Origin of the sequence: Achromobacter sp. D10 (assembly GCF_035282245.1) — a bacterium.
In the GTDB taxonomy this organism is placed as follows: domain Bacteria; phylum Pseudomonadota; class Gammaproteobacteria; order Burkholderiales; family Burkholderiaceae_B; genus Achromobacter; species Achromobacter insolitus.
Genome location: NZ_JAYJLE010000009.1, coordinates 1 through 56762, shown reverse-complemented (window position 1 = coordinate 56762; position 56762 = coordinate 1). Strand labels below are relative to the sequence as shown.

The 56762-nt window shown below is 64.5% G+C and carries 55 protein-coding genes and 1 tRNA gene (1 of these 56 running past the window's edge); 18 read left to right on the top strand and 38 right to left on the bottom strand.

Annotated features, from left to right (window positions below; all coding sequences use genetic code 11):
* Positions 1-1647, bottom strand: the 5' portion of a protein-coding gene (locus VCS63_RS21155) for a cbb3-type cytochrome c oxidase subunit I (protein ID WP_323880962.1). 900 nt of this gene lie to the left of the window's left edge; the window shows 1647 of its 2547 coding nt (coding positions 1-1647); the start codon lies at positions 1645-1647; its stop codon lies beyond the left edge, outside the window.
* Positions 1644-2561: a cytochrome c oxidase subunit II gene (locus VCS63_RS21150; RefSeq protein ID WP_164794135.1), complete on the bottom strand. Its 918-nt coding sequence runs from the start codon at positions 2559-2561 to the stop codon at positions 1644-1646. The genes VCS63_RS21155 and VCS63_RS21150 overlap by 4 nt, the downstream gene beginning before the upstream one ends.
* 204 nt (positions 2562-2765) lie before the next feature.
* Between VCS63_RS21150 and VCS63_RS21145 the strand changes: the two genes are divergently transcribed.
* Together VCS63_RS21145 and VCS63_RS21140 are read left to right on the top strand one after the other, a co-directional pair.
* Positions 2766-3167, top strand: coding sequence for a c-type cytochrome (locus VCS63_RS21145; RefSeq protein WP_243759405.1), 402 nt, complete (start codon positions 2766-2768; stop codon positions 3165-3167).
* Positions 3168-3183: 16 nt separating this feature from the next.
* Positions 3184-4035 carry a c-type cytochrome gene (locus tag VCS63_RS21140; RefSeq protein ID WP_164793848.1) on the top strand — a complete coding sequence of 284 codons (852 nt, stop codon included), beginning with the start codon at positions 3184-3186 and terminating at the stop codon, positions 4033-4035.
* A gap of 50 nt (positions 4036-4085) precedes the next feature.
* Here VCS63_RS21140 and VCS63_RS21135 read toward each other — a convergent pair whose 3' ends face one another.
* On the bottom strand, positions 4086-4265 hold the full coding sequence (locus VCS63_RS21135) for a hypothetical protein (protein ID WP_063641276.1): 180 nt from the start codon (positions 4263-4265) through the stop codon (positions 4086-4088).
* A gap of 105 nt (positions 4266-4370) precedes the next feature.
* Between VCS63_RS21135 and VCS63_RS21130 the strand changes: the two genes are divergently transcribed.
* Complete coding sequence (locus tag VCS63_RS21130) at positions 4371-4904, top strand: DUF421 domain-containing protein (RefSeq protein WP_164793847.1); 534 nt, start codon at positions 4371-4373, stop codon at positions 4902-4904.
* A gap of 109 nt (positions 4905-5013) precedes the next feature.
* Here VCS63_RS21130 and VCS63_RS21125 read toward each other — a convergent pair whose 3' ends face one another.
* The 15 genes from VCS63_RS21125 to VCS63_RS21055 all read right to left on the bottom strand — a co-directional run bounded on the left by VCS63_RS21125 (position 5014) and on the right by VCS63_RS21055 (position 20932).
* A complete protein-coding gene (locus VCS63_RS21125; RefSeq protein ID WP_323880959.1) occupies positions 5014-5643 on the bottom strand; it encodes a UdgX family uracil-DNA binding protein in 630 nt (209 codons plus the stop codon).
* Between the two features lie 12 nt (positions 5644-5655).
* Positions 5656-6693: a UDP-glucuronic acid decarboxylase family protein gene (locus VCS63_RS21120; protein ID WP_323881024.1), complete on the bottom strand. Its 1038-nt coding sequence runs from the start codon at positions 6691-6693 to the stop codon at positions 5656-5658.
* Positions 6693-7667, bottom strand: a complete 975-nt coding sequence (locus tag VCS63_RS21115; RefSeq protein ID WP_063640996.1) for a glycosyltransferase — start codon at positions 7665-7667, stop codon at positions 6693-6695. The genes VCS63_RS21120 and VCS63_RS21115 overlap by 1 nt, the downstream gene beginning before the upstream one ends.
* On the bottom strand, positions 7664-8725 hold the full coding sequence (locus VCS63_RS21110; protein WP_063640994.1) for a glycosyltransferase family 9 protein: 1062 nt from the start codon (positions 8723-8725) through the stop codon (positions 7664-7666). Before VCS63_RS21110 ends, VCS63_RS21115 begins: the two co-directional genes overlap by 4 nt.
* Entirely contained in the window at positions 8722-9711 is a 990-nt protein-coding gene (locus tag VCS63_RS21105) for a glycosyltransferase family 2 protein (RefSeq protein ID WP_063640992.1), read from the bottom strand. Before VCS63_RS21105 ends, VCS63_RS21110 begins: the two co-directional genes overlap by 4 nt.
* The gene (locus VCS63_RS21100) at positions 9708-11444 is read right to left on the bottom strand and encodes a carbamoyltransferase (RefSeq protein WP_063960741.1); all 1737 of its coding nucleotides are present in this window, start codon (positions 11442-11444) and stop codon (positions 9708-9710) included. The genes VCS63_RS21105 and VCS63_RS21100 overlap by 4 nt, the downstream gene beginning before the upstream one ends.
* A complete protein-coding gene (locus VCS63_RS21095; RefSeq protein ID WP_175199468.1) occupies positions 11432-12550 on the bottom strand; it encodes a glycosyltransferase family 9 protein in 1119 nt (372 codons plus the stop codon). The genes VCS63_RS21100 and VCS63_RS21095 overlap by 13 nt, the downstream gene beginning before the upstream one ends.
* A gap of 1 nt (position 12551) precedes the next feature.
* On the bottom strand, positions 12552-13139 hold the full coding sequence (locus VCS63_RS21090) for a D-glycero-alpha-D-manno-heptose-1,7-bisphosphate 7-phosphatase (RefSeq protein WP_063640987.1): 588 nt from the start codon (positions 13137-13139) through the stop codon (positions 12552-12554).
* Positions 13130-13858, bottom strand: a complete 729-nt coding sequence (locus VCS63_RS21085) for an SDR family oxidoreductase (protein WP_063640985.1) — start codon at positions 13856-13858, stop codon at positions 13130-13132. Before VCS63_RS21085 ends, VCS63_RS21090 begins: the two co-directional genes overlap by 10 nt.
* 11 nt (positions 13859-13869) lie before the next feature.
* Positions 13870-15141, bottom strand: a complete 1272-nt coding sequence (locus VCS63_RS21080; RefSeq protein ID WP_063960744.1) for a glycosyltransferase family 4 protein — start codon at positions 15139-15141, stop codon at positions 13870-13872.
* The gene (locus tag VCS63_RS21075; protein WP_323880956.1) at positions 15138-15908 is read right to left on the bottom strand and encodes a BON domain-containing protein; all 771 of its coding nucleotides are present in this window, start codon (positions 15906-15908) and stop codon (positions 15138-15140) included. The genes VCS63_RS21080 and VCS63_RS21075 overlap by 4 nt, the downstream gene beginning before the upstream one ends.
* 153 nt (positions 15909-16061) lie before the next feature.
* Positions 16062-18794, bottom strand: coding sequence for an ATP-binding cassette domain-containing protein (locus VCS63_RS21070; RefSeq protein ID WP_323880954.1), 2733 nt, complete (start codon positions 18792-18794; stop codon positions 16062-16064).
* Between the two features lie 105 nt (positions 18795-18899).
* Positions 18900-19370, bottom strand: coding sequence for a hypothetical protein (locus VCS63_RS21065; protein WP_063640977.1), 471 nt, complete (start codon positions 19368-19370; stop codon positions 18900-18902).
* 70 nt (positions 19371-19440) lie between these two features.
* A complete protein-coding gene (locus VCS63_RS21060) occupies positions 19441-20325 on the bottom strand; it encodes a glycosyltransferase family 2 protein (protein ID WP_233461744.1) in 885 nt (294 codons plus the stop codon).
* A gap of 1 nt (position 20326) precedes the next feature.
* Positions 20327-20932, bottom strand: a complete 606-nt coding sequence (locus VCS63_RS21055) for a PIG-L family deacetylase (RefSeq protein ID WP_233461743.1) — start codon at positions 20930-20932, stop codon at positions 20327-20329.
* Between the two features lie 383 nt (positions 20933-21315).
* On the opposite strand from VCS63_RS21055, the gene VCS63_RS21050 reads away from it, so the two are divergent.
* From VCS63_RS21050 to VCS63_RS21035, 4 genes are all read left to right on the top strand, one after another.
* A complete protein-coding gene (locus VCS63_RS21050) occupies positions 21316-21666 on the top strand; it encodes a hypothetical protein (RefSeq protein ID WP_323880952.1) in 351 nt (116 codons plus the stop codon).
* Positions 21667-21852: 186 nt separating this feature from the next.
* A complete protein-coding gene (locus VCS63_RS21045) occupies positions 21853-22809 on the top strand; it encodes a glycosyltransferase family 9 protein (RefSeq protein WP_063640971.1) in 957 nt (318 codons plus the stop codon).
* Positions 22784-23902 (top strand): glycosyltransferase family 4 protein, encoded by a 1119-nt coding sequence (locus tag VCS63_RS21040; RefSeq protein ID WP_063640970.1) that lies wholly within the window; start codon positions 22784-22786, stop codon positions 23900-23902. The genes VCS63_RS21045 and VCS63_RS21040 overlap by 26 nt, the downstream gene beginning before the upstream one ends.
* Before the next feature lie 57 nt (positions 23903-23959).
* Entirely contained in the window at positions 23960-24565 is a 606-nt protein-coding gene (locus VCS63_RS21035; protein ID WP_063640968.1) for a hypothetical protein, read from the top strand.
* Between the two features lie 66 nt (positions 24566-24631).
* Here the strand turns inward: VCS63_RS21035 and VCS63_RS21030 are convergent, their stop codons facing one another.
* From VCS63_RS21030 to VCS63_RS21020, 3 genes are all read right to left on the bottom strand, one after another.
* A complete protein-coding gene (locus VCS63_RS21030) occupies positions 24632-25021 on the bottom strand; it encodes an OsmC family protein (RefSeq protein ID WP_323880950.1) in 390 nt (129 codons plus the stop codon).
* Between the two features lie 117 nt (positions 25022-25138).
* Complete coding sequence (locus VCS63_RS21025) at positions 25139-26398, bottom strand: NAD(P)/FAD-dependent oxidoreductase (protein WP_323880948.1); 1260 nt, start codon at positions 26396-26398, stop codon at positions 25139-25141.
* A gap of 113 nt (positions 26399-26511) precedes the next feature.
* Positions 26512-26790, bottom strand: coding sequence for a DUF2164 domain-containing protein (locus VCS63_RS21020; RefSeq protein WP_042794586.1), 279 nt, complete (start codon positions 26788-26790; stop codon positions 26512-26514).
* A 103-nt stretch (positions 26791-26893) separates the two neighbouring features.
* Here VCS63_RS21020 and VCS63_RS21015 point away from each other — a divergent pair, with 103 nt between their 5' ends.
* A complete protein-coding gene (locus VCS63_RS21015) occupies positions 26894-27187 on the top strand; it encodes a hypothetical protein (RefSeq protein ID WP_063640965.1) in 294 nt (97 codons plus the stop codon).
* 58 nt (positions 27188-27245) lie between these two features.
* On the opposite strand, the gene VCS63_RS21010 is transcribed toward VCS63_RS21015, so the two are convergent.
* Positions 27246-28307 (bottom strand): DMT family transporter, encoded by a 1062-nt coding sequence (locus VCS63_RS21010; RefSeq protein WP_323881023.1) that lies wholly within the window; start codon positions 28305-28307, stop codon positions 27246-27248.
* A gap of 207 nt (positions 28308-28514) precedes the next feature.
* The gene (locus VCS63_RS21005) at positions 28515-29504 is read right to left on the bottom strand and encodes a tripartite tricarboxylate transporter substrate binding protein (RefSeq protein WP_323880946.1); all 990 of its coding nucleotides are present in this window, start codon (positions 29502-29504) and stop codon (positions 28515-28517) included.
* 345 nt (positions 29505-29849) lie between these two features.
* Between VCS63_RS21005 and VCS63_RS21000 the strand changes: the two genes are divergently transcribed.
* Positions 29850-31223 carry a hypothetical protein gene (locus VCS63_RS21000; protein ID WP_323880944.1) on the top strand — a complete coding sequence of 458 codons (1374 nt, stop codon included), beginning with the start codon at positions 29850-29852 and terminating at the stop codon, positions 31221-31223.
* An 82-nt stretch (positions 31224-31305) separates the two neighbouring features.
* On the opposite strand, the gene VCS63_RS20995 is transcribed toward VCS63_RS21000, so the two are convergent.
* The 7 genes from VCS63_RS20995 to VCS63_RS20965 form a co-directional block, all read right to left on the bottom strand.
* Positions 31306-31382: transfer RNA gene (locus tag VCS63_RS20995), tRNA-Arg, on the bottom strand.
* Positions 31383-31478: 96 nt separating this feature from the next.
* Positions 31479-32063: a helix-turn-helix domain-containing protein gene (locus VCS63_RS20990; RefSeq protein WP_042794587.1), complete on the bottom strand. Its 585-nt coding sequence runs from the start codon at positions 32061-32063 to the stop codon at positions 31479-31481.
* A gap of 12 nt (positions 32064-32075) precedes the next feature.
* The gene (locus VCS63_RS20985) at positions 32076-33368 is read right to left on the bottom strand and encodes an NAD(P)/FAD-dependent oxidoreductase (protein WP_149064048.1); all 1293 of its coding nucleotides are present in this window, start codon (positions 33366-33368) and stop codon (positions 32076-32078) included.
* A gap of 11 nt (positions 33369-33379) precedes the next feature.
* The gene (locus VCS63_RS20980; RefSeq protein ID WP_042794588.1) at positions 33380-34069 is read right to left on the bottom strand and encodes an amino acid ABC transporter permease; all 690 of its coding nucleotides are present in this window, start codon (positions 34067-34069) and stop codon (positions 33380-33382) included.
* Positions 34070-34071: 2 nt separating this feature from the next.
* Positions 34072-34764 (bottom strand): amino acid ABC transporter permease, encoded by a 693-nt coding sequence (locus VCS63_RS20975; protein WP_042794589.1) that lies wholly within the window; start codon positions 34762-34764, stop codon positions 34072-34074.
* A 4-nt stretch (positions 34765-34768) separates the two neighbouring features.
* A complete protein-coding gene (locus VCS63_RS20970; RefSeq protein WP_063640959.1) occupies positions 34769-35560 on the bottom strand; it encodes an ABC transporter substrate-binding protein in 792 nt (263 codons plus the stop codon).
* A 137-nt stretch (positions 35561-35697) separates the two neighbouring features.
* The gene (locus VCS63_RS20965) at positions 35698-36447 is read right to left on the bottom strand and encodes an ATP-binding cassette domain-containing protein (RefSeq protein ID WP_164793831.1); all 750 of its coding nucleotides are present in this window, start codon (positions 36445-36447) and stop codon (positions 35698-35700) included.
* A 149-nt stretch (positions 36448-36596) separates the two neighbouring features.
* Between VCS63_RS20965 and VCS63_RS20960 the strand changes: the two genes are divergently transcribed.
* Both VCS63_RS20960 and VCS63_RS20955 read left to right on the top strand, forming a co-directional pair.
* Positions 36597-38099 (top strand): aldehyde dehydrogenase family protein, encoded by a 1503-nt coding sequence (locus VCS63_RS20960; protein WP_042794591.1) that lies wholly within the window; start codon positions 36597-36599, stop codon positions 38097-38099.
* A 146-nt stretch (positions 38100-38245) separates the two neighbouring features.
* The gene (locus VCS63_RS20955; RefSeq protein WP_149064046.1) at positions 38246-39538 is read left to right on the top strand and encodes a phospholipase A; all 1293 of its coding nucleotides are present in this window, start codon (positions 38246-38248) and stop codon (positions 39536-39538) included.
* Between the two features lie 59 nt (positions 39539-39597).
* Here VCS63_RS20955 and pdxK read toward each other — a convergent pair whose 3' ends face one another.
* The 6 genes from pdxK to VCS63_RS20925 all read right to left on the bottom strand — a co-directional run bounded on the left by pdxK (position 39598) and on the right by VCS63_RS20925 (position 43941).
* Positions 39598-40431 carry a pyridoxine/pyridoxal/pyridoxamine kinase gene (pdxK, locus tag VCS63_RS20950; protein ID WP_323880941.1) on the bottom strand — a complete coding sequence of 278 codons (834 nt, stop codon included), beginning with the start codon at positions 40429-40431 and terminating at the stop codon, positions 39598-39600.
* 37 nt (positions 40432-40468) lie between these two features.
* Positions 40469-40831 carry a cupin domain-containing protein gene (locus tag VCS63_RS20945; protein WP_042794593.1) on the bottom strand — a complete coding sequence of 121 codons (363 nt, stop codon included), beginning with the start codon at positions 40829-40831 and terminating at the stop codon, positions 40469-40471.
* Positions 40832-40875: 44 nt separating this feature from the next.
* Positions 40876-41430, bottom strand: a complete 555-nt coding sequence (locus VCS63_RS20940) for a helix-turn-helix domain-containing protein (RefSeq protein WP_042794594.1) — start codon at positions 41428-41430, stop codon at positions 40876-40878.
* 90 nt (positions 41431-41520) lie between these two features.
* Positions 41521-42303 carry an aldolase gene (locus VCS63_RS20935; RefSeq protein WP_042794595.1) on the bottom strand — a complete coding sequence of 261 codons (783 nt, stop codon included), beginning with the start codon at positions 42301-42303 and terminating at the stop codon, positions 41521-41523.
* A gap of 28 nt (positions 42304-42331) precedes the next feature.
* On the bottom strand, positions 42332-42973 hold the full coding sequence (locus VCS63_RS20930; RefSeq protein ID WP_063640956.1) for a glutathione S-transferase family protein: 642 nt from the start codon (positions 42971-42973) through the stop codon (positions 42332-42334).
* Positions 42974-42975: 2 nt separating this feature from the next.
* Positions 42976-43941 carry a Bug family tripartite tricarboxylate transporter substrate binding protein gene (locus VCS63_RS20925; protein WP_063640955.1) on the bottom strand — a complete coding sequence of 322 codons (966 nt, stop codon included), beginning with the start codon at positions 43939-43941 and terminating at the stop codon, positions 42976-42978.
* A 293-nt stretch (positions 43942-44234) separates the two neighbouring features.
* Between VCS63_RS20925 and VCS63_RS20920 the strand changes: the two genes are divergently transcribed.
* The 4 genes from VCS63_RS20920 to VCS63_RS20905 all read left to right on the top strand — a co-directional run bounded on the left by VCS63_RS20920 (position 44235) and on the right by VCS63_RS20905 (position 49222).
* The gene (locus VCS63_RS20920; RefSeq protein WP_042794597.1) at positions 44235-45071 is read left to right on the top strand and encodes an alpha/beta fold hydrolase; all 837 of its coding nucleotides are present in this window, start codon (positions 44235-44237) and stop codon (positions 45069-45071) included.
* Positions 45072-45372: 301 nt separating this feature from the next.
* Complete coding sequence (locus tag VCS63_RS20915; protein ID WP_323880939.1) at positions 45373-47826, top strand: PAS domain-containing sensor histidine kinase; 2454 nt, start codon at positions 45373-45375, stop codon at positions 47824-47826.
* A 57-nt stretch (positions 47827-47883) separates the two neighbouring features.
* Positions 47884-48516: a response regulator transcription factor gene (locus tag VCS63_RS20910; protein ID WP_112966030.1), complete on the top strand. Its 633-nt coding sequence runs from the start codon at positions 47884-47886 to the stop codon at positions 48514-48516.
* A 76-nt stretch (positions 48517-48592) separates the two neighbouring features.
* Positions 48593-49222 carry an Hpt domain-containing protein gene (locus tag VCS63_RS20905; RefSeq protein WP_323880937.1) on the top strand — a complete coding sequence of 210 codons (630 nt, stop codon included), beginning with the start codon at positions 48593-48595 and terminating at the stop codon, positions 49220-49222.
* Positions 49223-49260: 38 nt separating this feature from the next.
* Here the strand turns inward: VCS63_RS20905 and VCS63_RS20900 are convergent, their stop codons facing one another.
* Positions 49261-51066 carry an ATP-binding protein gene (locus tag VCS63_RS20900; protein WP_323880935.1) on the bottom strand — a complete coding sequence of 602 codons (1806 nt, stop codon included), beginning with the start codon at positions 51064-51066 and terminating at the stop codon, positions 49261-49263.
* A 260-nt stretch (positions 51067-51326) separates the two neighbouring features.
* On the opposite strand from VCS63_RS20900, the gene VCS63_RS20895 reads away from it, so the two are divergent.
* Positions 51327-52184, top strand: a complete 858-nt coding sequence (locus tag VCS63_RS20895; RefSeq protein WP_323880934.1) for an EAL domain-containing protein — start codon at positions 51327-51329, stop codon at positions 52182-52184.
* Here the strand turns inward: VCS63_RS20895 and VCS63_RS20890 are convergent.
* Positions 52176-52742 (bottom strand): hypothetical protein, encoded by a 567-nt coding sequence (locus VCS63_RS20890; RefSeq protein ID WP_323880933.1) that lies wholly within the window; start codon positions 52740-52742, stop codon positions 52176-52178. The two genes, VCS63_RS20895 and VCS63_RS20890, sit on opposite strands and share 9 nt — an antisense overlap.
* Positions 52743-53059: 317 nt before the next feature.
* Between VCS63_RS20890 and VCS63_RS20885 the strand changes: the two genes are divergently transcribed.
* Both VCS63_RS20885 and VCS63_RS20880 read left to right on the top strand, forming a co-directional pair.
* Positions 53060-53299 carry a hypothetical protein gene (locus tag VCS63_RS20885; RefSeq protein WP_323880931.1) on the top strand — a complete coding sequence of 80 codons (240 nt, stop codon included), beginning with the start codon at positions 53060-53062 and terminating at the stop codon, positions 53297-53299.
* 274 nt (positions 53300-53573) lie between these two features.
* Positions 53574-56762 (top strand): ESPR-type extended signal peptide-containing protein (locus VCS63_RS20880; protein ID WP_323880930.1); only part of this gene is annotated, 3189 nt, incomplete at its 3' end.

The following is a 56762-nucleotide window of genomic DNA, read 5'->3' as shown; positions in this document are numbered from 1 at the left end:
CTCGCGGCTGGTGACGAAAGGAACGCTGCGCACACCGTAGGCATCGGTGGGCAACCATTCCAGGGTGCCCGCGCCCCACACGTTGCCTGCCCCCGCTCCCAACGTCGGGCGAAAGCGGCGGCATAGATCGAACAGGAACACCAGGACACCTGCGGCAATGAGATAGGCGCCCGCCGTGGAAAGGAGATTCAACGCGGCCCAGCCCTGGCTCTCGGCATAGGTGTACACGCGCCGGGGCATGCCGGCCAGACCGGTGAAATGCATCGGAAAAAAGGCGAGGTTAAAGCCCGTGAAGATCATCCAGAACGCCCACCGCCCCAGGCGCTCGGACAAAGGCCGCGTACTGATGAAGGGCATCCAGTAGTAGAACGCGGCGAATAGCGGAAACACCATTCCCCCGAACAGCACATAGTGGAGATGGGCGACGACGAAGTACGTATCGTGCACCTGCAGATCGAACGGAATGACCGCCACCATCACGCCGGTCAGGCCGCCAAGCACGAAGGTGAAGAAAAAGCCCAGAATGAAGAGCATGGGCGTCTTCAGCGGCCGCAGGCGGACCGCGGCGGCGATCGTGGCGATCCAGGCGAACACCTGCATGGCCGTCGGGACCGATACCGCCATGCTCGCGGCCGAGGCGAAACTCAGGGACAGTTCTGGTATGCCCGTGGCGTACATGTGGTGCACCCAAAGGCCGAAACTGAGGAATCCCGTGCCCACGACCGCCGCTACCACCAAGGGATAACCCACCAGGCGCGCTCCGGTCATGGCCGGAATGATCATCGACACCATGCCCGCTGCCGGCAGGAAAATGATGTAGACCTCGGGGTGGCCGAAGAACCAGAACAGGTGCTGCCACAATAGCGGCGCGCCGCCCCGCTCGACGATGAAAAATGGCATGTCGAAGGCGCGTTCCAGTTCCAGCAGCATGGTGGCGACGATGACCGCCGGAAATGCCACGATCACCATGCCGCAAAACACCAACATCACCCAGGCGTAGACGGGCATTTTGTCCAAGGTCATGCCGGGCGCGCGCGTGCGCAATATGCCCACGGCCAGTTCTATGGCACCGGCGATCGCCGAGATTTCGATGAAGCCAATGCCCAGCAGCCACAGATCCGCATTCAGCGCCGGCGAGTATGCCGAACTGGTCAGCGGCGGATACATGAACCATCCCCCGTCTGGGGCCAGGCCGACGAAAATACTGCAAAAAAATACCAGGCCGCCAATGGCGTAAGCCCAATATGCATAGGCCGAAAGACGAGGAAATGGCAGGTCGCGCGCGCCCAGCATGTTCGGCAGCAGCAATACGGCCACCGCTTCGACCGCCGGCACCGCGAACAGAAACATCATCACCGTGCCATGCATGGTGAATAGCTGGTTGTACAGCGCGTGCCCGATCAGCGGGTTGTCCGGCACGGCCAGCTGGGTGCGCATTATCAGCGCCAGCAGGCCCGCCAGCAGGAAAAACAGCAAGGCCGTGCCGATGTAGAGCAGACCTATGGACGTGTTGTTGACGACCGTCAGCGCGCGCCATCCCCGGGGACGCCGCCATGCACGCTGCAGCGCTTCGAGTTCCCCGTCCGGGCGCGGGAGCGGATTTGGCAGCGGGCCGGACGCGGAGGCAGGCTGAGAATCCACCGTCACTTCAAAGACCCCAGATAGCCGGTGACGGCGCGCAGTTCATCGCCCGAAAGATGCCCGAAGGCAGGCATGAGGTTTCCCGGCTTGATGTGCTGGCTGCCCGCGACCCAGCCCGCCAGCGCCCCGGCGTTGTTGGGCAACGCGCCGGCAGCCAGCCTGGGCCGGCTGGCGACATGGGTCAGATCCGGCCCCAGCGTGCCTGCCGCCGCCGTGCCCCGCACGGTGTGGCATTGGGCGCAGTCGCGCAGGAAAACGCCGGCCCCCGCACGCAATTCCGCTCCCGCTTCATTCGCGGGCAAACGTTGAGCCGCCAGCCACGCGCGGAACTGCTCGGGATCCAGCGCCTGCACATCGAATTGCATCTTGGCATGCTGGGCGCCGCAATACTCCGCGCACAGGCCGCTGAACACCCCCGGCTCGCGCGCGAGCATGCGCAAGCGGTTCGTCCGGCCGGGCACCATATCCAGCTTGCCGGCAAGCGAGGGCACCCAGAAGCTGTGGATGACGTTGCTGGACGTCAGCAGGATCTCTACCGGGACGCCCACCGGGATGCGTATGTCATTCGCGGTTTCAAACAGCAGATCGCCCGTCTCATCGCGATACCGGACCCGCCACCACCAGAGTTCGCCCGCCACTTCGATGCGCAGGGCCGCCTCGGCGCCGCGCGTCTTGGCTGCCGCCGACTGCAGCGCGTAAGCCAGCAGCGCCGTCAGCACAGCGACCGGAAACGCTACGCCGGCCAGCACGATCAGGGCGGGCCGGCGCAGCATGCCGCGGGCTTTTTCGGGGCCGTACATGGCCAGCCCCAACATGATCGAAGCCGCCAGGAAAATCAGCCCCGCGCCCACGTATAGCACCCAGCCGATCTCGGCGATGCGGGCCGCGTCCTCCCCACGCGGGTGCAGCACGGAGTGCATACCCGCCCATGAGGCGCCAGGCGAGGCCGTGGCCAGGACGAACGGAGAAACAGGGGGCATATCCAGGGGTGCGGCTTTCGGGAACGGGCACGGCTCCAGACGGCCGCGACGGGCCTGCATCAGCATGCGCCATGCCCACTGGCCGAGCCGCGGCACGGCAGTTGCTGAGCCTTGATCTTCTTTCGGTATCGACAGGCCGCTGCTTTGCACGACATCATTCGCCCTGCCCCGGCGCTTCTGGGCGCCGTCGCCCTCATGCTGCTGGGCGCATGCGGAGACGACCGGCCAGCGCTGACGCCTCCCGGCCTGCCTGAGCAATTGGCAGGAGCAGATTCCGCGCGCGGGCGGTTACTGGTCGCCGAACGCGGATGCCTGGCCTGCCACACCGTGCCCGGCCTGAGCGGCCCGGCATCCCAAGTAGGCCCCGCGCTTGACCAAGTGCCCCGGCGAGCCTATCTGGGAGGGTGGCTGCCCAACACGCCGGACAATCTGGTGCGCTGGCTGCTCGACCCGTCGGCGATCAACCCGCTTACCGCCATGCCCGATACGGGTCTGACACCGGAAGAAGCCAGGGACATCGCCGCATTCCTGCTCGGCCGCCCATGATCTTCCGGACACCGCCATGAAAAGCTGGAAAGTAGCCGGTCTGACCATCCTGGCTTGCGCCGCAACCAGCGCGGCGCTGGGTGGGGCGATGGTGGTCTTCGGTTGGTATGACGTCAGCGCTACCGGCTCGCACACCGTCGTGGTGCATGAAGTGCTGGACGTTGCGCAGACCCGCTCAGTACAGCGCCGCGCGGCAGGCATCCAAGTTCCTGACCTGGACGAGCCGCGCAAGGCGCGCGAGGGATATGGGTTGTTCCAAAAACATTGCGTGCAATGCCATGGCGCCCCCGGCATCGCGCCCGAACCTTACGCACTGGGGTTGAACCCGGCGCCCGCCGCCTTGGTGGCGACGGCGCGGGACCGCACGGCGGCCGATATCTACTGGATCATCCAGCAAGGAATAAAGATGACCGGCATGCCGGCATGGCAGTACCGGCTGACGGATGCCGACATCTGGAACATTGTCGCGTTCATGCGCGTCCTGCCGACCCTGTCGCCCGCCGACTACCGCAATTGGGACAAGGGGAACGAACAGGAGCCCGGCCTGGAGGCCGCGACACCCGTGCCGGCAACACGCGCGGGCGATCCCGTCGCGGGGCGCGCCGCGCTGCAGCAGCACCTTTGCGCCACCTGCCACGTCATCCCGGGAATCGCGGGCGCGCGCCATCACGTAGGCCCGTCGCTGGCCGGCATCGCGCAACGGCCTTACATCGCTGGCGGCGTACCCAATACGCCTGCCAGCATGGAACGCTGGTTGCGCGACCCGGCCGCGTTCAAACCCGGCACCGCCATGCCGGACCTCGGCCTGGGCGCACAGGAAGCCCGGGACATCGCAGCCTTCCTGTACACATTGCCTCCGGTCGACTGACGCGCCGCGCCTTTCTCGCGGGCTCTGCGGGGCGACCTGGGTCGCGCGCTTCAGCCCTTGCTGCGCGCGCCAGCGCCCCGGTTGCGCCGGCTTTGCTGGTCCTGGCCAGTGCCGATCTGGCTCACGTGACCTTCCTTCTTGGTCCGGTGTTGCTCGTCGCGATGGCTGGCCTGGAGTTCGCGGTCGGTATCGTCGTTGGAGGGGTTGGGTTTGCTGTCTTTGGGTTTCATGGCGAAGTCCTCGGGAAACATGCCGCAAGCTCAGCAAGCTTCGTTCCCCGAAGCGTCGGGACACTGCCCGCTTGCGCGTGGCACGCCGCTTGCTACGGCAGCGTCATGGACAAATTCGCCCAGATCTTCGAACTGCAAGCGGGCTTTGCCGAAATGATCATTCGCGGCACGACCATGTATTGGGTGCTGTACGCCTTGTTGCGAATTTCCGGCAGGCGCGATCTGGGTTCCCTGGGCATGGCGGACATGCTGGTGCTGGTCCTGGTTGCGGATGCCGCGGGAAACGCAATGTCGGGCGATTCGTATTCCATGGGCGACGGCATCATCGTCGTGGCCACCATCGTCGGCTGGAGTTATGTGCTGGACCGCCTTGGCTATTACGTCCCGCCATTGCGCCGCGTGCTGGAGCCGCAGCGCGTATGTCTGGTCAAATCCGGAAAAGTGCTTGTGCACGGCCTCAAACGGGAGCACATCACTCGCAGCGAACTGATGGAACAACTGCGGCTCAAGGGGATCGCCAACCTGGCGGAAGTCGAGCGGGCGTACCTCGAGGCAACCGGGGAGTTCAGCGTGATACGAACGCAAGCCGCCCCTATGACGGGCGCCTCCACGCTGGAAGAAGACGACTCCGGCGGCTGAGCGTGAGGGCAACCGCCCCGCACATACCCGGCCGCGCGCAGATATGCCACGGATCGGTACTTTTTTCCGCCCCGGCGCGTCTTGCATGTTGCCCCACCATCTCCGCGCCCTATTTCCCAGCCGCCAGCTTACGGGCTCGTTTCAAGGCGTCTACGATGGTCTCGTAAGCGGCCTGGCGGCCCAGGGGGTCCGGGTTGCGCAGCGCGTACGAAGGATGATAGGCAGCCAGCACTGGAATGGCTCCGCGCGCCAGCGTCTGTCTTAGTACCGCCGCCAGCGTATGGCTGCGGTCCTGCAGGACGGCGCCCAGCGCCGTCGCGCCCAATGCAACAATGACCCGCGGCCCGACCGCCGCGACCTCCTTGTCCAGCCAGTAGCCGCAAGCCTGGATTTCGCTCTGCGCCGGCGACTTGTGCATGCGGCGCTTGCCGCGCAGCTGCCACTTGAAGTGTTTGACGGCGTTGGTTACGTACACCACGGCGCGCTCCACGCCAGCCTCGGCAAGGGCCTTGTCCAACAATGCGCCCGCCGGGCCGACGAAGGGCAATCCTGCCAGGTCTTCCTTGTCCCCCGGCTGCTCTCCCACCAACATGATGGCGGCATGGCGCGCACCCGCCCCGGGCACTGGCTGCGTGGCATGGCGCCATAGCCCGCAACGCCGGCAGGCCTTCAGGCTGCGCGGCCGTTGCCCCGGATCGATGTCTTCCGGCCCGGGATCGCCGGGCACGTTCTTCCCCATGGCATGCACCTTTCAGCTTCGCAACACGGCATCGAAAGCAGAGGAACGCGGCGCTTGCGCGGCGCCGACCGGCCACCGCCGGCTACCGCCCGCCAGATTACGCTCGGCATTGAAGTAGGCCACCGTCCGGGCCAGACCCTCTGCTGGCTTGATCTGAGGCGACCATCCCAGGCAGCGGCGGGCGAGCGAAATATCGGGACACCGTTGCGTGGGATCGTCCCTGGGGAGCTTGCGGTGCACCAGCGGCACCTGGGCACCTGTCAGCACCCGCACCATATCCGCCATCTCCAGCATGGTGAGTTCCGCCGGGTTGCCAAGATTGACGGGACGCGCGACCTCCGCCGGACTCTCCATCAAGCGGACCAGCCCGTCGATCAGGTCATCCACGTAGCAGAATGAACGCGTCTGCGTCCCATCGCCGTATATCGTGAGCGGCTGCCCCGCCAAGGCCTGCACGATGAAGTTGGACACCACCCGCCCATCGTCCGGCGCCATGCGCGGCCCATACGTGTTGAAAATGCGGGCGATTTTCACCGTCACCCCTTCATGGAGCGCGTACTCCATGAAAATGGTCTCGGCGCACCGCTTGCCTTCGTCATAACAAGAGCGCGGCCCCACCGGATTGACGTGCCCCCAATAAGCTTCCCGTTGCGGGTGTTCCAGCGGATCGCCATAAACCTCGCTGGTGGAGGCCTGGAGCACGCGCGCACCGCAGCGCCGCGCCAGCTCCAGCAATTGCATGGATCCCAGGACGCAGGTCCGCAGCGTTTTCAAGGGATCCGCCTGGTAATGCACCGGCGAGGCCGGACAGGCCAGGTTGTAGATACGATCGGCCACCATATCCCTTAGCGGCTCGACGACATCATGTCGCAAGATCGAGAAGCGCGGATGGGAGACGAGTCCGGCCAGATTGCACGCCCGCCCCGTCTGGAAATTGTCCACGCAGATGACATGCCAGCCGTCGGCCAACAGGCGGGCGCAGAGGTTCGAGCCCAGGAATCCGGCTCCGCCGGCGACCAGCGCCCGGCCCGTACGTGCAGAATCTTCCATCATGCTGTCTCCAGAATCATGTCGAATACGTCCATCCAGTCGCGCACAAAGCGCTCCATGCCGAAGCGCTCCAACGCCGTCCGCCTTCCGGCGGCGCCCCACGCGCGGGCCAGTTCCGGCTCATGCAAGAGTTGGCTTCCTACCTCGGCCAGGCGGTCCTCCCGGGTGTCCACGTACCCGTTCTCGCCATTTCGGATGACCGTGGGCAGCTCCGTTGCGGCAAAGCCCACTACCGGAACGCCGCAAAGCATCGCTTCGACCAGTGAAAGCCCCAGGCTGGCATAGCGAATGGGACTGAAAAAGTAGCGATAACGCGCAAGACAGCCCGCAACTTCCATGTTCGGGATCTCGCCCAGGCCGCCCAACTCTTCGGAGCCCATGCCTATCAGGTCCAGCGGCGTAAGCGCCCGGGTGTGCTCGAAGATGTCGCGTCCTATCCGGCGGCCGCGGCGCGCCAGATGGTTGATCACCACGATGCCCCGCGCGAGGGATCCGTCGTAGGATGCCTGCGGCACGGGAACCCCGTGCTCCACCACCCGCACCGGCATGCCGCCGCTATCCCACATCGCCGCATTGAACGGCGTCACGTGCACAAGCAGGCCGCGGTCATGGCGGAAGGGGTGCACGGTGTCCGTGGGATGCGGCTCGGGCGGATTGTGCTCCAGGTACGCACTGGGCAAGGCGCGCTGTTCGTCGCTGAGCAACAGGCGGGCGTCTTCCAGGTTCTGTCTCGACTGATACAACACACAATCGAACTTCGACGATCGGAGATCCTCCGCCGGGACCTGCACTACATTGGCAGGCCAGGGTATGCGCCGGCCCAGGGCACCGTAGCCCGGAGGGCTGCCAGGCAGCCCTGGCACCACGAACTGGTGCGGCACATGTCCCAGGGCATAAAGGTAATTGCCGTGCACGTGCCAGGTCAGGATGCGCAGGGGACGGCCGGGAAATGGGGATGGGGCCGCAACTGTCATGGTGCTGTCCTCCTCAACTGCCTTTCTGCCTGCTCCAGTACCTGGGGTGCCGTGACCGCAAGCGCGCAAGGGTGGCCGATTGGGCAACTTTCATAAGCGCAGGGCCGGCATGGCGCGTCGGCGGCCAGCACGATGTGGCGTTCGCGGTCCAACGGCGCCCATCGCCCCGCATCGCTGCCGCAAGCGATCACCACACTGGGCGCGCCGACCGCGGCGGCCACATGTGAAATTCCAGTGTCATTGCAGACCAGCAGGCGGCATCGGCCCACCAGGGCGGCAAGGCTGCCCAAGCTGGTCTCACCGCACAGATCGGCAAGCGCCACGCCTGCCATACGCCGCAGCTGCGCCGTCATCTCCCGCTCCGCCGTCGTTCCTGTCAGCGCGACTTGCCAGCCCAGCCCCCCCAGCCTGGCCGCCACCTCCGCGTACCGGCTCAGCGGCCAGCGCCGCGAAGCGAGGCGCGCGCCGACGTGCATCAGCACCAGCCGGCCCGGGTCCAGCCCGTGCTCGCGCAGCAGGCCCTCTGCGGCGTGCCGATCCGCTTCGGTGCAGGGAAACTCCAGCCTGGCATCGTTGGCCTCGACGCCCAGATGATGCAGTAGCGACAGATAGCGGCGTGGCTCCGGCAGCCCGTCGGGCCACGCCATGCGCAGCCCGGGAACCTCGTCGGCGGCGTCCGGCACAAAGCCACCCCAGCGCGCTGCCCCCAGCCCTGCCACCACGGCGTTAGACTGCCCCCCGCTGCCGTGGACCTGAAGCGCTACGTCGAACCGGCGCCGATGCATTCTTTGGTAAAAGGCGGGCAGCTCGCGGGGCCTTGCCGGCTGCTCCGGAAACTCCGGGATCCCGGGAAAGCTGATCAGCTCGTCCACATAGGCATTGAAGCGCTCGCGGAATTCCCGCGCGCCCGCCAGGCCGACCAATGCGATATGCGCTCGGGGAAACGCTCGCCGCAATGCGCGTAAAGCCGGCACCACGCATAGCAGATCTCCCAGTTGCAGCGCGCGGAAGACGGCGATGCTGGCGGGTGGATGGGCGGTATCGAGAAGCGGAGTCATGGGCGGATCCTGGCGAACCGCAGCAAGCCCACGGACCGCCACCAGATGGATAACAGCGGGATGCAGGCCGAAGTGACCGCCAGATCCGCCACGTCGCGCGCCGAGCGCCGGGTTCCGCGCAGACGCCGCAAGAAGAAGCGTACGCTCAAGGCGATCCAGACCGTCGCGGCGACAAGCGCCGCATAGGCGTGCCCGGACGCCGCCAGCAGGACGGCGGCCACCAGCGCCGCGGTCACCGCCAGATAGAAGGGCCACGCCGTAGACTGGATGCGGCGTCGATACAGCATCGGATACTTGCGCCGCAGAAGCATGTCGAACATGACTTTTTTCTGCATGCCCAGCCCGGCGGCGAAGCGCACCTGGCGCACGGGATGCAGCACGCGCGCAAGCGGCTCGCGTTTGATGGCGCGGCCGCTGTCCAGCAGCGCGAAGTGCAGGTCCGAGTCCTCCCGCCACGCCATCGTATAGCGGGGATCGAAACCGCCTACAGCCTGAAGCGCGCTGCGGCGCACGAAGCAGTTGGCGGTAATGAACTCCGACCGGGTAAGACCAGCCGCGTCGCGCTCGTAATCGTTGGGCGGATCGGGAATCGGCATCACGGTAGTGCCCGTCACGGCCGCGATGTCGGGTGTCAACGCGTGCACGCCATGCCCCAGCCAATCCGGCTCGGGAACCGTATCGTCGTCGGTAAACGCGATGATCTCCGCCTTGGCGCTACGCCAGCCGAGATTGCGTGCGCCGGCGGGTCCTCGCGTTTCGGTCACCGGCAGGTAGCGTAGCGCGGGCCGGTTCCCCCACGCTTGCCGCAACTGGCCGACCCGGGTGCGGGTGGCGGCGCTGACCGCGTCATCACAGACCAGGACTTCGTAGTCTTCGCGGGGATATTGCTGGCGCGCCAGGGCTTGCAGGCAACGCTCCAACAGTTCCGGCCGCCTGTAGGTGGGAACCACAACGGATACTTGCAACGGTGCCGGGAGGTCGTTCATCTGGGTTTCTCGATCAAGTATGGGCCGATGACCAAGGCATCCAGCGGTGAGGTCCAGAAACACTCGACGGCATCGCGCGGCGTGCACACCACAGGCTCTCCGCGGGTGTTGAACGACGTGTTCACCAGCACGGGCACGCCGGTCAGGCGCTCGAATGCAGCCAGGAGGTCGTAGTAGCGCGGGTTCTGGTCCCGACGCACCGTCTGCACCCGCGCCGTGCCATCAATGTGACGGACGGCGGGTATCTGCTGCGCTCTGTGCGCCAACACGTCGTACACAAACAGCATGAACGGGGCGCAGATCGTTCCTCCCCGGCCGTCGAACCATTCCGCGGCGCGCTCTTCCATCACGACGGGAGCGACGGGCCGGAAATCCTCGCGGTCCTTCAGGCCGTTCAGGCGCGCCTGCATGGCGCTGTCCAGCGGAGAGGCCAGGATGGACCGGGCGCCCAATGCGCGAGGGCCGAATTCCATGCGCCCCTGGAACCAGCCCAGGATCTTGTCCTGGGCGAGCAGGGCGGCGGCTTCTCCCGCCACGTCGTCCAGCCGGCGGAAGTCCTGCCGCGAACCATAAAGAAAGCGCTCGATCTCGTCATCCGGATATGAGGGGCCCAGATAAGCGTCCTCCATCGCCCATTCGCGCTTGCCGCCGCGCCGGTGGTAGTCCACGTACAGCGCGGCTCCGAGCGCAGTGCCCGCATCGCCCGCGGCGGGCTGCACCCACACACTATCGAAAGGGCCATCGCGCGCGATACGGGCGTTCATCACGCAGTTGAGCGCCACCCCGCCCGCCATGCTCAGATTGGAGGCGCCGGTCGCCTGGTGCAGCCACTGCACCATGTGCAAGGCCGTCTCCTCCAGGACATACTGCAAGGAACTGGCGATGTTCTTATGACGGTCTTCAAAAGGCGCTCCGCGGCGCCTGGCCGGCCCGAAACGTTCGGCAAGGCGGGCGGGATGCAGCGAGTACCCCCCATCCTCCTCCAGGCGAAGAATGTCGCGAAACTCGTTGCGAAATGCCGGCTTTCCATATGACGCCAGGGCCATCACCTTGTATTCGTCGGACGAATGCAGGAACCCGAGATAACGCGTGACCTCTTCGTAAAGCAGCCCGAGCGAATGCGGAAGGTCGATCTGCTTCAGCCGCGCATACTCGCCGCCGGCAAAGTTGCCGTAGCTGGTCGTTGTGCGCTCGCCCCGCCCGTCCATGGTGAGCACGGCGGATTCCGCGCAAGGCGCCGCCAGGAATGCGCTAGCCTCGTGCGACAGGTGATGATCCAGATAGACCCAGCGCTCCATGATGTGGTCCAGCGTCAGGTCATCAAAGCGCGGCGATTTCAGGTGATGAGGCGCTCCGTCCAGAAGCTGCCTGGGCGCGTTCACCAGATACGATAGGAACAGCGGATCCCAGGGCGACTCCCCCTCCTCCAAGGCCCCCGCCCGAGAAGGCTCCAGCGGCAATGAAATATCGGCCGCATGAGGCCGTCCTTGTGCGAGCAAGGCCGGATCATAGGAGTACACGATGTGGTCCACGTCCCGCAGGCGGATGTCCGCCGCCGACAGGCAATAGTCAATGGCGTAGTACGGCAGCTGCCACGTCGTGAACGGAACCGGACGCTTCCCGTGCTTGATGCGCGTAAAGCGCTCTTCCTCCGCTGCGGCGAGTACCACGCCATCGCGGACCAGGGCCGCGGAACAATCGTGGTATGCGGCGTTAATACCTAAAGTAAACATGGGTTCTCCTTCATGACGTTGCGTGCTTGCGCATGCGCCGGGCGTCCCTGAGCCAGCAACTCCAGCGCCGCCTCGATCACACGTGCGGGCTCCACACCGGCGAGACAGGCATGGTGTCCTTCCGGACAAACGCTGCGGTAGCAGTACTTGCAGGGCACGTCTTTGTTCAGCACGCGGGCGGGCGTCTGCCAGGGGGTATGCTGCGGGTTGGTCAAGGCATACAGATCCACTATCGGCACGCCGAGCGCAGCGGCGATATGAGCGGGTCCGCTGTTGTTGCAGACCATCAGGGCAGCCGCCTCCAGCGCCGCGCCCAACTCGCCCAAAGAGAGCCGGTCGGACAAGTCGATCAAACCGGGCAGCAAGGGACGCGCCTGCGCCAAGGCGCCAGCCAGCGCCGGATCTTCATGGCCGCCAAGCAGGATGACGCGCCGGCCCTGCCCGCGCAGACCGACCAAGGCCTGCATCATCAGAGCGGCCGGATAGCGTCGCGAAGATGCCGTGGCGCCGGCATGCGCGCAGATCCAGCCCGCCTGCTCGGTCACGCCTTCCTCGTGCAGTTTCCGGCGCAGGGATACGCGATCCTCCTCGGAAACGTGGAACGACATACGCGTATCCTGGCTGCTCGCGCCGATGCTGGCCACGAGATCCAGCTGGCGCCGCACCTCGTGGCGTATGCCTGCCCCGGGCTCGGTCTCCCGCCGCCACTCCGAGATCAGCCGATACGGATTCTCCCGGCTGTGGGCCAGGACCCGCGGCACGCCCGCAAGATGGCAAAGCAAAGCCGCCGGCAGGGGGCTCTGGCTGTACGCCGTGAATATCACCGCCGCGTCCGGGCGCAGCGCGCGCAGGCGCTCGATCGCGGCCAGGTCCTGCTCATTCCCCCGGGATCCGTTCTTGCTCCAGGCGGCGTCATAGGACAGGACGATATCGATATCGGGAATGTGCCGGGCCAGGCAGGCGCCCGACGAAGACGTGAGCAAGGACAGGCGATGCGCGCCAGACTCTTTCAGGGCGCGAAAGGCGGGGCTGCACATCAGCACGTCGCCCATGTTGTCCAGGCGCACGCACAGTACGTGGGCGCATTCTCTCCAGTCCCAGGCCATCTCAGGCCTCCATCCGGACGTCGCCGTGCCGATCCGCCAGCACGATGCGAGCGGCGGCATCGAGGTCCGGCGCACGGGCATGCGGCGTGCGCGCCGGACCTTCGCGCCATTCCGTTTCATGCCCGACATCCAGGAGGATGCTGCGGCAACCGGCGCGGTTTCCCGCCTCGACGTCGTCGAGAATGTCGCCGATGAACCAGGAGGCTTCCAGGTCGATGTCCAGCTCCCGGGCGGCCCGAAATAGCAGGCCGGGGCGCGGCTTGCGGCAATCGCAATCCACCGAGTAACCCGCGACCACGCCCTCTGGATGATGCGGACACCAATAGAAGCCATCCAGATGCGCACCTGCCGCGCTGAACATCGATGCAAGCTTCGTCTGCACCGCCGTCAGCGCCGACGCCGTAAACAAGCCTTTGGCGACGCCGGACTGATTGCTGATCACGACCAGCGCCAGGCCCGCCGTTCCCAGGCGCGAAAGGCCGGCGAACGCATGCGGCGCTAAAGCCATGCGGCCGGGGTCGACGTTGTACGGAGCGTCTTCCAGCACCGTTCCGTCCTTGTCCAGAAAGACCGCCGGCCTCAAGGCCATGATGTTTCCTTCATCGGCAGGACCATCACTTCGGGCACGACGGTTTCGCCCGGCTGGGTCAGCACGAAGCGCACGGCCCGGGCCACATTGGCGGGATCCTGCAAGGTCCCCGTATCGATGTCCGGAAAGCGGTCCAGCAAGAATGGCGTTCGCATGCCTCCCGCGATCACAGCGCTGACCTTCAAGCCTGCGCCGCGCAGTTCGGCATGCAAAGCATGCGACAAGCCCATCAACCCCCACTTGCTGGCGTGATAGGCGCTGGCATTCGGCCAGGCGCGGCGGGCGGCGGTTGACGCAACATTGACGATATGGCCGCCAGGGCTGAGTCTGTCCTTGCCCAGCTTGGCCATCAGGAAGGGGCCTGTGAGATTGGTTCGCAGCACCCGCTCCCATACGTCGGCATCCAGCTTGTCGATGGGGGCAGTGACGTCCACGCCGGCGCTGTTGACAATGGCATCCAGCTTTCCGAACTGGCGCACGACCGCATCCAGTCCGTTCTGCACGTCCGCCACGACGCCGACATCCATAATGCACGCCATCACGTCCGCGCCCTCGCGCTTGAGTTTCGCGGCCAGCGTATGGGCGCGTTGTTCGTCGATGTCGGCGACGGCCACGCGCGCGCCTTCCGCGGCCAGCATCTCGCAAAGCGCCGCGCCCAGGCCGCTGCCGCCTCCCGTCACTAGGACGACACGTCCGTCCAGGCTTTCGAATTCATGCATGCTCCACTCCTTTATGCGGCAACACGCGTGACGTCGCGCTGTGCAAGCGCCGGCGCCGCCGCCATGTGCCCGTAGATGGAAAGCAGGTCCTGGCCTACGCGCTTCCAGGTGTAGAGGCGGCGCGCCCGCAAGCGCCCCGCCTCGCCCATTCTGGCCCGCAACGCCGGATCCGCCGCCAGCTCGGCCAGCCGCGCCGCGAGGCTGTCGGGGTCGCGGGGCGGCACGAGAAAGCCAGTCTTGCCATGCACGACCGTGCTGCGTATGCCGCCGGTGTCCGATCCCACGACGGGCCGCCCGCAGGCCATGGCTTCCACCGGCGTGATGCCGAATGGTTCATACCAAGGCGTAGTCACGAACACGTCACTGGCGCTGTAGTAGGTGGCGAGCTGATCGCGATGGCGGCGCCCGGTGAATTCCACCGATGCACTCACCCCCTCGTCGGCGGCGATGCGCCGCAGGCGGCCGATTTCCGGAGTGGCGATCTCGTCCGCGTCATCCGTATTGCCGCCAACGACGCACAGCCGGGCGTCCACGCCATGGCGCTGGCGCAGCCGTCCCAGCGCGCGGATCACGTTGTCGACGCCCTTGCGCGGCACCATCCGGCCCAACTGCAGCACCGTAAAGCGCTCGCTTTCCCACCCCAGCGCGGCGCGGGCGCGGACGGGATCCAGCGGCGCCATCTCGGCTGCGTCATAACCGCAGGGCACGATATCGATGCGCCGCGCATCGGCGCCGTACAGTCCTATGAGGTCGCGGCGATCCTGGGGACACTCGGCGATGATGCGGTCCGCGCGGCGAATCACGTCTTCTTCGATATCGAAGCGGCTGTCGGGGAAAAGATCCGCCTCCTGCTGGTACTGGCGCCGCACTTTACCCAGCGCATGGAAAGTCACCGCCAAGGGAATGCCGTAACGCTGGGACGCAGGCAGCGACGCCATCGCCGACATGAAGAAGTTGGCATGTATGACGTCGTAGCCTTGTGCCTGCCGGCCGAAATAGCGCAGCAGATACGCCGCGAACTCGTCCATGTACGGAAGCATCTTTTCTTTGGGCAGATAGACCTCCGGGCCGGCAGGCACGTGGATCACCCGCACGCCGGGCATCCAGGCGTGTTCGGCCTGGAGCGCGGCGTTGTCCTTGCGAGTAAACACATCCACCTGCATGCCGGCGCGCGCCAGTTCGCGAGCGACGTGCGCGACATAGACGTTCTGCCCGCCGCTGTCCACGCTGCCTGCGACCGCCAGCGGCGAGGCGTGTTCGCTGATCAATGCGATCTTGTTCATGATGCGGCTCCGGTTTCCCGCGCGGCGGAGGAACCGGCGATCCGAATGCGGTTATCCACGTCCTTGACGCCTGCGCAGGCGTCCACGCTGTCTTCGACGCGGTGCTTGGTGCGGCGGTCCGGCACCGTTCCCTCCAGCGTTACACAGCCCTCGGCAACGTTGACAGACACGTCGCTGACGTCCAGGCCGCTGTGGGCAAGGTGTTCGCACACGATCTCGCGCACGCGCTCGTCCGACCGGATGTAGCCACGCGGATCGATGCGGCGCGAACCGCGATCCCTCCAGGCTTGGGGCCCCCGGTTATAGCCGCCGCGTTCCGCCGTCTGGAAGGACAGGTCCTGTTCGTCGTCCCAGACGGGACGATCGCCGTAATACCCGCCTTCCTCGTCGCCGAAAGATGTCGGGCCGGCGTACGAGGAATCGCGCGAACCGTAAACCTGTTGGCGCTGGTACGAAGGGTCCTCGTTGCTGAAGCCGCCGTAGCTGCTTTGGCCGGGGTCGACGCTACGGCTGCGCACGCCCGCACGGGTGGTACGTCCGCCGGGCGCGCGGGTGCCCTCCCCCTGATAGCCGAAGGAAGGGGCGGGATCACGCCAGGGCTCGCGATGGCCGTCGTCCGCACGCTCTGCGCGGGCGCGCTCCTGGCCGCTGCCTCCGTATTGCGGCCTGCCTGACCTGTAAGGCTCGCCTCGGGAGGCATCCCAGCCGGGGTCTCTGTCGGAATCATCGGATTCATATCGGGGCGCGTATCTCGGGTCTTGCTTCATTGCGTTCTCCTCTTGCGGGTCTTGCGATGCGGGACGAGCCATTCGGGGCTTGCATGTGCATGCTTGAGACGGAGCAAGTGGTGTGCCGAAACGCTTCTATGGAAGACCCTGCGCGCGATGATTTGCCGGTTCGCAGCTCATGTCCGGCACTTCTTACTTGTCGATGTAAGAAGTGCCTTGCTGCGGGCGCGCTTGTGCCGGCGCAGGCAGCAAAGACCCCACCGTCGCCAGCAGTTCGTTGGGATCCACCGGTTTGGCAAGATGGACCTGGAATCCCGCTAGCAGGCTGCGCAGGCGGGCCTCCTGACTGGCATGGCCGGATAGCGCGATCGCGGGCAAGCGGTGTGCCAGGGCCGCTCCCCGCTCGACTTCCATCGCGCGTATGCGGCCGACGACCTCGTAGCCATCGATGTCCCCCAGCGACAGGTCGCAGATCAGGACTCCCGGCCATTGCTCGGCCGGCAAGGCCTCGAAGGCGGCCAGCGCCTGTTCGCCGTCCTTGTGCTGGGCCACTCGCGCTCCATGGCTGCGCAGGATTTCGGCGAGCATTTCGCGCGCCTCCGCTTGATCGTCCACGACCATGATGAAGGCGTCGTGCAGATCCGGCAGGCGCACGTCGGTCCGCAGAGCCGTGGCTTCCACCGCTCGCACGGGGAAATCGGCGGAATAGGTCAGCCCTCCGGAAGCGGCATAAGCGCTATGGAACACGCCCCCCTGCCGTTGCACCCGGGCAGCCAGTTGCGCGGGATCGAGAGCCGCGGCGGCCCGCAAGGCGTCAGGGTTGTTCAGCAGCTCGTCAGAATCGGCAGGCGCAGTTTCGTCTGCGCGCTCTTTGCGTCCATCCGTGACCGCGATGCGTGTCACCGGCCCTTCACGCTGCAGGCGGATCTCGATACGCCCCCCTGGTGGCGTGACTGCGACCGCATGCAGGCATAGGTCCCACACCATTTGCTGCAAGGCGCTGGGATCTCCTGTGATGCGCGCCGCTTCGCTGCCGATCAAGGTATAAAGGTTGACGCCCTTGTCCTGGGCAATCTCACGCACCGAGTCCAGCACTCCGGCGACGACCGCCAGAAGATTCACGGGTTGCCGCGAGTCCTGCCCGCGCGCTTCCTCCAGCGCGGACTGCTGCCGTTGCAGCGCCCACATCTGTGCGTACATCCCTTCACGCGCCAGCAACTCCTCGTGCCTCCCCTGCTCGATGACCCGCCCGCGATCCAGCACCAGGATGTTGTGGGCATGCACGATCGTCGAGAGCCGGTGCGCGATGATCAGGGTCGTGCGCCCTCGCGACAACCTTTCGAGTTCCGCCTGGATTGCCCGCTCGGTTCGGGTATCCAGCGCGGAAGTGGCCTCGTCGAACACCAGGATCGAAGGATTCTTCAGAATGGCCCGCGCTATCGCGATGCGTTGCCGTTCGCCACCGGAAAGCTTCACGCCGCGCTCGCCCACGGGAGTCTCGTAACCGGCCGGCAGGCTTTCGATGAAATCGTGCACGCGCGCGCCGCGCGCCGCCTGGACGATCTCTTCGCGGCCGGCGTCGGGTCGGCTATAGGCGATGTTGTAGGCGATGGTCTCGTTAAAGAGCAGCGTGTCCTGCGGGACGATGCCCAATGCTCGCCGGACGCTGCGCACGTTGGCGGTGCGCAGGTCCTGCCCATTGACGAGAATGCGGCCGGTATCGGGGTCATAGAAGCGGAACAGCAGGCGCGCCAGCGTGGACTTGCCCGATCCGCTGCCCCCCACCACCGCCAACGTGGTTCCCGCCGGCACCGTGAAGTCGATGTCCCACAGTATCTGGCGCCCCGGCTCGTAGCCGAAGCCCACTTGCTCGAAACGGATCTCGCCCGCCCCCGGATCCAGCGAAGGCAAGGCGGCGTCGTCGCCCGTCTCCGGCGGATACCGCAGCAGCTCGCATACGCGCTCGGCATTGACGAAGGCTTCCTTGGCCTGCCGGAAGATCAGGCCCAACGTGTTCAGCGGCAGGCATATCTGGATGATGTAGGCATTGACGAGCACCAGATCGCCTACGGTCATTTGCGCGCTCACGACTTGCTGGCCCGCCAGCAGCATTACGGCCGCCACGCCGCAGGCAATGATGCCGCTTTGGCCCACGTGCAGCCGCGACAGCGAACGCTGATTGCGTATGCCGACCTCGGCCCACTCGCCCAGTACGCGGCGCAGCCGCTCGGACTCCAGGGCTTCGTTCGCATTGAGTTTCACCGCTTCATAGTTGAGCAGGCTGTCGACCATGCTGCCACTGGCGCGGGAGTCCAGATCATTCAGACGGCGCTGGTACGCCACCCGCTTGCGCACCAGCACCGTCGTATAGGTGAAGTAGGCCACAAAGGTCACCGTGACGATCAGCGCAAACCAGGCGCTGTATCCCATGACCAGGATCAACACAACGGAGACGATCTCCACCAAGGTCGGCAAGAGCGTGAACAGGCCCGTGCCCAGCAGAAAGCCGACGCCCGCCGTGCCGCGCTCGACGTCGCGGGCCAGGCTGCCGGTCTGTCTGGTGCCGTGAAACCTGGCGCCCAGACGCTGTAGCTGGTCGAAAACCCGAACCGTGAAGTCCGCGACGGTGCGCTGCGCCACCCGCACGAACACCACGTCCCGCAGTTCCGTGAAAACGCTGCCCCCGAAACGGATGAGCGCATAGCCCAGCAACAGAAAAACGGGCAGGGCCAGCGCACCCGGTGCGCTGAGCATGTCCACGATGTACTTGAGCACCACCGGCACCAGCACCATGAGGAGCTTGGCCGCCACCAACAGTCCCACGGCGGCGGCCGTGCGGCGCCGATACCTCCAGAGGGCGCGCAGGATGCTGCGGGTGACCTCTTTGCGGGCAAAATCGGTCCCGTTGGTTACGGCGTCCTTCATGGCGTGGCCTCCTTGTCGACGAACGCGACGCCAGCAAATGCCATTCCGGACAAAGGCGACGGCCATCGATCTGCCGGCGCTTCAGCCGCGGGACCCTGGCCCCGCTCAAGACTGATGTTGCCGTCCCTGGACCACTGCCTTGAACAGATGCGCTATGGCAGCGGCCAAAGCCTCGTCAAACCACGGATTCGCGCCGCTCACGGCCACGACAATGCCATCAATGGCCACGCTGCCCCACACCTGCGTGTCCTTGGCATGCAGCAGATGAGGCTGCAGCGCCAGCACTTCGTGGCTGGAGCGGCCGGTGCGCCAGCTCAGGCGCGCCTTGCCCCGCGCGTATGCGCCATAGTCCGCATCCCATTTTTCCGGGTCTCCTATGCTTTCTTCGTACAGGATGGCGCCGGCGAATTCGCAAGCGCCCGGGCGGGCCAGCGGATTCATGATCACGATGTGGAGAAAGCCGCTGTCTCCGACGCGCGGATCCCCGCGCGCGGCCTCCAGCATGGGGAGCGCCAGCTGCACGGCTTGCGCGGCCGCATCTCGCTCCCAGTATGCAGCCAAGGGTGTGGTTTGCATGGTGTAGCACCTCCTTATGAATTGGCATGGACTTGATCGCGCGGACGGCGCGCAAGCCGCGTGACCGCGATCAGGATTCCGTGTCGGCTGCCCAAACCGCTTTCAATCTGCCGCAGATCACCGGGCCCAGCGGCCGACGATGCGCCCGGATCAGCCGCCAATGCGCCCATGCATCGCGGCAGGCACGGGTTCGAGCGTCCCAGCTCGGCAGCCCACGCAAGACAGACAGACTGCGCGAAAGCGCCATTCCCGCGGGTAGCCTCAGCCATGCCGTCCATAAGGCGTTGCGCGCCAGCATGCGCCGCCGCAGGGCGCTGTCGCGCACCGACGAAGGCCAATGATGGACCCGAAGTTGCGGCGCGTAGGCTATGCGGCCGCCCTGCGCCATGAGGTCCAGCGCGAGCAAGGTTTCCTCCCCGCCGATGAAAAATGGCTCCCAATAGCCGCCTGCCCGCAGAAAAGCGTCGGTACGCATGACGCAAGCCCCAGCCATGAAGCCCGCCAGCTCCGGCCCCACGCCCGGAATGGAAGGCAGCGGACTGCGGGCCATGGCCTCGCAGGCAGGGTCTTCACGCTGGCCGGCGCCCACGACGATACGGGCATTCAACACGGCAATGTCCGAGTGCCTGTCGAGGATTTTTGTCGCGTGCTCCAACGAGCCGGCCTCCCACCAGGTGTCGTCATCACAGAATGCGACGTAGGGCGTCGTCACTCGCTTCACGCCCAGATTGCGTCCTGCCGCTCCCAGGTTGCCAGCCGCGCTGACCAGCACGGCGTCGGGAAACTCACGCCTTACCGTCAGCGCGGTGTCGTCGGTACATCCGTTGTCCACGACCAGCACGGGATACCCCTCCGGCAACGTGCCCAGCCGCCGCAGCGTGCGGCACAACTCCCCGCAACGGTTGTAGGTCAATACCACGATGGACACTCGTGGACGAGGCGGAGATTCGCTCACCTCAGGCGCTCCATCCGTCAATGCGCCAGTAGCCTTCGGCCTGCTGCGCGGTGGCAGGCATCCCTCCCAGTCCGCGCAGCTGGGACGCGTACGCCAGTATCGCCTCGGGTTTGATCGCCAGGTTCGATTCCAGCTGGACGGGCGTTGTAGCGATACCGCGGCCACGCAGTTGGTCAAGCCGTGCCTGCACGGCGCCGGCACGTGCGCGATAGGGCACGTCCTCATATAAGAACCACGAGATTCCGGGGCAGATCCGCCCCACCCGCAACCCGGCGTCGCTGACGTTCAGATGATCGTCGTGGAACAGGCCCAAGGGCAGCGCCACCCTGCCCGCCGACACGCCGGCCAGGACGTGCAGCAGGCTGTCCGCCAGCCGGGGCAGGCTTTCCGGTGCGCCTTGGCGGTACTGAGCATCGATGAAATCCAGGCAGAGGCCGGTGCTTGCGGTGAGTTGCAGCGCCCGGTGGTCCTCGGTTTGGCGCCGTTCCAGTGCCTCCGCCGCGCTCGCGAATCCGCAGCGGCGATCCCAGTCCGTGGACGTATCCGGACATTCAGGCAGGCCGGTGTAGACAGTGACGACGATGCTGCCAGGATGCGCGCCGAGCAAGCCGCCGCAACTGAAGACAGCGTCGTCCAGATGGGGTGCAACGACAACAAGCGGCCCCGGCGGGCGCCGAGAATCGGAACCAGAAGATGAATGGGGCGAAGAGATGACGGACATATCGACGTAAGGGAACTTCGACGTAAGGAAAGGTAGCGCCAAGGCAGCCGGCGGCGGCAGCGCCTTGCAGCAATCGCCGTGCCGAAGACCATTGCTGCAAGGCGCCGACGGGACATCCCGGCCGATGCAGGTGGCATGGGTGGCATGAATTCAATGCATAGGTAAAAAACTCCCCCGCTTGCCGCGTAGCCCAGGGAAGCGGCCCCGCGGCCCGGCCAGGCATGGCGCTTGCGGATCCGCTCCTGCTTTTCCCACAAAGGAGCGTACTCATGAAGATTCGAGCCCTCACCTACGCAGTGGTCGTTGCGGCCGGACTGGCTTCGGCCAACGCGCTGGCGCAGTCCGCCACCCCGACTTCGCCGTCCAACACGCCTAACGACAGCACCGCGGTCCCGCCGAACCAGCCCGTTCCTCCGGGACAGGTGCCGCCGGCGCCGAATGCAACGCCCAATACGCCGACCAATCCGCCCAACCTGAACAAGCAGGATCAGAGGAAATCGGACCGGCACAAGGACCAAAAGCCGGGACACAACCGCGAAGCCAACGACAACGTACCCAGCACCCGAGGCAGCGGCGCAACCCCGCCTCCCGGCTATCCGAACACCGGCGGTTCGAAGTAAACGGCGGCTGCCGGCCGGGCCTCCCTCGACTCACGGGGGAAGTTGTGTACTTCTGTGCAGCTCACCCGGCCGGTTTTTCACATTCTTTCAAGAACCCCGAAAAGATATGCGCGTCTCGGCCGATACATTGCGCGGCAGCGGTCCCCGGACCGGAAACAGATCCCCGCCACCGAGCTGAGGTTGCCCATGTCGGAAGTCGTTGTCTATGTCAGAAGCCAGCCGCGGCTGGGCGACCAGATCGTCGCCCTGCCCGCGCTCTATCAACTCAAGACCTGGTGGGCGTCCCGGCGCATCCGCGTGGTCGCGCGCGACCGTCTGGGGGACTTCTACCGCTCGGTGCCTTGGGTTGACGAGTTCATCCGCGCCGCCACATTCGGCGACTACCTGCGCGCCTTGAAGAAAGACACCGAGGTCTGCGTCAGCCTGCACCACAGCAGTGAACGCTTCGGCCTGCTCAACCTGCTGCGCCGGCCAGCCATGCGATTCGGCTTTCGTAACGCACGGGTAAGCGACCTGGTATGGACCCATGCCCATCGCAAGGACGTCGCCGAGTACATAGGCCTGGCCAATCTGCGCCTGCTGGCGTCGTACCGCGGTTTCGACGCCGAACTGGCGGCGCGCCGCTGCTTCCAGGCGCTGGCGCGCCCCCACCTGCGCGGCGCGGACAGTGCGGACGTAGTGCTGATTCCGGGCGGAGGGTCTGGCGCCTTCAAGCGCTGGAGCCTGCTGAACTACTTGCGGTTGGCCGAGAGACTGAAACTGCTGCTCGGCCCCGACACGCGCTTCCTGTTCGTGCTGGGGGAACAGGAGGCGGCCGAACGCGCCAAGCTCCAGGCCATGCGACGTCCGGAATTCTCGGTTGCCTACTGCCGTTCCATTGCCGAGCTCAGCGCCATCATGCTGCGCGCGCGCCTGGTGGTCGCCAACGATTGCGGTCCCTCGCATATTGCGCAAGGCGCCTGCGTGCCCTATGTCGGCGTCTTCAATGAGTCCAATCCCGAATGGTTCTGGGACCGCCCCTACTCCGCCGCGGTCGTTCCGCGACACACCCGGGATGGAATCAACTCCATCACGCCCGACGAAGTGCTGGGCGCCTGCCGCAAAGTCCTGGATCACCATGCGCATCCTGCATACGCTGGCTGAGCGCAGCCTGGGCGGCTTGGAGTTCCGCGTCCTCGAACAATCCAGCTGGCTGCACAATCATGGATACGAAGTCTCCATCGCGGCACCCGCCGACAGCGCGATCAACCGCGCCGCCCGAGCGCGCGGATTGCGCGCAGTGGATTTCGACTTCAACCCGGCCTATTCGCCGTCCACGGTCCTGAAGCTGCGACGCACGGTCAAGGCGTTGCGCATCGACCTCATCGACAGCCACAGCAGGGCAGACGGCAAGACCGCCGCGCTTTGCCGCGACCTGTGCGCGGTCGTCAGGACACGCCATTTCGCCAAGGCCATGCGCAGCTCGCCACGGCGCCGGCTTGAATGGAAAATTGGCTGCGACCACGTCATCGCCACCAGCGGCAAGGGCAAGCAGGAACTCCTGGCCGCAGGGCTGATTGCCGAAGAACGGATCAGCGTCGTTGGAGAATGGGCGGGGGACGAGTTCTTCCTGCAGGACGAGGACCCGCAAATGCGCCTGTCCACCCGGCACGCGCTGGACATAGCCGCACCAGAAGACGCCTACGTCATCGCCACCATAGGCATGCTGCGTCCCGAAAAGGGCCAGGCCGACCTCCTGCGCGTAGTGCAGCGGTTGCGGGGCGAAGGGGTGCCCGCCACCGCGCTGGTGGTTGGCATGCCCACCGCCAGCACGCAGGCTTATGCGCAGACGCTGCACCGGCTGGCCCAGGAACTGGGCATCGCCCGGCATGTGGTGTTTGCCGGACACCGCAACAATGTGGCAAGCATGATCGGCGCCGCCGACGTGGTCCTGGTGCCTTCTGCCACCGAAGCCTGGTCGCGCATCGTGCCCGAGGCTTACGCGGCGCGCCGGCCCGTCGTTGCCAGCGAGGTCGGCGGACTGCCGGAAATTGTCACGCCGGGCCAGACCGGCTGGCTGGCCCGGCCGGGGGATGTCGCCGGCTATGCGGATGGCATCATGCGGATTCGCAGCCAGCCCAAGCATGCCGCAACCATGATCGCGAACGCCCGGGCGTACGCGGAAGCGAACTTCAGGCTGGCGGGAAAGATGTTCAGCACTTTGGAAGCGTACAAACGGACACTAGCCGGCGGGTGAACGACAGGGTGGAAGCGGTATCATGGTGCCCCCGATTGACTTACCCGATTCAGTACCGTGACAAAGCCCGCCCTATTGCTCGTCCTGGCGATCGCCCTGACGGGCTGCTCCAAGCAGGAAGAAACTCCCTGGGCCCGTCTCCAAGCCGCCACGCCTCAGCTGCAGCTGACCGCCAACACGCCGGAAGCGGCGGTGAAATCCTGGTGGCAAGTTCGCGACGCGCACGACCGCTACACGGCCACCGCCTGCAAAGAACTGGCCGAGCTGTACCAGCCTTTCACCTCCGCCGAAGACTCGCTCGCCACGGCCGAACTCCAGGCCCGGCAGAATGGCGATGAAAAATGCAGCGTCCAAACCTATGAGCGCAGCGTCGTCAATGTCGATGTCCAGTCCGACACGCGCGCCTTCGTTGTCGCGCAGATCCGCAACACGACACCCTCGACCCCCGGTTTCCCGGTAGACAACGACGAACGCGACCGCAAGGAAAGAGGCGTGCGCATGCAGTATCTGCTGGAACGCGCCGACAAGACGCAGAACTGGAAAATCGCGCAGGTATATGGCCGCAACCGGTATTGCGAGGTCGCGCCGCAGAACGGCTGGTGCCCGCTGTACACCCGCAAGGCGGGGTCGGCGAACAGCTATGTGTATGAATTCAGTCAGTAAGTGATGCGCGGGCAGAAGCTGTTCCTGCCCGCAGCTGGCGACGTCCGCGCCCCATCCGGGCACCCCTTATGAAACCAGAATCACCCCAGGCCGGACCTTCACCGGCTTGCCCAGGGTACGCGCGACGGGCGATGACTGCGCCGCATTGCGAACCAGCTCCTGCTGCGCCTCGGTAAGCGCCGCGGCAAAGCGCAAGCTCACCTCGAATCCGGTTTCTTGGTCCAGGCGTTCGATCGTGACGTCCACCGATCCTTCGGGCAATGTGACGCCGGCCCGCTCCGCAGCCATGTCCATGGACATGCAAACACAGGCAGCAAGCGCGCTTTCGAGAAGTTCGTGCGGCCGCATCCCTACCGTTCCCCCCTTGCCATTCTTCTGCGTGTCCGAGAGCAGGACGCTATGCCCATTGCTTACCTCGACGCAGTAAGACTCCCCTGACCGTTTCGCCGTCACCATGTGGATCTCCCGTAGTTGGATGAAAGATCCAGACAGCCTAGGCCGGCCGCGACAATCAAGGAAGGCCAGCGGGAATACTGGTATGGCGTATGACAGCCTGGGCCCTCCTGCGCGGCCTCAGTTGTCGTACTTCTTCGACAGATCCTCGAACACCTTCCTCTTTAACGGCGGCACCGCATCGACCACTCGCAGGAACGACCGGAAAAAGCGGCGTGATATCACCCCGCCATGCGCGGCCCGCTCCGCGTTGAGCCGCGAAAGACCCACCGCCGAATTGGCATATGTCCGCATCGCCTTTTCATACGCGCCGACGCCGTCCAGCATTGCCCGCTTGTCTTTCCCGGCGGCAATGAGTCTGTCCGCCAGGCTCGCGGCATCCCTGAGAGCGGTGTTCGCCCCGATTCCCGCCATGGGCGTCATGTTGTGTATGGCGTCGCCCACGAGGGTGATTTGGCTGGGCTTCCAATACGGCAGCTCGGGCATGCTGCGTATCGGCACGGCTTTCACCGTCTCCATGTCCGAGTGCAATACCAGATTCCGTAAGGTCGGAGACCACTTTTCCATGCGCCGCAGCACGATATCCGTGACCACGTGGCCCTGCAATTTCTCGATGCTATCGGGAAAGTCCTTGCGCGCGGCGGCGTAAGCCCAGACAAGATAATTCCCTGTCTCGTCCGCAGCGCCATTGCGCGCCGCGGCTCTCCAGGCGGACAGGAACATCCAGCCCGGACCCGGCGGCACCACGTTGTTGACCGAACCATCGATGAAGTTCCGCGGCAGTCCCTTGAGCAGGTCCGCCGTCAATGGCGTGCGTCCGACAAGGTTGGTGATTCCCAGGTCAAGCCGTTTCAGGCCGTTCAGGTATTGGGCTCTCACGCGCGAGTTACTGGCATCGGCCCCGACGAGCACATCTCCGTCAGCGTGACTACCGTCCGAAAAATGGGCCCGCACGCGTCCATCTTCGCCAAGAATCTCGTAGGAGGTGAATTCCTTCCCCCACTGTATCGGGCTGCCAGGCCCCTCCAGGCCGCCGAGAAGAATGCTTCTCAACTTGAGGCGCTCGATGGAACGGCGCTGCGCCTGGCCGCTAGGACCTGCCGGCCCCTCAAAGGCAGTTAGCGTGCGAGCCATTTCGTCCAGAAAGTGCACGCTCACGCCCGCATGCCCCGCGGCGCGGTCGAACGCCTCGAAGATATTTGTAGGCAGGCAGTGTTTCAAGGCCCGCTGTCCATGGCCGTCGATCAGGATGCCATACCCTGCCATGCCGTCGGCGACGGCAGTGCCTCGCTCGAACACGGCGACATCGACTCCGGAAGAATGAAGCTTCTGTGCCAAGGCCAAACCGGCCATACCTGCCCCAATGACCAAAACACGCATGCATTCAACCTTCAGACGGAGAACCAAAACCGGATCAGGACTCGATCAGTCCAACGGCTTCATGCCTGGCTGACCGGAAAGGTATGAACGCGATTGCGGCCATTGGTTCCCGGCTACTTCTTGCGGCCCCGCGCATCCTTGTCCTGCTTGCGCCAGTATGCGAACTCTTCTTCGTGGACCTCCAGGTCCACTTCGGACACGCGCGCTTGCAGCCGTTCCTGCACGTCCGCCACGGCCTTGTTGTAGATGGTGGGCCCGATTTCTTCCAGGATGAAGCCCAGCAGCGCACCGGCCGCCACATTGCCGATGCGTTCATCCATGTTCTGGTCGAAGTAGCGTTGAATGGAAACGATGGCGGCGTCTCGCACGCCGCGTTCAAGTTCGATAGCCATGGCGGCCCCCTTTCTGCAGACAAGCCGGCGTCCACGGGAAAACCCGCTAACCGGCCCCAATTTCCGACGAATTATACTGGATGCATAACCAGTGTTTTCTGCCATGCCGTTCAAAGCCCCCCTTACCCACGCCGAGCTTCGCGCTATCCGGGAGCGCCAGCCCTGGAACTCCGATGTGGTCTCCCTGCTCTGGGAGGTCAAGCGCTTGCGCTCGGCCCTGCTACGCTGGCACCAAGTGTCCAGCGACCTCAAGCGGCCAGCGGGCCTGATGGGCGATATCTACGACGAGCTGCTGGCGAATCTGGCGATGGAACCCTGCGTGTGCGAACGCGATCAGGCGACCGCGCAGCTGATGGACTCGCCCCCCAAGCCGCGCAAGCTGGCGTCGCCGAGGTAACCGGCAGGCGCAACAGACGGCATGCACACAGGGCCGTAGCATGCCCCTTGCCTCCCGTTCACCCATGTCCATGCCGATGGTGAATATCAGGATAGTGGGGATGCGAATGAGTCAGTACCGCATGGCGATGCGGATGCGTGTGCGGCTCCTTGCCGTCCCATGGGAAGTCATGAGTATGCTGGTGGTGAGCGTCGTGCACATGCCGGTGGCTATGGTGCAGCGGCTCATGCGTGTGCTCGTGCTCATGGCGTTCGCGCAGGTGCAACCAGAGGCCGATCGCCATCAGCGCCGCAGCCGCCCAGAACAGCGGGCCGGGCATTTCGGGCCACAACATCAACGAAATGACCACGCCGAACAACGGCGCGACCGAAAAATAGGCGCCCGTCCGGGCCGTGCCCAGCGTCCGCAACGCCATCACGAACAGCGTCAAGCTCACCCCATACCCCAGGAATCCCACGGCCAAAGTAACGCTCACGGCCGTGATCGACGGTAAGGTCGCGCCTCCGAGCAAAGCAAGCATGGTGTTCGTGAGCCCGGCCAGGAGCCCCTTCAATCCGGCAATCAGCATCGCGTCGTTCGTGGAGACCTTGCGAGTCAGGTTGTTATCTATCGCCCAACACAGACAGGCCCCGACAATCAGCAAGGCCCCGGGAGAAAAAGCCGCCGCGCCCGGCGCCCAGGACAATAGAAGCCCTCCGGCGACGATGACCAGCATGCCCAGCACGATCTGGCGATCCGCATTTTCTTTGAAGACCCACCAGGCGATCACGGCCGTAAGCACGCCCTCTACGTTCAACAGCAGCGACGCGGAAGCCCCGCTCGTCTGCGTCAGGCCCAGCATGAGCAGCGCCGGTCCCAGCACGCCCCCGAAGATGATGGCCCCCAGCAGCCAGGGCACGTCGCTTTTGGGGATCATCAGATCCTGGCCGCCCCCGCCGGCTTCGCCCCGCTTTGCCTGGCGCAGCAGCAATAGCAGACAGAGACCGAGGCCGCTGCCCAAATAGAGCAGGCCGGCCAGCAACAAAGGCGTGATGTCGTCAACGAGCATCTTCGCGAAAGGCGTGCTGGCGCCAAACAGCAATGCTGAGGTCAGTGCGGGTAGGGCTGAGCGGATGGACATAGCCGGATAAAGCCAGGGAACGTAGCAAAAGGCGGTGCCGGCAAGGCCTTCGCTGAATGCGCGGCGCTCGCCTGAACAGCACAATTTACTGGCCCGGACGGATTTACGGACCATTACCCCGGAAGCGCGCAGGGCTACGCGCAACGACCGGCGCGGCAGCCCTTCAGAGCCCAACGACTGCCGCCCGGGCCTAGGCGGCAGCGACGATCAATTGACGGTCACGCCGGCCTCGCGCACCACGTCGCCCCACAGAGAGATCTCCTGGACGATCTGATCGAGAAAGGCTTGCGGACTGCCCGGCGCGGCCTCTTCCCCGGTTGCCTTGAGGCGGTCGGCCATCTCGGGCATCACGACGGCCGCATTGATCGCGGCATTGAGCTTCGCTTGCACCTGCGGCGGCACACCCTTGGGCGCAATGATGCCGTACCACACCGTCACGTCGTACGGCACGCCGGCCTCGCGCACCGTCGGGATATCGGGCGCCGAAGACACACGTTGGGGCAAGGTCACCGCCAACACCTTCAGCCGCTTATCCTCGCGGTAAGGCAAGGTCGAGCCCGCCGTGGTCAGCATCGCGTTGACCTGGCCCGCGACCGTGTCCGTCAAGGCCGGCGCGGACCCCTTGTAGGGCACGTGGATCATGGAAATGCCGGCCGTCTTCAAAAAGGCCTCCATCGCCAGATGCGAAATCCCGCCCGTGCCGGACGAGGCATAGGTCAGCCCACCCGGCTTCTTCTTGGCCAAGGCCACCAGCTCGCCCAGGCTGTCCACCGGCACGCCGGGATTGACCGACACAAAGAACGGCGCGCGCGCGATCATGCCGATCGGCGTCATGTCCTCGACCGGATCGAATGGCAGCTTGTACAAGCTGGGGTTGACTGAATAGCTATTGGAAATCAAGGTCAGGGTATAGCCATCGGGCGCCGACTTCAGGCCCTGCTCCACCCCCAGCTTGCCCCCCGCGCCTGGCCGATTTTCGACCACCACGGGCTGTTTCAGGCCGTCGGACAACAGCTGCCCCAGGATACGCGCGATCCCATCATTGCCGCCCCCGGCGGCAAAGGGCACGATCAGCTTGATCGGCTGGGAAGGATAGTCATCGGCGCGCGCGTTGGAACCCGATCCGGCAAACGCCGCCACCGCAAGCGCTGCCCCCAATACCGCCCTGCCCAGCTTGGCGCCGGATAGCATGGTCATACTCTTCTCCTCTTTGGTTGACCGCTGCGCGGCCATGTTATGTGGCTGCCACGGCAGCGCCGAGGCATGTTACGCGCACGACAGGGGCTCTGCGATTTGCACAGTGCCAGCTGGGGCTATGACGAAGGGCGCAATAAGCAAGCTGGCGCAAACCTTGCATATGGGAACGCAACAAGTTACGTATTTAATTTTTTTATATTAAATCGAAACATAACAGCGGCGTGTACACCTCCAATAGAGAGGCTTCGGGGGACAATTTCGCGCGAAGTTGAAAGCGACAACGCCCAGCGGCAATCTGAAGGAGTATGTCCTACAATCCCTCGTCCCCATTTTTAAGATTTGGCAATGGATCGTAGGACTTTTTTATTGTCGACGGCGACCGCCGCGGGCGCCGGCTTCGCGTTAGGCACGTTCCGCGACGAAATCAAATCAGCGCTCTACCCCGAGGTGGATTCGGGGGCCGTCCCGGTTATCGGCATGCATTTCCGTGCTCTGCGAGGGGTTGGCTGGCGCATGGCCGAAAGGCCCAATGAAGGGAAGCTACTTCAGGCGATCGTGACCAAGGCACCCTACGGCCTGGATGGGACTTGGTTCGACGTCGACAAGCCATCCGGCTTTGTGCCGGGCCAACTGGTATCGGTCCTCTCCCCCGATGGCTTGTATCGGTCTGCCACCATTGCTGAGGTAAAGGGCTCGTCCATCCGCTTCCAGCAATCGCTATCGCATGCCCTTGCCGTCGGGTCTTCGATCTTCAATTTCTATCTGAACGATGCCCACCCCCACACGCCGGGGTACTTTGCAATTGCAGATGACGCGGCAGCGCAACTGAACAATCCGTATGAGCGTTGGCGCGCCCTAGGACTGTTCGGAGGTTGGGACAAGGTCGGGAATGTTGTTCTGACCGAAAACGCTAACTCCGACTACGGCAATCCGGGAGGGGCTTACCATGCAGCCGCCGCCCTGCAAGTGTCCGTCTCGGACGTTCTGAGCGGTGTGCAGAGTCGCGAGTTCGCGCTTGGGGCTGGTGACTACCGCCTTTCCTTGCCCCTCTCGTTCGCCCGGACCACAGGCTATGGGAGCTTGATGCGGGTAGACGTTCTTGCTTGGTCACCCCAACAAAGGACAAGCGTCACAATCAGCACCGATCGCTTTCGGTCGCTGGATGGCGTGTTCCTCGCCGAAGTGCCATTCACTCTGGACCAAGATACAACCGTGTCTTTTTCGCTGGTGATCGAAGACGGCACCAGCATCGACATGACGCTGGGCTATGGTCACATACTGCGCAAGTCCGCAAGGCCGCTAGATCTTTCGCTAGGGACCACGGTGCTATTCGGCGATAGCTGGATCAACTGGGGCTCCGTGACTGAGCGCTTCAAGACGAAGTGGTACCCGAAGGCCAAATTCGTGCAGTCAGGCGTGCCGGGCAACTACTTGGGGCACTTGCTAGAGCGCTTCGATGCTGATGTGATTCCGCACAAACCGCGCAATGTGTTGGTGATGTGCGGCACCAATGACGCCTACCGCCTCCCGACCGTTCAGCAGTTCCAGGATCAGGCCGCCATCTTGCGCGAGAAGATCCGCGCCATTGGCGCTCGGCCGGTCTTCTGGGATTGCTCGGTGTGCGACAAAAACTATGTTGACGGGGACCGCCTGATTCCATCGCGTGTTCTCGCAATCGGCACGGACTACAACGGACCAGCCCCCTACCCGACGGCCTAGGGCTCGCGCCACATCGTCCCCGGAGGCCACATCAGTGAGCGCATGGACATCTGCCATTAGCCTTTACATTGGCTGGCGATTCTGGCGCGGCAGGAGGGGCTCGAACCCCCGACCTCAGGCTTAGAAGGCCCGTGCTCTATCCAGCTGAGCTACTGCCGCGCGGTGTGGTGATGGCCCGGAATGGGTCCGGGCGCCGCATTTTACCTTGTTGCGGCCGCCTTGGGCGGTTGGCCTGAATGGCGGGCTCTGCGAGCCCTATTCCTCGCCGATGTCCGCATGGGTTGACACCCACAGCACCAGGGCGTCGTCCGGGCTCAGGCTGATCACCCGGTGCCCCATGCGGCTGTCTATATAGAAGCTTTCGCCGGCTTTCAGGCGGGCGGGTTCGTAGAATTCGGTGTAGAGCTCCACCTCGCCTTCCAGGACGTACACGAATTCCTCGCCGCGATGGCGGCTCCAATCGTGGAACTCGTCGAACGAACGCGCCTTGACGCGGGTGTGGAAAGGCATCATGCGCTTATGCGACAACGCGGTGCAAAGCAGGCGGTGGTCGTAGTACGGGGTTTCGTACTGGCGCCCTTCGCCCTGGCGGCTGAGGCTGCGGCGCCCAGTGCCCATATGGGCGTCGGACGCGGTGAAGAGTTCGGCCACGTCCAGCTCCAGCCCCGCCGCGATCTTGATCAGGTTGTCATAGGTGGGCGACAGCAGGCTGTTTTCGATCTTGGACAACGTGGACGCGGACACGCCGGTGGCCGCGGCCGCCTGCTTCAAAGTCCACGCCCGCGCCTGGCGCAAGGCTCGCAGCCGTTGTGCCAACACGCTTTGTTTGTTGCCTTCCATCTATATACCCTGTCATGCCCGCGACCGCCGCTCCCGCCACCAGTCGCGCGCCTGGTAAGACCAATAAGTAAGTTGCACCGCCGCCGTGCCAAGGCTGCCGCCGTTCCATGCCAGCCCGAACGGCGCGAACAGCTTGTAGCGCTGGGTATCGCCCGCGATCCCTTCCGCGACAACCCGGCCGCCGATCGACGCCGTATTCATGCCGTGTCCGCCGAACGCCGTGCAATACCAGACGTCTGGCGACAGCTGGCCGATCTGCGGCATCAGATGCCGCGCGTAGGCCATGCGTCCCGACCATGCCGTCTCCACGCGCAGCCCATGCAATTGGGGGTAGACGGAGAGCAATTCGCGTCGCAGCGACTCCGCCAGATCGGGCGGGTCATCGACACGGGTGGTGATTCTACTGCCCCAGCCGATGCGGCCGCCATCGAGCACGCGGTAATAGTTGCCGGCCCGCCGGTCGTCGCCAATGGCGGCGGGGGTCCGGATGGCCTCCCGGACCCGGTCGCCCAGGGGCTCGGTCAACATGATGTAGGTCGCGATGGGCAGCATGGCGCGGCGCAGCGCCGGAACGACGCCCTCGGTATAGCCGCCAGTGGCCAGCACGACGCTGCGGGCGTCGACCTGGCCATGGCTGGTCTTCAGCCGCTTGACCGCGCCGTCCAGCGCGGCCTGCGTGACGGGCGAGTCCTCGTGGATGCGCACGCCCAGGCGCGCGCATTCGCGGGCCAATGCGCGGGCATAGTTCAGCGGATGAAAATGAAAGGAGGTCGGGTCTTCCACGCCCTGGAAATACACGTCGGATACCAGACGCTCACGGACCTGGCCACGGCTCAGCAGACGCACATCGCGGCCGAAGTCGCGCTGCTGGCTGTCGCACCATTGCCGCAGGGCGTCGGCCGCTTCGTAACGCACCACGCGAAGCCGGCCATCGACCTTGCGGGCGTCGGCGATGTCCAGGTCCCGGATGTTGCCGCGGATGATCTCCACGCCTTCCATGGATAGCCGGTAGAGCTTGCGATAGTGGTCTTCGTCGACGTGCTTCCTGATGGCGTCGGCGCCCGCGGAGAATGCCGGCGATACGGATCCGCCGTTGCGGCCCGAGGCCCCCCAGGCCACGCGCCGCCCCTCCAGCAAGGTCACGTCGCGGCCACGGCGGGCCAGTTCCAACGCGGCGGACAGTCCGGCCAGCCCGGCCCCGACCACGCAGACATCGGTGCTGGACGCCCCCGACAGGGGCGCATAGCGGGTATCGCTGTCGGCCAGCGTGCGCTTGTAGTAGGTATCGATGTACTCGGAAGCCATGGTGGTCGGCGTCAGTTCAGGCCCGCGCCCTGCAAGCCGCCCGTCAGCCGCTTTTCCAGCCAGTTGGCCAAACGCAGCAGCGGGTAGCAGTAGATGAAATAGATGGCGGCGATCATGCCGTAGATGAACAGCGACTTCGCCGGAAAGGTGATGATGAAGACCTCGCCCTGGCGCGTCAGTTCGGTGATGCCCACCACCGACAGAATCGCAGTGCTTTTGATCAGCATGACGTACACGCCGCTCATGGGCTGCACGATCAGGCGCATGGCTTGCGGCAGGATGACCAGCCGCAGGATCTGGAACGGTCTCAAGCCCAGTGTCATCGCGCCTTCGGTCTGTCCGCGGGGCACGGCCTGGATGGCGCCCATGACGATCTCGGCCACATAGCAGGACGTATAGACGGACAGCGACACGAAGGCGGCCGTGCCGGAATCCCAGTGCAGCAGCTCGATGCCGGAACTGGGAAGCACGAAATAGAAGATATAGAGCTGCACCAAGAACGGCGTACCGCGCAGGATATGAATGTAGAGCCCCAGCAGCTGATGCACGCCGCGAATGCGGTAGCTGCGGATGACGCCGATCACAAAGCCCAGCAAGGACCCCGCGATGATCGCCACGAACGAGATTTTCAAGGTTTCCCAGAAGCCCTTCAACAGAAAGGGCAGCACGACGCCGGCGGTGGAAAGATAGGAATCCAGCATGCTTACCTCGCGTTCCAGGCGGGACCCGCCAGCCAGATGCTCACGCCGCGCGACAGCAGCAACATGCAGGCATAGATCAGCAGATAGCCGGCCGCAATGGTCAGGAAGCTCTCGTTGGGCACGATGCGGTCGCTGTTCATCTGCACGCCGGCCGCGACCAGTTCGAACACCGTGATCAATGACAGCAGCGAGGTGTCCTTGATCAGCACGGCGGTCTGGCCCAGCAGGGGCGGCAGCGTATTGGCAAAGGCCTGCGGCAGCACGACGTAGCGCAAGCGCTGGCGGTAGTTCATGCCGCAGGCCTTGGCGCCTTCGATCTGGCCGCGCGGCACGGACTCGATGCCCACCCGGATGATCTCGCTCATGTAGGCCGCGTGGTGCAGCGTCATGGCGATAATGCCCAACAGCATCTCGCTCCAACCCTTGGCGCCGGGCACCAGCATGGGCACCGCGTAATAAACCAGGTAGATCTGCACCAGCAAGGGAGTGGAACGAATGAATTGCACATAGGCCGCCACCGGCCGCCAGACGGCGGCGCGGGGCGACATATGGGCAAGCGCCAGCGGAATGCCAGCCAGCACCGACAGCACCAGGCTCGCGCCCGCCGCGATGAGGGTATTGGCCAGGCCGGTGGCGAACTGGCCCGTGTACTGGCTGACGATGCGCCAGTTATAGAAGTCGATCAGCCAGTCCATGGGCTCAGTGGTCTTTCTTCCAGTCGGTCGAATACCAGTACTTCACTTGCTCGGGCAAGGTGTTGTCGGCCGTCTTCAACGTCTGCCAGTTGTCGAGCCAGAACTTCAGGCGGAACGCGTTGGGGCCGACGGCGAACGCCAGGGGCTCCCGCACCATGATGCCGTCCAGCACGCGCAGATTGCCGAAGTCCACCAGGAACTGGTTGGCGGTCGACAGAGACATGATCCCGGCATCCAGGCGGCCGCTGGACAGGGCCTGTCCCACCGGCGCGCTGCCGCCCGAAAACTCCTTCATGGTCGCCTTGGGCAGCATCTTCTTGCCCACTTCCGCATAGGTGCTGGCACCCAGCACGCCCACGGTCACGCCATCCTTATTGAGTTCCTCATATGACTTATAGGGCGAATCCTTGGGCACCACGGCCACGGTGTCGGCATAGAACATCGGCGTGGAGAACAGCACCTGGGCCGCGCGCTGCGGGGTGGGCGTCATGTCGGCGGCCACCATGTCGGCCTTGCCGGACAGGAGCGCCGGGATCAATCCCTTCCATTCATAGTCCTGAAGCACCAGCTTCACGCCCAGGTCGTCGGCCATGCGCTTGGCCACTTCCACGGCCAGGCCGGTGCGCTTGCCGCTCTTGTCCATGAAACTCATGAGCGGCCCCGAGGTCTGCACCGCGACCCGCAACTCTCCGCGCTTGAGGATGTCGCCCAGTTCGTCGGCCTGCGCGGGCAGGGCCACGGAAGCGGCTGCCAGGGCGATGCCGGCCACGCCCAGCCATTGTTTGATTTTCAGCATTTACTACCCCTTGTGGTGAATGGACTCATGTCATTCCGGGCAAAGCACAGTGCGCCGGCAGCGCCCGGATCAGCCGGACCGGCCCTGGTTACTGCCGGACGCCGCGCACGCGCGGGCCGCCCGTTGCTTCCTTGCTGCTACAGAATCTTCTCGAGAAAGGCGCGGGTGCGCGCTTCCCTCGGGTGGCTGAACACCTGCTCGGGCGTACCCATTTCCACGATGCGGCCGGCGTCCATGAAGAGCGCGCGGTCGCCTACGTCGCGGGCGAAACCCATTTCGTGGGTCACCACGGCCATGGTCATGCCGTCGCGCGCCAGCGCGCGCATCAGTTCAAGAATGCCTCCCACGGTTTCGGGGTCGAGCGCCGAAGTGGCCTCGTCGAACAACATCAGCTTGGGGTCCATGGCCAGCGCGCGTGCAATCGCCACGCGCTGCTGCTGGCCGCCGGAGAGCTGGCTGGGATAGCGCGCGCCGTAGTCGCCCATGCCAACGCGCCCCAGCAGTTCGCGGGCGTAGCGTTCGGCATCGACGCGGGTACGGCCGCGCACCACGCGCTGGGGTAGCGCGACGTTGTCCAGCGCAGTACGGTGTTGGAACAGGTTGAAGTGCTGGAACACCATGCCGACTTCGGTGCGCCAGAGGTTGACGTCGGTGGCCGGGTCCGTGAGCGACACCCCATCCACCCGGATGGTGCCGCTGTCGATGCTCTCCAGGCCGTTCAGCGTGCGCAACAGGGTGCTCTTGCCGGAACCGGACGGTCCGACCACCACCATGACCTCGCCGCGCCCAAGCTGGCAGTCGATGCCATCCAACGCCAGATGCGGGGCCTGCCCGTCGCGCTGATAGGTCTTGCTGACTGCCTGGACGACCAGCAGAGGTTCCGCCACGGATCCACCTTCGGATGAGTGCTGCCTTGGTTAAAAAGGTTTCGCAATTCACGCTGGAGTTTCGTATAGTAAATTTTTTTCCAGAATCGCCACTTAGGCATAACCCTTAAGCGAAGACAGGCTCTTCGCAGGCAACCCAAGGAACCGGCATGGACACTCCCCAAGACATCCTGCGCGCGCTCGGGCTGAACCCGGAATCGCTCACCGGCGGCACGCTGCGCGCGCGCAGCCCGATCGATGGCGCCGAACTGGCCCAGGTCCACGAGCACACGGTCGCCCAGGCCCATTCCGCCATCACCCGCGCGCGCCAGGCCAGCCTGGCGTGGCGCGATGTGCCGGCTCCGCGCCGCGGCGAGCTGCTGCGCCTGTTTGGCGAAACGCTGCGCCAGCACAAGCGCGAACTGGGCCGCCTGGTCAGCCTGGAAGCCGGCAAGATCGTCGCCGAAGGCGAAGGCGAAGTTCAGGAAATGATCGACATCTGCGATTTCGCCGTGGGCCTGTCGCGCCAGCTGTACGGCCTGACCATCGCCTCCGAGCGCCCCGGCCATCGCATGATGGAAACCTGGCACCCCCTGGGCGTGGTCGGCGTGATCAGCGCGTTCAACTTCCCCGTGGCCGTGTGGTCCTGGAATGCCGCGCTGGCGCTGGTTTGCGGCAATGCCGTGGTCTGGAAGCCGTCGGAAAAAACCCCCTTGACCGCGCTGGCCTGCCAGGCGCTCTTCACCCAGGCCGCGCAACGCTTCGGCGACGCGCCCGCCGGGCTGTCCGAAGTGCTGATCGGCGGCCGCGACATCGGCGAAGCCCTGGTGGATTCGCACGCCGTGGCCCTGGTGTCGGCCACGGGTTCGACCCGCATGGGCCGCCAGGTGGGGCCGCGCGTGGCGCAGCGCTTCGGCCGCGTGCTGCTGGAGCTGGGCGGCAACAACGCCATCATCGTCGGCCCCACGGCCGACCTGGACATGGCCGCGCGCGGCATCGTGTTCGGCGCCATCGGCACGGCCGGCCAGCGCTGCACGACCACGCGCCGCCTCATCGTGCACGAGAGCGTGGCAAACGACCTGGTGCAACGCCTGCACAAGGCCTATGCCAGCGCCACCATCGGCAATCCGCTGGACAGCGCCACGCTGGTTGGTCCGCTGATCGACCGCGTGTCTTTTGACGCCATGCAGGCCGCGCTTACGGCCGCGCGCGAACAGGGCGGCAAAGTCACCGGCGGTGAACGCGTGCTGGCCGAGCAGTATCCGGATGCCTGGTACGTGCGCCCTGCCATCGCCGAGATGCCGGGCCAGACCGACGTGGTCTGCCACGAAACCTTCGCCCCCATTCTGTACGTGATGCGCTACACCGATTTCAGCCAGGCACTGGCCTTGCAGAACGGCGTGCCCCAGGGCCTGTCGTCGGCCATCTTCACCAATGACCTGCGCGAGGCCGAGACCTTCCTGTCCGCGGCAGGTTCTGACTGCGGCATTGCCAACGTCAACATCGGCACTTCGGGCGCCGAGATCGGCGGAGCCTTCGGCGGCGAAAAGGAAACCGGCGGCGGCCGCGAATCGGGTTCCGATGCGTGGCGCAACTACATGCGCCGCGCGACCAACACGATCAACTATTCGCGCCAACTGCCCCTGGCCCAGGGCATCAAGTTCGGCGAATAAGCTCCGGCCGCGCGGCTTCGATAAGCCCCCGCGCGTGCGCCGCCACGCGCGGGGGCTTACGCTTTCTACATACGATTAGCCAGCCTTACAAACTGTTGCGGGGGTCGATGCTACATTTCCTGGTCACAAAACCCTGTTAAGACCCGATGACCACAAGCCGTCCTGCACGTTCCGCCCTCCTCTTGCGCACCCTTGCCGCCGCCCTGGCCACGGGCCTGGCTGGCGCAGCCACCGCGGGCGTGTCATACCGGCTCGATCGCCCCTCGGCCGCCCCCGGCGAAACCGTCACGATCGAAGCGGTGTACTTCAATGAAGGCACCGCCCGCTCCAATTGGGAAGCGCCGCCGGAACTGGTGCTGCAATGGCGCGGCCAGGACGGCCAGATCGTGCGCAGCCTGGCCAAGTTGCGTGGCGGCCCCGCCAGCTTCAGCGTGCCGGTCAACAACTTCGCGCGCATGGCCTGGACCGCCGTCGTACCCGCCACGGCCAAGGGCCTCCAGGCTGTGTCCATCGAAGGGCAGCCTGCCATGATGGCGCTGGACGCCACCGGACGCGACAGCGGCACGCTGGCCAGCACGCCCGCGCAGGGCCCGGTTGTGGATGCCGCCAGCGGCCAGCCCGTGCCAGCCGCCGCCGTGGCCGCCGTCGGCGCTTCGCCCGAAGGCGGCCCCTCGCCCGAGGCCTCCGCCGTGCCAACCGTACAGCAGCAGACCGCGTTCGACCGCTTCCGCAGCTCGATCTCAGAATACAAGCCGGTGTACTTCGACATCGGCACCCGCGGGCAGACGACCGCCCGCTTCCAGATCAGCGCCAAGTACCGCCTTTTCAGCCCCGCAGGCGACCGCCCGGCGACCTGGGACGAAAACTTCTACCTGGCGTATACGCAGACCTCGCTATGGGACCTGCAGGGCGATTCCATGCCCTTCATCGACACCACGTTCAATCCCAGCGCCTTCTGGCTGTCCGACAATATCTGGACGTCCGCCAACCAGAACTGGCGCTTCGGCATGAACACCGGCGTGGAACACAACTCCAACGGCAAGGACGGCGCGGATTCGCGCTCGCTCAATGACGGCTACATCGAGCCGCGCTTCCATTACCGTTTCGACGGCGGCAGCACGCTCACCTTCGCCCCCAGGGTCAAGGCCTACTTCGGCGTCGCCAGCGAGAACAGCGATTACTCCGACTACGCCGGCCACGTCGACTGGCAATTGCGCTGGGCGCAGGATAATGGCGCAGTCGTGTCCGCCATGTACCGCCAGGGCGACCAGAAGCGCCGCACCACCCAGCTGGATTTCGCGTGGCCGCTGCAACGCACGTGGCTGAACATGAACGGCTATCTGCATCTGCAATACTTCAACGGCTACGGCGAAACGCTGCTCGGCTACAACCAGCGCAACGAATCGCAGTTCCGGGTCGGCCTGTCGCTGGTGCCCTAAGACCCACCGGGCCTGCCTTCAGGGCCTGCCTCAGGCATAAGGGGCGGCAAGTCCCGCCCCTAGCCTTCCACCGCCAATTCTTCCCAGCCCAGCTCGCGCGTGCGTTCCAGCGCCGCCGTGACCTGGGCCGCGGCCGAACGCACTGCTTCGACCAGATACTGCCCCGTCAACAGCCGCGCCGTCACGCCGGCCATGAACACGTCGCCCGTGCCATGCACCGAAGGCGGGATGGCGATCTCCGGGTGCGTCACGACCGTGGCCTCATCCCGCGTCACGACCGCCAATTGCAACGTGCCGGCTGCCGCGGCCATGGGCGCGGCGCTGGTCACCACGATCCAGTCCGGACCGCGCGCAATCAACTCGCGGGCGGCGGCCACCACTTCTTCGATCGACGACAAGGCTCTTCCTACCAGCAGTTCCAGTTCGAAGTGGTTCGGCGTCATGCCGTCGGCCAAAGGCACCAGCAGATCGCGGTACTGTTGGACCAACCCCTCGTTCACGTACAGGCCGTCGTTGCGGTCGCCCATGACGGGATCGATGTGCACTTTCAGGTCCGGGCGCGAGGCTCGCAGCGCCGGCAGCCAGCGGGCCAGCAGCCCGGCCTGCCCGGGCTGGCCCAGGTAACCGCAGACCACCGCGCGCGCCCTGCGGGTAACGCCACGCTCGTCCAGGCCTTGCAACAGCCCTTCGAACCAATCCAGCGGCACCGCGCCGCCGTGCAAGGTCGGATAGTGGGGCGTGTTGCTCAGGATGACCGTAGGCACCGCGATCGCGCGCAGGCCCGCTTTGCGGAAAACCGGCATGGCGGCGTTGTTGCCGACGCAGCCATACACAACCTGGGATTGGACGGAAACGATATCCATCTGCGCGGTAACGGCGGGGATTGCGCTCATGGGGCTTTGCTCCTGGAGGACCGCGGCTCGCGCCAGCCTACATGCGGGTGATGAAATAGATCTTCTTGACGAACTGGTCCACTTCCCAGCGTCCGGTATAGCCTTCGGGCATGACGAAGGCCTCGCCCACGGTCAGTTCGTGCACGGTGCCGTCCGGATCGACCAGGCGCGCCGAGCCCTCGACGATGTAGCCGAATTCGATATAGCCCGTGGTGTTGGACTGGAACACGCCAGCCGTGCTTTCCCACACGCCAGCCTCGGCCTTCCCGCCATTGCCTTCAAAGGCGGTCACGGTGCGGAACGCGGCATCGCCTGAAATCGGGCGGCGCGGCTTGCCGGGCACGGGATTCTTCATGGGACCGGCGTCGATGCGGACGAGCCGCGATTGATCATTCTTCATGGCAGTTCCTGTATGCGGATAGAGGGATGAGTCCGGCGTCGCGCTCAGTGCGCGGCCACCACCAGCACTTCGGCCATGGCCCGGCTGACGGTGCGCATGCGGTGCGGCAGTTCGGAATCGAAATAGACGGAATCCCCGGTTTCCAGGCGGAATTGACGTTCGCCCACCTGGACTTCGATGGCGCCTTTGAGCACCAACAGGAATTCCTCGCCGGGGTGCGGAAACACCGCGGTCGCGTCGGGAAAATCGCGAGGCGGATGCACCACAAAGGGCTCCATCGCCTTGACCTTGCGGCGCCCGGCCAGCGACTCGTAGTGATACTCGCTGCCCAGGCCCCGGCGTTGCAGCGCTTCGCGGTCCGCCACCCTGACCACGCTGACCACTTCTTCTTGCGCGGCGTCATCCGAGCCCACCAGTTCCGAGACCCCCAGGCCGTAGGCTTCCGCCAGCCGCAGCACGGTGGAAATGGAGGGTTCGCTCAAGCCCCGCTCCAGTTTGGAGAGGTAGCTTTTGGTCAGGCCCGTGCGCTGCGCCAGCTGTTCCAGGGACAAGGTTTGCTGGCGGCGCAAGGCGCGCAGGCGGTGCGGCAGGTCTATCATGGGCGGGGTTGCGATACGGTCGCGGAATACGACCGGTAAGCATGCCCTAATCCGGCTCCGCCGTCGAGCCGGCCCCGCGCCCTGCCTCCCTCAAGCCAGCACGTCGGGGTGCGCCCGCAGTGCGCGCCGCGCGTAATACGAAAAACCGACCTGCGAGCGCTTGGGCGTCAGGATCCAGTCATGCGCCTCGCGGCCCAGCGCCGGGGGGATGGGCTGGATCTTGCCGGCGGCCATGGCCAGCAATTGCATGCGCGCGGCCCGCTCGAACTGCAGGGCCAGCACGCAGGCCTCTTCCACCGACCCCGCCGCGATCAACATGCCGTGGTGCGACAGCAGGATGGCACGCTTGGAGCCCAACGCAGCGGAAATGATCTCGCCTTCCTCGTTGCCCACCGGCACGCCGGGCCAGTCCTTCAGGAAAGCCACATCGTCATACAGCGGGCAGTTGTCCATATGAGAGATTTCCAGCGGCACCTCCAGCATCGACAGCGACGCGGCGTGCAGCGGATGGGTATGGATGATGCAGTTCACGTCGGGACGCGCGCGATAGATCCACGAATGGAAGCGATTGGCCGGATTCGGCATGCCACCGCCTTCCTGCACGCGCAGGTCCTCGTCCACCAGCAACAGGTTGCTGGCCGTGATCTCGTCAAAGCCCAGTCCCAGGCGTTGCGTGAAGTAGCGGTCCGGTTCCGGCGCGCGGGCCGTGATCTGCCCGGCCAGCCCGGAATCATGCCCCCCGTCGAAGAGGATGCGGCAGGTCAGCGCCAGGCGTTCGCGCAAGCTCCATTCCGGCGTCTCGAATTGGCGCTGCATTTCGGCTTTCGCCCGCGCGATCAGTTCGTCCTTGCCCAGGTGCATCGTATCGGCCATTGTGGTCACTCCCAAGATTGTGTCTGTGTCATGCCGCTTCAATCAGCGGCGTAAAACCGGGCAAGGCGCGCATGCGCGCCAGCCAGGCGTTGATGTGGGCAAAGCCGGACAGGTCGTAGCCGCCCTCGGCCGCCATGCTCGTGTATGGATACAGCGCGATGTCGGCGATGGTTGGCGTGGTTCCCACCAGATAGCTGCGTCCAGCCAGATGCGCGTCCATCAGCGCCGCCGCCTTCATGCCGATCTCGCGCCACGCCCGCATGGCGGGATCGTCAACCTGCGCCGTGCGGCGCAAGTGGATCAGCAGCCGCGGCTGCGCGAAGGCGTGCATATGCTGGGTCTGCTCGAAGCTCAGCCAACTGCTGACCTGTGCCTGCTCCAGGCGGCCGGCGGGCAGCCAGGGCGTGCCCATTCCCAGATACCAGAGGATGGCTTGAGACTCGGCCAGCCACTGGCCCTCCGGCGTCAAGAGGGCAGGCACCTGCCGCCATGGATTGATGCGCGCAAACGCCTCGGTCTCCAGGTCACCCTGCACGATATCGAAAGTGCGCCGCGTCACGGCAAGGCCCATGTAACCGCAGGCCAGCCGGATCTTCCAGGCATTGCCCGAACGCAGCGTATCTGCCAGTTCCAGCGGCTTGCCCGCGAGAGGATGCGGTATCTGGTTCATCGTCAATCCATCTTGATGTTGGCGCGCTTCACAATCTCGGTCCACTTGGCTTTCTCGCCGGCGATGAAGCGCTGATACTCATCCGGCTTGCCCGTGTACAGCTGCGTCCCCTGGGATGCGAGCCGTTCCTTCAATTCCGGCGAGGCCAGAGTCTTCTGCAGCGCCGCATTCAGCTTTTCCAGCACTTCAGGCGGCGTGCCCGCAGGCGCGAAGAACGCGTTCCACGAACTGATCTGCAGCGCCGCATCGCCCACCTCGCTGCTGGCGGGGACGTCCGGCGCCGAAGGCAGGCGCTTGTCGGCAGCCACCGTCAGGGCACGCAGTTTGCCCGATGCCGCATGCGGCATGATCACGGGACTGGCATCCATCACCACGTCGACCTGCTCGCCGATGGCGGCGTTGACGGCCTCGCTGCCGCTCTTGAACGGCACGTGCACGATGTCCAACCCTGCCGTCAGCTTCAGCAACTCCAGACCCAGATGCGGCGAACTCGCGTTGCCCGCCGAACCGAAATTCAGCTTGGCCGGGTTGGCCTTGGCGTAAGCCACGAACTCCCCGAACGTCTTCGCCGGCACGCCCGCCCGAACCGCCAGCAGATACGGCGACCCCGACACCATGCCTACCGGCGCGAACTTGTCCGCGTCGTAGCTGAGCTTGCTGTAGATCAGCGGGTTGACCACTTGCGTGCCCACCGTGCCCATGAAGATCGTATAGCCGTCGGCCGGCGCGGTCGCCGCCACCTGCGCCGCAATCACGCCGCCCGCGCCCGGCCGGTTCTCGATCACGATACCCTGCCCCAGCACGTCGCCCATGCCCTTGCCCACCTGGCGCGCCACGATGTCCGTGATCCCGCCCGCGCCAAAAGGCACCACCAGCCGTATCGGCCGGTCCGGATACGCCGCCTGTGCGCCACTTCCCGCCATCGCGGCAACCAATGCCAGCGAGCCGGCAATTCCCGAAATCTTCATGTCATCCCCCTACGGGCGCCGCCGATCGGCACCATCATGACACGAAGTGTCCTATAGGATATTGATTTTCCGCAAGAGGAAATAGGTTGAGGGAAAACCCTTAGTACGAGGAATAAAGCTCGCCTCTGTCGTCTGCCAGCTGCTCGATCGCCTTGGAGTAAGGAACCCTCTTGCGATTCGACACCATCACGAGAATGCGCAGGTGATATCGTGTTTGACGCGATCGTTGCAGACTCTGCATTCCGCAAGAGTCCACCTTGCCCGGTTGCCCAGCCAAGAAAGGAAACGACACCATGGCATACGTAACTACGAAGGATGGAACCGAGATCTTTTACAAGGATTGGGGCCCCAAAGACGCGCAGCCTATTCATTTTCATCATGGCTGGCCGCTCAGCGCCGATGACTGGGACAACCAGATGCTGTTCTTCCTCAAGGAAGGCTTCCGCGTCGTCGCCCACGATCGACGCGGGCATGGCCGCTCATCGCAGGTCAGCGAAGGCCACGACATGGACCACTATGCCGCCGATGCCTCGGCGGTCGCCGAACATCTCGACCTCCGCAATGCTATCCATATCGGTCACTCGACCGGTGGCGGCCAAGTCGCCCGCTACGTCGCGCAGCACGGCCAGCCGCAAGGGCGTGTCGCCAAGGCCGTTCTCGTCAGCGCCGTGCCGCCTCTGATGGTCAAGACCGACGCCAACCCGAACGGCACGCCGCTTGAGGTGTTCGACGGATTTCGCGCCGCGCTCGCGGCGAACCGGGCACAGTTCTTCCGCGATGTACCGGCAGGCCCTTTCTACGGGTACAACCGTTCCGGCGCCCAGCCATCGCAAGGCGTGATCGAGAATTGGTGGCGTCAAGGCATGATGGGCAGCGCCAAGGCGCATTACGAAGGCATCAAAGCCTTCTCCGAAACCGACCAGACCGAGGATTTGAAGGCGATCACCGTCCCGACCCTGGTGATGCAGGGCGATGACGATCAGATCGTTCCCTATCAATGCGCGGCCATCATGCAAGACAAGCTTCTGCGAAACAGCACATTGATTATCTATCCTGGCTTCTCGCACGGAATGCTCACCGTGAACGCTGATGTCGTGAACGCAGACCTTCTGAAGTTCATCCGCGGATGAACTCGGCGCGCCGGGCTCTCCGCCCGGCGCATCCCGCCGGCGGCGCCTGTACCTCTACATCACGCGCACGCCCAAAACTCGATCGGTCGCCCGGCCTGCTCCGTGGAGATCACCTAACCTTTCAGCGCGCTGGTAAGGTCGTATACCGTGACGCTGCCCAGGTCGGCCAGGCACGGATCCGTGCCCTGGAAATGGGCCGCTTTCAAGCCGCAGCCCCACCGGACAATTGTTGTTACACAATCCTTGTGCAAATATTGCACCTTGGTGATGTAGTGACACAATTCGCAGGGCTTGCAAACCCGTGGGCGGCAGCGGGCAACAGGCCGGCTCCCTTTCGGAGAACCCGAAGTCCATGTCGACCTATATGGAAGCGTTCCTGAGCGGCATCGCCCTCTTGCTTTTCGCCGCCATACTGGTCTTGCTGCATTCCGCGCGGGGGGTGCGGGCCGAAGCGCGGCGCCTGCGCGCCGATATCCAGGAGGCCCGGGCATCCCACAAGATGCAGGCGCGTCTGTTGGACGCCACCCCCACGCTGATCGCCGCCTTGGATGGAATGAACCGCTATCTGAGTGTGAACCAGGCTTTCGAGGAAATGGTGGGGCTGGACCGCAGCCGGCTGATTGGAGCAAAGGCTGGATCCCTGCAAGGCGTCGCCGGGTCGCTGGGTGCCCAATTAGAAGCGTTCGCTCCCCAATGTGTCGTGGCGGACCAGGCAATCACCGAGGTCATCGAGGTGCGCGCCGCCAACGGGCGGGCCATTGAGGGCATGTTGATCGTACAGCCCTTTCACGGCGATGACGGCACTCCTCGCGGGGCCCTGGTCGCCCTGGTCGATGTCAGCGCGCGCCTTGCAGCAGAACGCGAAGCCCGCGAAATCAAAGACACCGTGGAAGACTTGACGCAAACCCTGCCCATGGCGTTTTTTCGGATCCGGGAGGAGCCCAGAGGCCATCGCTGGGTCCCGTATCTGGTGGGGCAAACAGAGAAGTTCCTGCGCCAGTCGTCTCGCGAAATCCTCGAACGGTCCAGCGGGGGAAACCTGCCCAGCGTTCTGGAAGCCTACTGGCCGGCAGCCCGCGCAGCGGCGGACGCATCCCGCGATAGCGGTGGACCGATACAGATCGACCTGGAAACGCACCGCGCGAACGACGACGGATGGGTAAGGATCGGCACCGCCCTGCCCCGGCGCCTGCCGGACGGTTCGGTCCTCTGGAATGGGTATCTGATGGACGTCACGCAAGAGCATCGTGATGCGGAAGCGCTCAGTCGCGCCAAGGCCGAAGCCGATGCAAACGCCCAGGCCAAGTCCCGCTTTCTTGCCGCGATGAGCCACGAAATCCGCACGCCATTGGCAACGACGCTGGGCGCGCTGGAGCTGTTGCGCGACACCCCCATGGACGACTACCAGCGCCAACAGGTCGATCTGGCGGACAGTGCTTCCCGGCTCCTGATCGAAATTCTCGGCGATATCCTCGACTTCTCGCGCCTGGAGGACGGGCCCGTGCCGGTGGAATCGATACCGTACAGCGTGCGGGACGTCCTGGACCAGGTGACCCACATCTTCTCGGCCAAGGCGCGGGAGAAGGGTTTGACGCTGGACGTGTGTGTCGCGCCCGAGGTGGCCGCGCAGTACCAGGGCGACCCCGTACGCGTGAAGCAGATCCTCTTGAACCTGATCGGCAATGCGATCAAGTTCACCGTAAGCGGCGGGATCAATGTCACCGTGAAGGCGGCACCCAACGCCCCTGCGGCCGGCGCGTCCGTCCAGACTATCCTCGTTTCGGTGTCCGATACCGGCATCGGGATTTCAGCCGAAGCGCAGAGCCGCCTGTTCCGCCCCTTTTCGCAGGCGGATGCATCGACAGTGCGCCAATATGGAGGCAGCGGGCTGGGGCTGGCCATCTGTTCGCGCCTGAGCCGGCTGATGGGTGGGAGCATCCAGGTGCAAAGCACTGAAGGCGTCGGCAGCCGCTTCGACGTCACCTTGCCCCTGCATGTACTGCGGCTCACCCCGCCAGATTCCATATTGACGGGCAAGCGCATCCGCATAGACGTGCACCGCGCGGCGGACGACGCGGCCCTCCAGGCATATGCCCAAGCGCTGGGCATGCGGCCGGTCGAGCCTCCCAGTCCGTCCGATCTCCACATCGTCGAATTGCCGCAGCCGGGGCCGGCTCCGCTGCCCGCCACCCTGTATTTCGCCCCCGACGGATATTCGCCCGAAAACCTGCCGCCAGGAACGCCGCCGGCGCTCGTCGTCGCAGGCGGGCCCGTGCGATTTGGCGAACTATTGCAGGCCTGTCTTGGCGCGTTGCAGACGGAGCATCCTGTTACCAAACCCTCTGTCACGCTACGGGAAAATGCCGCCGATCCAGAAACGAGGCGGATACTGATCGTAGAAGATCATTTGCCTTATCAGATAGTGATTCGAAACATGGTGGACAAGCTAGGTTGGCCTACGGATGTGGTCGCAGACGGCAGGCAGGCGTTGAATCAGCTGGAACGTGTGCAATATGCGTTGATGCTGACGGATTGCCATATGCCCGACATGGACGGCTTTGAACTGACCCGTCGCGTTCGCGACCACGAAGATGCCCGCATCCGCGCCCTGCCCGTTGTCGGCTTGAGCGCCGACGTCCAGAGCGAATACGTGGAGCGCCTGCGGCAAGCTGGGCTCAATGACTTCCTGGTCAAGCCCGTCAACCTTTCCACGCTGCGCGAGTGCATAGGGAGGTGGACCAATGAATCCCGCTGACCCGGGCCGGACGATCCGGCCTTTTCGACACCAGCCCCTTACCGAACGGAGTCGCACTTGACCACTGTACTCGTCGTAGACGACCACCCTTCTTTGCGCCTCGTCTTGAAGACGCACCTGACGCAGGTGCTGGGCGTGACAGGCATACTGGAAGCCGACAATGGCCAGTCCACGATACAGACCGTCAAGGACAGCCACCCCGGCCTGGTCATCCTGGACATAGACATCCCGAAGATCAATGGACTGGACGTGATTCCGCGCATCAAATCGATCCAGCCGGACATCCGCATCCTGGTGGTGTCGGGACAGGACCAGTCCGTTTTTGCGCCTCGCGTGAAGCTTGCCGGCGCCAACGGCTATGTCAGCAAATCGCAAGAGATATCCGAGATTCTTCGCTGCGTCGAAGCCGTCCTGGCAGGCTACACCGTGTTTCCGAACACCGAGGTGCAACACACTTCACGCCAGCCTGGCGCAACGGATAACGTGGACCGCCTGAGCCGCCTGTCGGACAAGGAGATCGTCATCATGCAAATGCTGGCGCGCGGTATGTCCAACAAGGAAATCGGCGAAGCGCTTTTCATCAGCAACAAAACCGTCAGCACGCACAAGACGCGCATCATGGAAAAACTGAAGGTACAAACACTGCTTGAATTGATCGACTTCGCCCGCCAGTGCGGAATTTCCCACTGAATACCGTGGTTGTCTCAGGAAGTATGGGATGAATCTCGCCCTCGTTCTCGGACCTGATCCAGCAAGGTTGCACGAATTGAGTACCCGCCTGGAAGGACTGGGCTTAGTGGTCGATACTTGCTCGGACTCGACGGAGTTGTCCGGCTACCCTGCCTCGCCCCGCGTGGTCGTATGGGACCTGGGCTTGCCTCGGGCGTCAGCGGCTAGGGTGCCCGCAGCGGTCAGGGCCGCGCCAATACACCTTCGCATTTCGCCCCGGGGCAACGCCATCCCCGACATCGAATCGCACCCCGCAAGCTCCACCACCGAGTCCGACCTCCTGCAAGCCCTACTGAACGCCGGCTATTGCTTGCCGGAGGATTCCGAATGCGCGGCCATTCCCAGTGTGCTCCACGGTCTGGTTGACGGTGACTCCGCCGTGGTGGCCGAGCTGATCGACAGCCTGACCGACACCGGGCTCGCCGACCTGGCTGCCTATCGCGTGCGCTGCGCGGACCAGGACTGGACTGGCGCCGGCACGCTGGCGCACCGCATCAAGGGCACGGCGCGGCTGGCCGGTTGCGCGTCGCTGACCCAGCTCTGTGAACATGTCGAGGCCGTCACCCGGAATGGCGACGGCGCACAGGTAGAGCGGCTTAACACCCTGTTTGAACCTTCGCTGCAACGGCTCTGCGACCAGCTGCATCGCCTGCAGCAGGCGCGCTGATCTCCAGCTTGCCGCTCTGCCGCGCTTGGCTGGCAATCTCAAACCTCGGCGCTGACGCCTGCTCCCGGGCCGTCGTCCCGGCTATTCGGAGTCAGGCGCACAACCTCATCGATCGCGCGCCCCAACGAGCCCAAGCTCACTGGCTTGATCAGAATCTGGTCCATGCCCGCCGCCTTGGCCCGCTCGATCTCCGCCTCGTGGGCGCCTGCGGTGTAACCCAGGATCGGCAATGTAGCGCTCGCATCGCCACGTTGCCGCAGCGTGCGAGCAAAGGCATAGCCGTCCATCACGGGCATGGCGCAGTCGCAAACCACAACGTCGAAACGCTGCTCCTCCACCAGCTTGAGCGCCTCGGCACCGTTGCAGGCGCAGGCAACCCGATGCCCCAGTTTCTGCAACTGACGCTGCAACAGCAGCACATTGGAAGGCTGATCATCCACCACCAGCACATTCAGCGCCACGCCCGCGGGTGCCGTCAGTTCGAACACTTCAGGGCGCGCAGGCTGCTCCGCAAGTGGTGGAGCGATACGCAGCGGCACGCGTGCGGTGATGCTCGTGCCCATGCCAAGTTCGCTTTCTATGACAATCTGGCCGCCCATCTTCCGGACCAGCCTGTCGCATATGGAAAGTCCAAGTCCCGTCCCACGGTCCAACCTCGGCAGGGTTTCGGCGACCTGGACGAAAGGTTGCAGCAACGTGCCCAGCGCCTGGGCAGGAATGCCCACGCCGGTGTCGACGACCTTCAACGAAACCCACTGGAGGTCTTCTTCCCGCGCATCGGCCTGCACGTGCACCCGGACCACGCCATGGCTCGTGAACCGGATCGCATTCGACACGAAGTTATTCATGACCTGCTTGAGCCGCAAGGGGTCCACATAGTAGGCGCCTGTGCTGCCCTCTGGCATATCGACGGTCAGGACAAGGTCCAGGCCCTTACCTTCCGCGATGGGTCGGAATACGTTCACTACCTCTTCAACCAGCTCGACAAGCTCGGTGGGTCTGGGAGACAACTGGAACTTGCCAGCCTCCATCTTGGACAGGTCGAGCAGGTCGTCTATCAGGGTAAGCAGAGATTTGGATGCGTTGTAGGCCGTGCCCAACTGCGTCCGGTCCTGGCTCGGCAAGTCCGGGTGAGACAGCGTCAGTTCCAGCACTCCCATGATCGCATTCATGGGCGTGCGAATCTCATGGCTGACGGAAGCGAGAAAAGTGGTCTTGGCCCTGTCGGCTCCCTCCGCCCGGTCTTTGGCGATTGCCAATTCCTTCAGGACTCGCTGGCGGTGGGTAATGTCCATCCACCCAGCCACCACGCCAGTCACCGCGCCGCGAGCATTGCGCAGGGGCTCCATCCAGTGCTGCACCGTCATTTCCCGGCCGTGCACGTGGAACTCGCGGTCCGTGCTCAATGCGATGCCCGTCGCCATGACTTCGCGGTAATCCTTTTCTATCTGAGCCAATTCCAGATCGCAGACCAACATCTGCGCAGCCCGACTGACCGAGGTATTTCTCAGCGATGCCCGCGACCGCTTCAGGAGCTTCTCATATGCGCTATTGCACGCAAGCAGGTTAAGGTCCTTGTCCCGCAGCACGATAGGCTGCGGAATGGCATCGAGCACCCCCGTCTGAAACGCCAGCAAGTCCTTCAAGCGCTCTTCGGAGCGCAGATGCTGCCGGCTCTTGCGGGCTAGCAGGATCAATGCCAGCAACGCCGCGACAACCCCCATGACACAGGCCAGGGATGCGAGCTTCGCCCACAGGTCGGCAATGGGCTCGGAGAAACCGGGAAACCCAGCCACTGCGACGCCGAATGCGGCTGTGGCGCACGACGTCGTGTTGCGGCCCAATCGCAACCGTATGCTGGAAGTAGGACGACAGGAACGAACAAGTGAGGCCGGATCCATGACGGGGCACCAGAGAATGGCTTGCGCACGGACGCAATCTAAGGGTTCTTCAGCACCCCGGACTGTCGAAAATTCGGAACCTTCCGCGGAAATTTCCTACGGTCGAGGCAACTTCCAAATGTGAAATTTCCTACGCTTCGCGCGTACCGGAGTTGCTAGCCTTGCAAGCATGTTGTCTGGACCATAACCAGGAAGCTCGCGCCATGAGGTGCCAGGAAAATTCGGCTCAGCTCATTCAGTTCCATGAGCACGAAGTCGTTGAAATGCTGCGGGATCCTTCGCAGCTCCAGCTCGTGTTCCAGCCGCAAGTGAATCTGAAGACAGGCCGTATCGAGTCCGCGGAAGCGCTTGCTCGCTGGAATCATCCCGTCTGGGGCGTACTGCCCGCGGGCCGCTTCATTGGCGGGATTCTGGGCCTGGGCCTGCAAGGCCCCCTGTTCAGGCGCGTGGCGGAACTTGCGCTGGCGGCCAGCGCCGCGCTGACTCTCGCGGGCAAACCATTGCCGCTGGCCATCAATGCCTGCGCCGCGACCCTGTCGACGCAGGAAAACATCGAATTCCTGAGATCAACGGCATTGCGCAGACGCGTCGCCCCGGCGCTGGTCAAGGTCGAACTGACCGAAGATGCGCCCGTCACGGACATCAAGGCACTCAAGGCCGCAGTGAGCCGCTTGAGGCAATGCGGCTTCAAAGTCAGCATTGACGATTTCGGGGTGGGTTATGCCAATCTGGACCTGCTTCTCGATCTGGACATAGACGAGCTGAAGCTGGATCGCGTATTCGCCGCTCAAATCGGGGACAACCCCATTGCCCGCCAGTCGGTACGCTTCGCGTTGTGCCTGGCCAAGGAAATGGGTTGGCGCGTCGTGGCGGAAGGCATTTCCACGGAAACCGAACTGCGCGCGCTATACCAGCTAGGCTGCCGCCACGGGCAGGGCTACTACCTCGGCCGCCCCATGTCCCTGGAAGCGCTCCTGACGCTTCCGCGGGCTCGGCGCGGCCAACGCAGCCACCTTCCTGGCGAAAGCAACGGATTGGACGCCGCGGCAAGTTCAGTCTGAACCGCGGGCTCGGTAGATGATGTTCCCCGCCATCATCGAATCTATCAACATCGACATCGCATGCCTGCTGTGATAGGTGTATCCATCGATAATGCCATGGGCGCCCGCCTGCAGAATCAGCGGCAGGAATCGCTCCCATAAGGCAAGCGCCCTGACCGCGATTTTTGCCCCGGGAAACAAGGCCCGCACTCTCGCCGTCGCGGCCAGGCATTTGGTTGGACTGGCCAACACGTCCAGGATGACAAGCTCTGGCGCGTCAGCATGCTTTTCCAGCTCAAAAAAGCGCAGGTCGGACGCATCCAGTACCCATATCGATAGCTCCGGATACTGGTTCAGCGTCCGCCGAAAGGAGTCGTAGGTGGACAGCCTGTCCGAGATTATCAATGCGCGCGCCATCATCTGATCAGCTCCTTCCATCGCCGCCTTGGCAGGCTGCCAGACACCGCATCCGGCCTCGTTGAAGTCTGCAACAACTCGCGTCGCATCCTGCTGTGGAAATTTCCTCATGTTTTGTGGAAAGTTCTTAGTCGCCCGAGGCTTTCCCTCGCGCGTCGACACTCACGTTCGGAAATTTCCTGGGCGACTTGCGGAATTTTCCCGTTTTCGGATTGATGCAACCCATGCATTCTTTTACGCACATGGAGACACACCGACGATGACCGGCGGCGGCTCCCCCTGCCTGCAAATCCTCGTGGCCGTGCCCGATGGATGCCTCTTCCGAGACCATGATGCTATTCACGCCTGCCCGGCCGATCAGACGCGCCCAAAGTACTTACATCCCGCCGCAGCCCACACGTCGACTCAATGTGCTGACGTCGGAGTCGCCTCACCCCTTACCCAGGCACGAGATATACCTTCCGGAGCCGGTGCAGGCCTTGATAGACACGCACCGCGTCAGCGCGATGCGCGCCTGGCGTACCCATCGCGGGCTATCCATGGCATCGACACAGGCGCGCACCAATCTGCGCCTTCCCACCTTGCTGGCATTGGACAGTGGAGAGGTGGCCTTGTGCGAATGGACCGTCGGCCCTTTGGCAAAAGCGCTACGCGTGGGGCCGGACCTGCTGCTGAAGGCGGAAATGCTTGCGGCCGCCTATCGCCGTGAAGACGAATAGCCACGCCGTCTTGGAAAGCTCAGCCGCCGCCCCAAACGCCGCCCCCGCACGCGGGGCTGACGCGCCGGCGAACCTGGGCGCACAGGTACCACCGTCATAGTGTCACTGGGCACGTTCGGAATTTTCCGTATCCGCATTCGCCCATTTCCCAACCTCAGGATTCCTGGACCGCTTCATCCTTGTATCAAGGCGCGAAAGACCGTGCATTAGCGCCCGATGCAAAGACGAGAGCACGCATTTTTATTTTGCTTGTCCACTGTACTGAGAGTTGATCATGAACAAGGTCTATAAGTGCATATTTAACGAGGCCACCGGAAAATGGGTCGTGGCGTCCGAACTGGCGAAGGGCAAGAAGAAGCGCTCGTCACGTGCACTCATCGCCATCGCGGGCGCGCTCGTCGCATCGGCAGCGTCCGCCCAAACACATTACTACGGCGTCAATGACGGCGGCACGCCGGCGGCGAACTACGCGAACGACGGCGCCACTGGCACCAACGCGTTGGCCGCAGGCATCGCCGCCACCGCATCTGGCGATGAAGACGTCGCGGTCGGCCACGGCGCCACTGCTTCCGGTGGAAGCAGCATTGCGATTGGATCTCTGTCGTTCTCGAATAGCGGTGACCCTACCGCGTCTCCCATGGCATCTGGAGAGTTCAGCATCGCCATCGGCACGCAGGCCCGGTCATCCGGCTATGGCAGCACCGCGTTGGGATTCCAAAGCGTTGCCGAGCTCGCCTATGACGTGGCCGTAGGAACGGGAGCGCGGGCCGTCGGTGGCCAATCTTCCGCATTTGGCGAAAGCGCGTATGCGTCCGGCATCAATTCAATTGCCTTGGGATCGGCGGCGCAAGCCACCAATGTATCCGCCGTCGCCATAGGCGACGGCTCTTTAGGATCCGGCTTCTGGAGCACCGCCGTCGGACGGGGCACCAACGCCAATGGAGAAGGATCGACCGCCATCGGACTTGGTGCGCGTGCCGCCTACTATGGCACAGCCTTAGGTGCGGTAGCCGTGGCGGACAGTAACGCCACGGCCGTAGGCGAAGGCGCCCAGGCGACCGGCACTTCCTCTTCCGCAGTGGGCTACTTTTCCTCGGCGGGAGCTTACTCTGCCACCGCCGTCGGTCCCCACGCCAATGCAAGCGCCGAAGGTTCGGTGGCCATGGGCAAGGACGCCAGCGCCACCGACACATACGCCATCGCCATTGGCACCAGCGCTTCTGCCTCAGGCTACAAGTCCCTGGCGGCCGGTCCTGGAGCAAGCGTTACAGTGCCCGGCGGCGTCGCCCTGGGTAACGATTCGGTGTCGAGTACGGCCGCCGCTGCCGCGCCGTTTGTTCCGCCCAGTGCATCTGCGACTCAAGCCAGTTCCATCACTGCGACGACGAGCACAAGCGGCGCTGTTTCGGTAGGAGACTCCACGAACGGCCTGTATCGCCAGATCACCGGCGTGGCCGGGGGCACGGCCGACAGCGATGCGGTAAACGTCGCCCAGTTGAAGGGCGCTGTCTCCAACTCTCAAACGCACTACTACAGTGTGAACGATGCGGGCGTTGCCGGCGGAAACTACAACAACGATGGAGCAACCGGCATCAACGCGCTGGCCGGCGGAGTCGGCGCAACCGCGAGCGGACGGAGCGCCCTTGCAATGGGTGAGTTGTCGAAGGCCTCGAACAATGACGCAGTAGCCATCGGTCATAACGCGACTGCGGCGAGCGCCAATGTCGCCCATACCGACATGATCGCCATCGGATTGAATGCCAACGCCTCCAACGACCATGCTGTCGCCATCGGCTTTTCTTCCGTAGCGAAGAACGCGAACTCCACGGCGGTAGGCGCTAATGCCACGGCAAGCGGCGACGCAGCTTCTGCGTTCGGCCACAAGGCGACGGCAAGCGGACCCTCGAGCACGGCTTTGGGTTTGAATGCCAACGCGTCCAAGGGCAGCGCGGTAGCCTTGGGCAACGCCGCCAATGCTGCTGGCGACAATTCCACAGCGATCGGCTATCAGGCCGTGACTTCGGCGACCGGCTCGACGGCGATAGGTCAAGGGGCAAAAGCCCAGACCGGCGCATTCAACGCCATTGCCATCGGCACCGGAGCGACGACTTCCGCAGCCAACTCCCTTGCGCTGGGTAATGGCGCGGTGGCCTCGGTCAGCGACGGCATCGCGCTGGGCTCGGGCTCGCAGGCAACGACCGGCGCTTCCGTCTCGGGCTACGATCCTCGCACGGGCATAGCTTCCACCAACGCCAGCGCCGCCTGGAAGAGCACGCTGGGCGCCTTGAGCCTGGGCAACGCCGCCAGCGGCAAGACCCGGCAGATCAATGGCCTGGCCGCCGGCACGGAAGACACGGATGCCGTCAACGTCGCGCAACTGAAGGCGTCGACCGCCGACGCCGTCAAGTACGACAACAGCACGCACAACTCCGTGACGATGACGGGCGACACCTACAACTCGGTCACCAAGACTGGTGGAACCAAGATCACCAACGTCGCTCGCGGCGTGGGCGACAGCGATGCCGTCAACATGTCGCAGCTGAACGAGACCAACACCCAGGTCTCCAATGTCGACAACCGCGTCACCAACGTGGACAACCGCGTGACCGGCCTGGAGAACGACGCCCTGTTGTGGGACCCGACCGCCAACGGCGGCACGGGTGCCTATAGTGCCAATCACGGCGGCACCGGTCCCAACAAGATCACCAACGTCGCCGCAGCGGACCTCAGCGACACCAGCACCGACGCCGTCAATGGCAGCCAGCTCAAGGCTACCAACGACAACGTCGCCTCCATCGACAACCGCGTCACCACCGTGGAAGGCGATGTGACGACCATCGGCAACCGCGTCGAGAACATCTACAACAAAGGCACCAAGTACTTCCACGCCAACTCCACCGGCGCCGACTCCCAGGCCATCGGCCAGGACTCGGTCGCCATCGGCATGGGCGCGGTCGCCACCCATGACGGCAGCGTCGCGCTGGGCGCAGGCTCCAGCGCCTCCGGCGCCACGCTGGGCAACCAGGCCTACCTGGTGGGCGGCACCGCCACCGGTGAAGTCAACGTGGGCAACCGTCGCATCACCGGCCTGTCGGCCGGCGCCGAGGACACCGACGCCGTCAACGTCGCGCAGTTGAAGCAGGCTGCCACCGACGCGACCGCCGACGCCGTCAAGTACGACAACAGCACGCACAACTCCGTGACGATGACGGGTGACACCTACAACTCGGTCACCAAGACCGGCGGCACCAAGATCACCAACGTCGCTCGCGGCGTGGGCGACAGCGATGCCGTCAACATGTCGCAGCTGAACGAGACCAACACCCAGGTCTCCAATGTCGACAACCGCGTCACCAACGTGGACAACCGCGTGACCGGCCTGGAGAACGACGCCCTGTTGTGGGACCCGACCGCCAACGGCGGCACGGGCGCCTATAGCGCCAAGCACGGCGGCACCGGTCCC

Bases quoted from the DNA above. Each gene is read 5' to 3' on its own strand.
- VCS63_RS20945 (WP_042794593.1), bottom strand. From the start codon at position 40,831: ATGAAGAATGATCAATCGCGGCTCGTCCGCATCGACGCCGGTCCCATG.
- VCS63_RS20980 (WP_042794588.1), bottom strand. From the start codon at position 34,069: ATGCTGGATTCCTATCTTTCCACCGCCGGCGTCGTGCTGCCCTTTCTG.
- VCS63_RS21090 (WP_063640987.1), bottom strand. From the start codon at position 13,139: ATGGCCTTGAGGCCGGCGGTCTTTCTGGACAAGGACGGAACGGTGCTG.
- VCS63_RS21005 (WP_323880946.1), bottom strand. From the start codon at position 29,504: ATGACCATGCTATCCGGCGCCAAGCTGGGCAGGGCGGTATTGGGGGCA.
- VCS63_RS20955 (WP_149064046.1), top strand. From the start codon at position 38,246: ATGACCACAAGCCGTCCTGCACGTTCCGCCCTCCTCTTGCGCACCCTT.
- VCS63_RS21070 (WP_323880954.1), bottom strand. From the start codon at position 18,794: ATGAAGGACGCCGTAACCAACGGGACCGATTTTGCCCGCAAAGAGGTC.
- VCS63_RS20975 (WP_042794589.1), bottom strand. From the start codon at position 34,764: ATGGACTGGCTGATCGACTTCTATAACTGGCGCATCGTCAGCCAGTAC.
- VCS63_RS21015 (WP_063640965.1), top strand. From the start codon at position 26,894: ATGCCGTTCAAAGCCCCCCTTACCCACGCCGAGCTTCGCGCTATCCGG.
- VCS63_RS20920 (WP_042794597.1), top strand. From the start codon at position 44,235: ATGGCATACGTAACTACGAAGGATGGAACCGAGATCTTTTACAAGGAT.
- VCS63_RS20930 (WP_063640956.1), bottom strand. From the start codon at position 42,973: ATGAACCAGATACCGCATCCTCTCGCGGGCAAGCCGCTGGAACTGGCA.
- VCS63_RS21025 (WP_323880948.1), bottom strand. From the start codon at position 26,398: ATGCGTGTTTTGGTCATTGGGGCAGGTATGGCCGGTTTGGCCTTGGCA.
- VCS63_RS21085 (WP_063640985.1), bottom strand. From the start codon at position 13,858: ATGCATGAATTCGAAAGCCTGGACGGACGTGTCGTCCTAGTGACGGGA.
- VCS63_RS21000 (WP_323880944.1), top strand. From the start codon at position 29,850: ATGGATCGTAGGACTTTTTTATTGTCGACGGCGACCGCCGCGGGCGCC.
- VCS63_RS21080 (WP_063960744.1), bottom strand. From the start codon at position 15,141: ATGAACAAGATCGCATTGATCAGCGAACACGCCTCGCCGCTGGCGGTC.
- VCS63_RS21115 (WP_063640996.1), bottom strand. From the start codon at position 7,667: ATGACAGTTGCGGCCCCATCCCCATTTCCCGGCCGTCCCCTGCGCATC.
- VCS63_RS20895 (WP_323880934.1), top strand. From the start codon at position 51,327: ATGAGGTGCCAGGAAAATTCGGCTCAGCTCATTCAGTTCCATGAGCAC.
- VCS63_RS21150 (WP_164794135.1), bottom strand. From the start codon at position 2,561: ATGCACTCCGTGCTGCACCCGCGTGGGGAGGACGCGGCCCGCATCGCC.
- VCS63_RS21030 (WP_323880950.1), bottom strand. From the start codon at position 25,021: ATGGTGACGGCGAAACGGTCAGGGGAGTCTTACTGCGTCGAGGTAAGC.
- VCS63_RS20970 (WP_063640959.1), bottom strand. From the start codon at position 35,560: ATGCTGAAAATCAAACAATGGCTGGGCGTGGCCGGCATCGCCCTGGCA.
- VCS63_RS21120 (WP_323881024.1), bottom strand. From the start codon at position 6,693: ATGGAAGATTCTGCACGTACGGGCCGGGCGCTGGTCGCCGGCGGAGCC.
- VCS63_RS21135 (WP_063641276.1), bottom strand. From the start codon at position 4,265: ATGAAACCCAAAGACAGCAAACCCAACCCCTCCAACGACGATACCGAC.
- VCS63_RS21020 (WP_042794586.1), bottom strand. From the start codon at position 26,790: ATGGCTATCGAACTTGAACGCGGCGTGCGAGACGCCGCCATCGTTTCC.
- VCS63_RS21105 (WP_063640992.1), bottom strand. From the start codon at position 9,711: ATGAACGACCTCCCGGCACCGTTGCAAGTATCCGTTGTGGTTCCCACC.
- VCS63_RS21095 (WP_175199468.1), bottom strand. From the start codon at position 12,550: ATGGCCTGGGACTGGAGAGAATGCGCCCACGTACTGTGCGTGCGCCTG.
- VCS63_RS20925 (WP_063640955.1), bottom strand. From the start codon at position 43,941: ATGAAGATTTCGGGAATTGCCGGCTCGCTGGCATTGGTTGCCGCGATG.
- VCS63_RS21050 (WP_323880952.1), top strand. From the start codon at position 21,316: ATGAAGATTCGAGCCCTCACCTACGCAGTGGTCGTTGCGGCCGGACTG.
- VCS63_RS20960 (WP_042794591.1), top strand. From the start codon at position 36,597: ATGGACACTCCCCAAGACATCCTGCGCGCGCTCGGGCTGAACCCGGAA.
- VCS63_RS21130 (WP_164793847.1), top strand. From the start codon at position 4,371: ATGGACAAATTCGCCCAGATCTTCGAACTGCAAGCGGGCTTTGCCGAA.
- pdxK (WP_323880941.1), bottom strand. From the start codon at position 40,431: ATGAGCGCAATCCCCGCCGTTACCGCGCAGATGGATATCGTTTCCGTC.
- VCS63_RS21010 (WP_323881023.1), bottom strand. From the start codon at position 28,307: ATGTCCATCCGCTCAGCCCTACCCGCACTGACCTCAGCATTGCTGTTT.
- VCS63_RS21100 (WP_063960741.1), bottom strand. From the start codon at position 11,444: ATGTTTACTTTAGGTATTAACGCCGCATACCACGATTGTTCCGCGGCC.
- VCS63_RS21125 (WP_323880959.1), bottom strand. From the start codon at position 5,643: ATGGGGAAGAACGTGCCCGGCGATCCCGGGCCGGAAGACATCGATCCG.
- VCS63_RS20990 (WP_042794587.1), bottom strand. From the start codon at position 32,063: ATGGAAGGCAACAAACAAAGCGTGTTGGCACAACGGCTGCGAGCCTTG.
- VCS63_RS21040 (WP_063640970.1), top strand. From the start codon at position 22,784: ATGCGCATCCTGCATACGCTGGCTGAGCGCAGCCTGGGCGGCTTGGAG.
- VCS63_RS20985 (WP_149064048.1), bottom strand. From the start codon at position 33,368: ATGGCTTCCGAGTACATCGATACCTACTACAAGCGCACGCTGGCCGAC.
- VCS63_RS21140 (WP_164793848.1), top strand. From the start codon at position 3,184: ATGAAAAGCTGGAAAGTAGCCGGTCTGACCATCCTGGCTTGCGCCGCA.
- VCS63_RS20935 (WP_042794595.1), bottom strand. From the start codon at position 42,303: ATGGCCGATACGATGCACCTGGGCAAGGACGAACTGATCGCGCGGGCG.
- VCS63_RS21075 (WP_323880956.1), bottom strand. From the start codon at position 15,908: ATGAAGCAAGACCCGAGATACGCGCCCCGATATGAATCCGATGATTCC.
- VCS63_RS21065 (WP_063640977.1), bottom strand. From the start codon at position 19,370: ATGCAAACCACACCCTTGGCTGCATACTGGGAGCGAGATGCGGCCGCG.
- VCS63_RS21110 (WP_063640994.1), bottom strand. From the start codon at position 8,725: ATGACTCCGCTTCTCGATACCGCCCATCCACCCGCCAGCATCGCCGTC.
- VCS63_RS20940 (WP_042794594.1), bottom strand. From the start codon at position 41,430: ATGATAGACCTGCCGCACCGCCTGCGCGCCTTGCGCCGCCAGCAAACC.
- VCS63_RS21045 (WP_063640971.1), top strand. From the start codon at position 21,853: ATGTCGGAAGTCGTTGTCTATGTCAGAAGCCAGCCGCGGCTGGGCGAC.